The sequence below is a fragment of the Pseudomonas sp. MB-090624 genome (genome assembly GCF_003205245.1).
Lineage (GTDB): Bacteria > Pseudomonadota > Gammaproteobacteria > Pseudomonadales > Pseudomonadaceae > Aquipseudomonas > Aquipseudomonas juntendi.
The window spans coordinates 1-44749 of the sequence record NZ_QJRK01000034.1 but is presented as its reverse complement, the minus strand read 5'-3'; the positions used below and the strand labels follow the sequence as shown (position 1 = coordinate 44749).

The 44749-nt window shown below is 62.6% G+C and carries 44 protein-coding genes; 17 read left to right on the top strand and 27 right to left on the bottom strand.

Going from position 1 to position 44749, the window contains the following annotated elements:
* Positions 1–351: 351 nt before the first annotated feature.
* Complete coding sequence (locus tag DMX12_RS18955) at positions 352–825, bottom strand: hypothetical protein (protein WP_110679153.1); 474 nt, start codon at positions 823–825, stop codon at positions 352–354.
* 364 nt (positions 826–1189) lie between these two features.
* Here DMX12_RS18955 and DMX12_RS18950 point away from each other — a divergent pair, with 364 nt between their 5' ends.
* Complete coding sequence (locus tag DMX12_RS18950; RefSeq protein ID WP_009684566.1) at positions 1190–1813, top strand: response regulator transcription factor; 624 nt, start codon at positions 1190–1192, stop codon at positions 1811–1813.
* A 46-nt stretch (positions 1814–1859) separates the two neighbouring features.
* Here the strand turns inward: DMX12_RS18950 and DMX12_RS29525 are convergent, their stop codons facing one another.
* From DMX12_RS29525 to metG, 3 genes are all read right to left on the bottom strand, one after another.
* Positions 1860–2036 (bottom strand): PA3496 family putative envelope integrity protein, encoded by a 177-nt coding sequence (locus DMX12_RS29525; protein ID WP_009684567.1) that lies wholly within the window; start codon positions 2034–2036, stop codon positions 1860–1862.
* A gap of 104 nt (positions 2037–2140) precedes the next feature.
* A complete protein-coding gene (nth, locus tag DMX12_RS18945; protein ID WP_009684568.1) occupies positions 2141–2779 on the bottom strand; it encodes an endonuclease III in 639 nt (212 codons plus the stop codon).
* A 93-nt stretch (positions 2780–2872) separates the two neighbouring features.
* Positions 2873–4912: a methionine--tRNA ligase gene (gene metG / locus DMX12_RS18940; protein WP_110679152.1), complete on the bottom strand. Its 2040-nt coding sequence runs from the start codon at positions 4910–4912 to the stop codon at positions 2873–2875.
* Positions 4913–5069: 157 nt separating this feature from the next.
* Here metG and apbC point away from each other — a divergent pair, with 157 nt between their 5' ends.
* On the top strand, positions 5070–6164 hold the full coding sequence (apbC, locus tag DMX12_RS18935) for an iron-sulfur cluster carrier protein ApbC (protein ID WP_009684570.1): 1095 nt from the start codon (positions 5070–5072) through the stop codon (positions 6162–6164).
* A gap of 522 nt (positions 6165–6686) precedes the next feature.
* On the opposite strand, the gene DMX12_RS18920 is transcribed toward apbC, so the two are convergent.
* Positions 6687–6896 carry a cold-shock protein gene (locus DMX12_RS18920; protein WP_003254922.1) on the bottom strand — a complete coding sequence of 70 codons (210 nt, stop codon included), beginning with the start codon at positions 6894–6896 and terminating at the stop codon, positions 6687–6689.
* Positions 6897–7223: 327 nt separating this feature from the next.
* Here DMX12_RS18920 and dcd point away from each other — a divergent pair, with 327 nt between their 5' ends.
* Positions 7224–7790 carry a dCTP deaminase gene (gene dcd, locus DMX12_RS18915; protein ID WP_009684571.1) on the top strand — a complete coding sequence of 189 codons (567 nt, stop codon included), beginning with the start codon at positions 7224–7226 and terminating at the stop codon, positions 7788–7790.
* Positions 7791–7882: 92 nt separating this feature from the next.
* Entirely contained in the window at positions 7883–8110 is a 228-nt protein-coding gene (locus tag DMX12_RS18910) for a hypothetical protein (protein ID WP_054914202.1), read from the top strand.
* A gap of 7 nt (positions 8111–8117) precedes the next feature.
* Here DMX12_RS18910 and pdeM read toward each other — a convergent pair whose 3' ends face one another.
* From pdeM to DMX12_RS18875, 7 genes are all read right to left on the bottom strand, one after another.
* Positions 8118–8774: a ligase-associated DNA damage response endonuclease PdeM gene (gene pdeM / locus DMX12_RS18905; RefSeq protein WP_110679151.1), complete on the bottom strand. Its 657-nt coding sequence runs from the start codon at positions 8772–8774 to the stop codon at positions 8118–8120.
* A complete protein-coding gene (locus DMX12_RS18900) occupies positions 8771–11218 on the bottom strand; it encodes a ligase-associated DNA damage response DEXH box helicase (RefSeq protein ID WP_029886598.1) in 2448 nt (815 codons plus the stop codon). Before DMX12_RS18900 ends, pdeM begins: the two co-directional genes overlap by 4 nt.
* 67 nt (positions 11219–11285) lie before the next feature.
* Positions 11286–12401 (bottom strand): succinylglutamate desuccinylase/aspartoacylase family protein, encoded by a 1116-nt coding sequence (locus DMX12_RS18895; protein ID WP_029886597.1) that lies wholly within the window; start codon positions 12399–12401, stop codon positions 11286–11288.
* A 159-nt stretch (positions 12402–12560) separates the two neighbouring features.
* The gene (locus tag DMX12_RS18890) at positions 12561–14219 is read right to left on the bottom strand and encodes an ATP-dependent DNA ligase (RefSeq protein WP_110679150.1); all 1659 of its coding nucleotides are present in this window, start codon (positions 14217–14219) and stop codon (positions 12561–12563) included.
* Positions 14216–15232, bottom strand: a complete 1017-nt coding sequence (locus DMX12_RS18885; RefSeq protein WP_110679149.1) for a ligase-associated DNA damage response exonuclease — start codon at positions 15230–15232, stop codon at positions 14216–14218. The genes DMX12_RS18890 and DMX12_RS18885 overlap by 4 nt, the downstream gene beginning before the upstream one ends.
* Before the next feature lie 108 nt (positions 15233–15340).
* The gene (locus DMX12_RS18880) at positions 15341–17782 is read right to left on the bottom strand and encodes a penicillin acylase family protein (RefSeq protein WP_110679148.1); all 2442 of its coding nucleotides are present in this window, start codon (positions 17780–17782) and stop codon (positions 15341–15343) included.
* Positions 17783–17885: 103 nt separating this feature from the next.
* Positions 17886–19226, bottom strand: coding sequence for a PLP-dependent aminotransferase family protein (locus DMX12_RS18875; RefSeq protein ID WP_110679147.1), 1341 nt, complete (start codon positions 19224–19226; stop codon positions 17886–17888).
* Positions 19227–19406: 180 nt separating this feature from the next.
* Here DMX12_RS18875 and DMX12_RS18870 point away from each other — a divergent pair, with 180 nt between their 5' ends.
* From DMX12_RS18870 to DMX12_RS18855, 4 genes are read left to right on the top strand one after another with little or no spacing between them, the layout of a single operon-like run.
* Positions 19407–20111, top strand: a complete 705-nt coding sequence (locus DMX12_RS18870; protein WP_009684584.1) for a serine O-acetyltransferase — start codon at positions 19407–19409, stop codon at positions 20109–20111.
* Complete coding sequence (locus DMX12_RS18865) at positions 20108–20896, top strand: alanyl-tRNA editing protein (protein WP_110679146.1); 789 nt, start codon at positions 20108–20110, stop codon at positions 20894–20896. The genes DMX12_RS18870 and DMX12_RS18865 overlap by 4 nt, the downstream gene beginning before the upstream one ends.
* Complete coding sequence (locus DMX12_RS18860) at positions 20893–22104, top strand: MFS transporter (RefSeq protein ID WP_009684587.1); 1212 nt, start codon at positions 20893–20895, stop codon at positions 22102–22104. Before DMX12_RS18865 ends, DMX12_RS18860 begins: the two co-directional genes overlap by 4 nt.
* A complete protein-coding gene (locus DMX12_RS18855) occupies positions 22101–23003 on the top strand; it encodes a pyridoxal-phosphate dependent enzyme (protein ID WP_029886591.1) in 903 nt (300 codons plus the stop codon). The genes DMX12_RS18860 and DMX12_RS18855 overlap by 4 nt, the downstream gene beginning before the upstream one ends.
* 84 nt (positions 23004–23087) lie before the next feature.
* Here DMX12_RS18855 and DMX12_RS18850 read toward each other — a convergent pair whose 3' ends face one another.
* The 11 genes from DMX12_RS18850 to DMX12_RS18800 all read right to left on the bottom strand — a co-directional run bounded on the left by DMX12_RS18850 (position 23088) and on the right by DMX12_RS18800 (position 31072).
* Positions 23088–23291: an SEC-C metal-binding domain-containing protein gene (locus DMX12_RS18850; RefSeq protein WP_110679145.1), complete on the bottom strand. Its 204-nt coding sequence runs from the start codon at positions 23289–23291 to the stop codon at positions 23088–23090.
* A gap of 7 nt (positions 23292–23298) precedes the next feature.
* Complete coding sequence (locus tag DMX12_RS18845) at positions 23299–23775, bottom strand: LEA type 2 family protein (protein WP_110679144.1); 477 nt, start codon at positions 23773–23775, stop codon at positions 23299–23301.
* Entirely contained in the window at positions 23772–24254 is a 483-nt protein-coding gene (locus tag DMX12_RS18840; RefSeq protein WP_009684592.1) for a YchJ family protein, read from the bottom strand. Before DMX12_RS18840 ends, DMX12_RS18845 begins: the two co-directional genes overlap by 4 nt.
* 670 nt (positions 24255–24924) lie before the next feature.
* Complete coding sequence (locus tag DMX12_RS18835; protein ID WP_016488749.1) at positions 24925–25389, bottom strand: Rha family transcriptional regulator; 465 nt, start codon at positions 25387–25389, stop codon at positions 24925–24927.
* Positions 25390–25694: 305 nt separating this feature from the next.
* On the bottom strand, positions 25695–26705 hold the full coding sequence (locus DMX12_RS18830; protein ID WP_041478056.1) for a hypothetical protein: 1011 nt from the start codon (positions 26703–26705) through the stop codon (positions 25695–25697).
* A gap of 44 nt (positions 26706–26749) precedes the next feature.
* Positions 26750–27145: a hypothetical protein gene (locus DMX12_RS18825; RefSeq protein WP_041478055.1), complete on the bottom strand. Its 396-nt coding sequence runs from the start codon at positions 27143–27145 to the stop codon at positions 26750–26752.
* Positions 27146–27428: 283 nt separating this feature from the next.
* Entirely contained in the window at positions 27429–27752 is a 324-nt protein-coding gene (locus DMX12_RS18820) for a hypothetical protein (RefSeq protein ID WP_041478054.1), read from the bottom strand.
* A 141-nt stretch (positions 27753–27893) separates the two neighbouring features.
* Positions 27894–28520 (bottom strand): hypothetical protein, encoded by a 627-nt coding sequence (locus DMX12_RS18815; protein WP_041478053.1) that lies wholly within the window; start codon positions 28518–28520, stop codon positions 27894–27896.
* A 101-nt stretch (positions 28521–28621) separates the two neighbouring features.
* Complete coding sequence (locus DMX12_RS18810) at positions 28622–29026, bottom strand: hypothetical protein (protein WP_041478052.1); 405 nt, start codon at positions 29024–29026, stop codon at positions 28622–28624.
* Positions 29027–29075: 49 nt separating this feature from the next.
* The gene (locus DMX12_RS18805; protein WP_041478051.1) at positions 29076–30350 is read right to left on the bottom strand and encodes a site-specific integrase; all 1275 of its coding nucleotides are present in this window, start codon (positions 30348–30350) and stop codon (positions 29076–29078) included.
* A gap of 227 nt (positions 30351–30577) precedes the next feature.
* Complete coding sequence (locus tag DMX12_RS18800; RefSeq protein ID WP_110679143.1) at positions 30578–31072, bottom strand: DUF6231 family protein; 495 nt, start codon at positions 31070–31072, stop codon at positions 30578–30580.
* Between the two features lie 159 nt (positions 31073–31231).
* Here DMX12_RS18800 and DMX12_RS18795 point away from each other — a divergent pair, with 159 nt between their 5' ends.
* From DMX12_RS18795 to DMX12_RS18785, 3 genes are all read left to right on the top strand, one after another.
* Positions 31232–31927: an OmpA family protein gene (locus DMX12_RS18795; RefSeq protein WP_009684601.1), complete on the top strand. Its 696-nt coding sequence runs from the start codon at positions 31232–31234 to the stop codon at positions 31925–31927.
* Positions 31928–32137: 210 nt separating this feature from the next.
* On the top strand, positions 32138–32413 hold the full coding sequence (locus DMX12_RS18790; protein ID WP_110679142.1) for a DUF1145 domain-containing protein: 276 nt from the start codon (positions 32138–32140) through the stop codon (positions 32411–32413).
* Positions 32406–33164, top strand: coding sequence for a collagen-like protein (locus tag DMX12_RS18785; RefSeq protein ID WP_110679141.1), 759 nt, complete (start codon positions 32406–32408; stop codon positions 33162–33164). The genes DMX12_RS18790 and DMX12_RS18785 overlap by 8 nt, the downstream gene beginning before the upstream one ends.
* A 91-nt stretch (positions 33165–33255) precedes the next feature.
* Here the strand turns inward: DMX12_RS18785 and DMX12_RS18780 are convergent, their stop codons facing one another.
* A complete protein-coding gene (locus DMX12_RS18780; protein ID WP_110679140.1) occupies positions 33256–33720 on the bottom strand; it encodes a CopD family protein in 465 nt (154 codons plus the stop codon).
* A 98-nt stretch (positions 33721–33818) separates the two neighbouring features.
* Between DMX12_RS18780 and dinG the strand changes: the two genes are divergently transcribed.
* From dinG to pdxH, 5 genes are all read left to right on the top strand, one after another.
* Positions 33819–35963 carry an ATP-dependent DNA helicase DinG gene (dinG, locus tag DMX12_RS18775; protein WP_029887504.1) on the top strand — a complete coding sequence of 715 codons (2145 nt, stop codon included), beginning with the start codon at positions 33819–33821 and terminating at the stop codon, positions 35961–35963.
* Positions 35964–36042: 79 nt separating this feature from the next.
* On the top strand, positions 36043–38280 hold the full coding sequence (locus DMX12_RS18770) for a beta-galactosidase (protein WP_110679139.1): 2238 nt from the start codon (positions 36043–36045) through the stop codon (positions 38278–38280).
* 118 nt (positions 38281–38398) lie between these two features.
* The gene (locus tag DMX12_RS18765; protein WP_110679138.1) at positions 38399–39544 is read left to right on the top strand and encodes a serine hydrolase domain-containing protein; all 1146 of its coding nucleotides are present in this window, start codon (positions 38399–38401) and stop codon (positions 39542–39544) included.
* A gap of 99 nt (positions 39545–39643) precedes the next feature.
* Positions 39644–40621 carry an OmpA family protein gene (locus DMX12_RS18760; RefSeq protein WP_054904080.1) on the top strand — a complete coding sequence of 326 codons (978 nt, stop codon included), beginning with the start codon at positions 39644–39646 and terminating at the stop codon, positions 40619–40621.
* Between the two features lie 18 nt (positions 40622–40639).
* On the top strand, positions 40640–41287 hold the full coding sequence (gene pdxH / locus DMX12_RS18755) for a pyridoxamine 5'-phosphate oxidase (protein WP_009684611.1): 648 nt from the start codon (positions 40640–40642) through the stop codon (positions 41285–41287).
* A gap of 112 nt (positions 41288–41399) precedes the next feature.
* On the opposite strand, the gene DMX12_RS18750 is transcribed toward pdxH, so the two are convergent.
* A complete protein-coding gene (locus DMX12_RS18750) occupies positions 41400–41639 on the bottom strand; it encodes a hypothetical protein (RefSeq protein ID WP_029887509.1) in 240 nt (79 codons plus the stop codon).
* 146 nt (positions 41640–41785) lie between these two features.
* Between DMX12_RS18750 and DMX12_RS18745 the strand changes: the two genes are divergently transcribed.
* The gene (locus DMX12_RS18745) at positions 41786–42250 is read left to right on the top strand and encodes a glycine zipper 2TM domain-containing protein (protein ID WP_009684613.1); all 465 of its coding nucleotides are present in this window, start codon (positions 41786–41788) and stop codon (positions 42248–42250) included.
* A gap of 111 nt (positions 42251–42361) precedes the next feature.
* Here the strand turns inward: DMX12_RS18745 and DMX12_RS18740 are convergent, their stop codons facing one another.
* Both DMX12_RS18740 and DMX12_RS18735 read right to left on the bottom strand, forming a co-directional pair.
* Complete coding sequence (locus DMX12_RS18740) at positions 42362–43969, bottom strand: NAD(P)/FAD-dependent oxidoreductase (protein WP_110679137.1); 1608 nt, start codon at positions 43967–43969, stop codon at positions 42362–42364.
* Between the two features lie 103 nt (positions 43970–44072).
* Positions 44073–44747, bottom strand: coding sequence for a COG3650 family protein (locus DMX12_RS18735; RefSeq protein WP_110679136.1), 675 nt, complete (start codon positions 44745–44747; stop codon positions 44073–44075).
* Positions 44748–44749: the final 2 nt, after the last annotated feature.

The following is a 44749-nucleotide window of genomic DNA, read 5'->3' as shown; positions in this document are numbered from 1 at the left end:
TTGGTGGTTGCGCAAGCGCTTGCAACAGTTGCTGTTCCATCAGGCGACAGGCATCCGGGCCAGAAAACATGAAGGTGACGGGCTCGCCTGGCAACCCCTCCTGCGGCATGGCAGCGAGGGCTTCACTGCCGGTTGGGGGCGCGCTGTCCGGTGCTGTTTTGTTGGGTAACTGGGGCTGCTTTGCAGCCCTTCGCGGGCACGCCCGCTCCCACAGGCGCTGAACGCAAGAGATGCGCTATCCCCTGTAGGAGCGGGCGTGCCCGCGAAGGGTCGCAAAGCGGCCCCAAATTACTTAACTGACTGGCATTAGGCTGCGGCCGGGTTTTTTGTGCCTGCTCGAAATGAAGAGTTTCAGCTGCATGGGTTCGCGGCCTCACTGCCCAGTGGGCTGATGGACAATTGCGCGCATTGGCCTCTATCCACATTGCAAAAGCGCCAGGTGCGGGGCGGCGTTGGTGGTTGCGCAAGCGCTTGCAACAGTTGCTGTTCCATCAGGCGACAGGCATCCGGGCCAGAAAACATGAAGGTGACGGGCTCGCCTGGCAACCCCTCCTGCGGCATGGCAGCGAGGGCTTCACTGCTGGGTGGGGGCGCGCTGTCCGGTGCTGCCTTGTTGGGTAACGGGCTGTAGAACGACTTGTAGTTGAAGTTGAGTGTCAGGAAAAACAGCGCGGTCAGGAAGAACGGAAAGCCCACCAGGAACCAGGTATAGAGCTTCTGGCTGGACTCGCTGAGAAAGGGCAGTGTGGCCAGGGCGGAGGCTTCGATGATCCCGGCGAAGATGGCAATGATCGTCAGCGGGGCGACAGGTTGTGCTTGGGTCATGGTGGCTGCCTCCGGCGGTTTTGCCCATCTTTGCCTTACTGCGCCGGGCAACTAAAGACTGGACTGCTTCCCGGTGCGCGACAACGGGCAAAGTCCCTGATCCACGCTTCACCCCGAAGTCGGGAAGGGGTGTTTCAGCCCCTGACAGTCTGTGCTCAAAGTGCAACTGGCCACCGGGTACACGCCTGTAATCGGTAATAAGGAATTTGTTTGTTACAACCATAGTCGCGATGTGTAGGAAGTTTCCGCAACTATTGTAGGTTTTGTCTGCACATGAGTTTCGTCGGCAAATCGCCGCGCCATCGGTCGTTCTGTCAGTTATCTTGGCGTGCCAAAGCCACAACAGTGAATGAATGGATGTCGCATGAATAAAGTGCTTATCGTTGATGATCATCCGGTCATACGCCTTGCCGTGCGCATGCTGATGGAGCGGCATGGGTATGACGTCGTGGGGGAGACCGACAATGGGGTGGCTGCATTGCAGCTGACGCGGCAACACCTGCCGGACATCGTGGTGCTGGATATCGGTATTCCGAAGCTGGATGGCCTGGAGGTGATTGCCCGCATGGCCAGCTTCAGCCCAGGCAGCAAGGTGCTGGTACTGACGTCGCAGGCACCCGGCAATTTTTCGATGCGCTGCATGCAGGCGGGGGCGGCGGGTTATGTATGCAAGCAACAGGAACTTACCGAACTGTTGAGCGCAATCAAGGCAGTGCTCTCGGGCTACAGCTACTTCCCCAACCAGGCCCTGCACGCGGCCCGGGGCAGGGGCACGGGCAGCGAGGTGGACATGGTCAACCGCCTCTCGGCCCGGGAAATGACCGTGTTGCAACAGTTGGCGCGCGGCCGTTCGAACAAGGAAATTGCCGACAGCATGTACCTGAGCAACAAGACGGTCAGTACCTACAAGTCACGCCTGCTACTCAAGCTCAATGCACGGTCGCTGGTAGACCTGATCGAGTTGGCGCAACGGCAAGGCCTGAGCTGAGCACAGGCCATGAAGCCTCCGGGCAGGAGGCTTTGCCAAGGTAGGGCTACAGGTCGTAATCGAAATCGGCCAGTTGTTTCTGCAGGCGCCGTTCTTCGAGCAAGTTGTCGATGGTGCGGCGTTTGCTGAGGTTGGTTTTTGCAGATTCCACCGGGGGCTCCGCGTCATCTTCTACGGCAACAAAATCATCTTCGATCGACAGGTCGTCTTTATCGGTACTCATGAGTCGCTCCAAGCCAAGGGGCCGTTGGCCGACCTTATAACCAGAAAGCAGGCGCTGGTAAAAAAGATTTTTTCAATCGCCTGCAGTGGTTTTCAGCTATCCGCTCAATCGTCAGAAGTTTTGTGCTTGTACTCGCACAGGTCTTCAATCCTGCAGCTGCCGCATCTTGGCTTGCGTGCCTGGCAAACATAGCGGCCATGGAGAATCAGCCAGTGGTGGGCGTCCAGCAGGTAGTCCTTGGGTACGAACTTGACCAGTTTCTTTTCCACTTCCAGCACAGTCTTGCCCGGCGCTATGCCCGTGCGATTGCTGACCCTGAAAATATGCGTATCGACGGCCATGGTCGGCTGGCGGAACGCCGTGTTCAGCACCACGTTCGCCGTCTTGCGGCCGACACCTGGCAGTGCCTCCAGCGCTTCACGGGTTTGGGGTACCTGGCTACCGTGACGCTCGATCAGTAAGCGGCAGGCTTCGATGACGTTCTTGGCCTTGCTGTTGTACAGCCCGATGGTCTTTATGTATTCGCTGAGGCCTTCGACGCCCAGGGCATAGATGGCCTCGGGGGTGTTGGCGACGGGGAACAGGCGCGCCGTAGCCTTGTTGACGCCGACGTCGGTCGATTGCGCGGACAGTGTCACTGCCACCAGCAATTCAAATGGCGTGGTGTAGGCCAGTTCGGTTTTCGGGTCAGGGTTGTCTTCATGCAGCCTGCGAAAAATCTCCAGGCGTTTGGCGGCGTTCATGAATCAGAGCTTTCCTTGATGGCGCGCACAGGCCGGGATTGCCCCGGCCCGCCGCAGAAGCCAACGGGGCTGCCAGGCAGCCCCCACGGTCAATTACTTGATGCGCTGGCCTGGCTTGGCGCCGCTGTCCGGGCTCAGCAGGTAGATCTCTTCACCACCAGGGCCTGCCGCCATGACCATCCCCTCGGACACGCCAAAGCGCATTTTCCGCGGTTTCAGGTTGGCGACCATCATGGTCAAGCGGCCTTCGAGCTTGGACGGGTCCGGGTACGCCGACTTGATGCCGGAGAACACATTGCGGCGTTCGTCCCCGATGTCCAGGGTCAGCTGCAGCAGCTTGTCAGCCCCCGCCACGGCTTCGGCCTTGACGATCAGTGCCACACGCAGGTCCACGGCGGCAAAGGTGTCGAACTCGATTTCTGCCGACAGCGGGTCCTTGGCCAGCTCGCCGTTGCCTGCCGGGGCCTTGGGTTCGGCGGCCAGCAGGTCTTCCTTGCTGGCGGCGACCATGGCTTCGACCTTGGCCAGCTCGATACGGCTCATCAGTGCCTTGAACGGGTTCAGCGTGTGGTTTTCCAGGCGCGACAGGTGGTCGTCCCAGGTCAGCGGGGCCACGTTGAGGAAGGCCTCGGCGTCGGCAGCCAGCAGCGGCAGTACCGGCTTGAGGAAAATCACCAACTGGCGGAACAGGTTGATGCCCTGGGCGCAGATCGCCTGCACTTCGTCCTGCTTGCCCTCCTGCTTGGCCAGGGACCACGGCGCCTTGTCGGCGATCCAGGCATTGGCACGGTCGGCCAGCGCCATGATTTCGCGCATGGCGCGGCCGAAATCGCGGCCTTCGTAGGCCTCGGCAATGGACGGGGCGGCAGCCAGGAAGGCTTCGGTCAGTTCAGGCGCGGCATCACCGCCAACCATCACGCCCTGGTTACCCTTGTGGATGAAGCCGGCACAGCGGCTGGCGATGTTGACCACCTTGCCAACCAGGTCAGAATTGACCTTCTGCACGAAGTCTTCCAGGTTCAGGTCTAGGTCGTCGACGCCGCGGCCCAGCTTGGCGGCGTAGTAATAGCGCAGGTACTCTGGCTGCAGGTGGTCGAGGTAGGTACGGGCCTTGATGAACGTACCCCGCGACTTCGACATCTTGGCGCCGTTGACGGTCAGGTAACCGTGCACGTTGACGGCGGTCGGCTTGCGGAAGCCCGCGCCTTCGAGCATGGCTGGCCAGAACAGGGCGTGGAAGTTGACGATGTCCTTGCCGATGAAATGGTACAGCTCGGCTTTGGAGCCCTCGCGCCAGAACGCATCGAAGTCCAGTTCCGGGCGGCGCGCGCAAAGGTTCTTGAAGCTGGCCATGTAGCCGATAGGCGCATCGAGCCATACATAGAAGTATTTGCCCGGCTCACCCGGAATTTCGAAACCGAAGTACGGCGCGTCACGGGAGATGTCCCATTCCTGCAGGCCGGAGTCCAGCCATTCGGCCAGCTTGTTGGCGACCGCGTCCTGCAGCGTGCCGCTGCGGGTCCACTGTTGCAGCATGGCCTGGAAGTCGGGCAGCTTGAAGAAAAAGTGCTGCGAATCGCGCAATACCGGGGTGGCCCCGGAAATGGCCGACTTGGGGTTCTTCAGTTCGGTCGGTGCGTAGGTGGCGCCGCATTTCTCGCAGTTGTCGCCGTACTGGTCTTCGGCCGCGCACTTCGGGCAGGTGCCCTTGATGAAGCGGTCGGCCAGGAACATGCCCTTTTCCGGGTCGAAGTACTGCGTCACCGAACGGGTGGCAATGTGCCCGGCCTCACGCAGGCGCGTGTAGATGAGGCTCGACAGCTCACGGTTTTCTTCGCTGTGGGTGGAGTGGAAGTTGTCGAAGTCCACCAGGAAGTCGGCGAAGTCGCTGCTGTGTTCGGCCTGGACGTTGGCAATCAGCTGTTCCGGGGTGATGCCTTCCTTTTCCGCGCGCAGCATGATGGCCGAGCCGTGAGCGTCGTCGGCGCAGACGTAAATGCACTGGTTCCCGCGCAGCTTCTGGAAGCGTACCCACATATCCGTCTGGATGTACTCCAGCATATGGCCAAGGTGGATCGATCCATTGGCATAGGGCAGGGCGCTGGTGACGAGAATCTGGCGTGGCTCGGACATGGTGGCTCGGCTACTTATCTGGCTCGGGGTAAAAATGAGGGTGATCGGCCACTATAAAGGGCTGGCGAAGATATTTCACCCCGCAAGCGCATCTGCCGATGATTGACGGGTTAGGATAGGCGCCTGTTTTACATTCAGTTTGCCAATGGGAGTCTCCATGAGTGCCGTCACCCGTGCCGCCATCGAAGGCGTGCTTCGCCAGTACACCGACCCCTACCTGAACCAGGACCCGGTCAGCGCCGGTTGCGTGCGCGCCATCGATATCCAGGGCGGGCACGTCAGCGTGCAGTTGCAGTTGGGCTATGCCGCCGGGCTGTTCAAGAACGGCTGGGCCCAGGTGCTGCAGACCGCCATCGGCAACCTCGAGGGCGTCAGCGGCGCCCAGGTGTCGATCGACTGCGTGGTTGCCGCGCACAAGGCCCAGGCCCAGGTGCCGGCCATGGCCAACGTCAAGAACATCATCGCCGTGGCCTCGGGCAAGGGCGGCGTGGGCAAGTCGACCACCGCCGCCAACCTGGCCCTGGCGCTGGCCCGCGAGGGTGCCCGGGTGGGTATTCTGGATGCCGACATCTATGGCCCCAGCCAGGGCGTTATGTTCGGTATCGCCGAAGGCACCCGCCCGCAGATTCGCGAACAGAAGTGGTTTGTGCCGATCAAGGCGCATGGCGTGGAAGTGATGTCCATGGCGTTCCTGACCGACGACAACACGCCGATGGTCTGGCGTGGCCCGATGGTCTCGGGTGCGCTGCTGCAGTTGGTGACCCAGACCGCGTGGGACGACCTGGACTACCTGGTGATCGACATGCCCCCGGGCACCGGTGACATCCAGCTGACCCTGGCCCAGAAGGTGCCGGTGGCCGGGTCGGTGATCGTTACCACACCACAGGACCTGGCCTTGCTCGATGCCCGCAAGGGCGTGGAAATGTTCCGTAAGGTCAACATCCCGGTACTGGGCGTGGTCGAGAACATGGCCGTGCACATCTGTTCCAACTGCGGCCATGCCGAGCACCTGTTCGGCGAAGGCGGTGGCGAGAAACTGGCCAGCCAGTATGGCGTCGATCTGCTGGCCTCGCTGCCACTGTCGATGGTCATCCGCGAGCAGGCCGACAACGGCAAGCCGACCGCCATTGCCGAGCCGGAAAGCCAGATTGCCATGGTCTACCAGGAACTGGCGCGCCAGGTAGGGGCGCGGATCGTGCTGCAGGAAGCTGCAGCGCCGGCGATGCCGAGCATCACCATCAGCGAAGATTGACCTGAGAGCGAGCCCGAGCGTTCGCAGAGGCCATCGGCATCAAAGCCAAAACCGATGCTATCGATGCCGAAGTGTTGGCCCATTACGCTGAAGTCATTCCAGATCAGCCCACCATGCGGATCAGTCCGGAGCGTGCGTTTCTTAGGGAGTTGCTGCAGCAACGTGATCGACTGGTTCAACAGCGCGATGATGACCTGAGGGGCTTGAGCTAGGCGCAGTCCACCGTTGGACTCGAAGATCACACGGTTCCTGTGGGAGCGGGCGTGCCCGCGAACACCGGCGCAGCCGGTGCCAGACACCGCGTCGCCGGCTTCGCGGGCACGCCCGCTCCCACAATGAATCGCGCAGGCTTTTCAAATTTTGGAAAGACAGTTGCCCCCACAAGGACTACACAGCACTTGAAGCCTGCGCGATTCCTGCAGGGGCGGGCAAACCCGCGAAGAAGCCAGCGCCGAATTTCGAACAAGCATAAAAAAACCCGCCAGAAGGCGGGTTTTTTGAAAGCTAGGAAGCTAGATCGGCTTAGGCGATCTGAACTTCTTCAGCCTGCATGCCTTTCTGGCCGCGGGTAGCGACGAAAGTAACAGCCTGGCCTTCTTTCAGGGTTTTGAAGCCGTCAGCTTGGATGGCTTTGAAGTGCACGAACAGGTCGTCGCCCGACTGAGGGGTGATGAAGCCGTAGCCTTTCTCATCGTTGAACCACTTAACAACACCGGATTGACGGTTGGACATTTTTCTGTCTCCTTGGACAATTTGATAACGGTCAGGAAACACCCTGACCGGGACTGAGCGCAAAGAGAGCAGAAAATTCAGCGATGGGCCGATCAGGATCGTGCATCAAACTAGAGATTCTCGGTGTCACGTGCAGCACAGTGGCGCCACCTTACCCCACTTTCCGCAACCTGCCAATGGTCTGAATGCGGTTTAGGCAAATTCGGATCGACGGCGGCTGCAAGCCGCGCCCGACGCGGGGTGAGGGATGGAACTTTAACCTGGGCGCCGGGACCGGTAAGATGCGCACCACGTTTTCCACCACGCAACTCTTCAGGACACCCCGCCATGAGCATCAAATCGGACAAGTGGATTCGCCGCATGGCGCAGGAACACGGCATGATCGAGCCGTTCGTCGAGCGCCAGGTGCGCGGCGAGCAGGACAGCCGGGTCATCTCTTTCGGTGTTTCCAGCTACGGCTACGACGTGCGCTGCGCCGACGAATTCAAGGTGTTCACCAACATCAACTCGGCGACCGTCGATCCGAAAAACTTCGACGCTGGCAGCTTCGTCGACATCAAGAGCGACGTGTGCATCATTCCGCCGAACTCGTTCGCCCTGGCGCGCACGGTCGAGTACTTCCGCATTCCGCGCGACGTGCTGACCATCTGCCTGGGCAAGAGCACCTACGCCCGTTGCGGCATCATCGTCAATGTCACCCCGCTGGAACCTGAGTGGGAAGGCCACGTGACCCTGGAATTCTCCAACACCACCACGCTGCCGGCAAAGATCTATGCCAACGAAGGCGTGGCGCAGATGCTGTTCCTGCAGTCTGACGAAGCGTGCGATGTGTCGTACAAGGACCGCGGCGGCAAGTACCAGGGCCAGCGCGGCGTGACCCTGCCGCGGACCTGAGCCGACGAGCGCGGGGAATTACCTGCGCTTTTGCCACTCCAACGAAGTACGCCGGTGCTCATGATGTGCATCGGTTTCGTCAGGAGCAGCCAATGAAACTCCATCCCGCAATCAGTGCCAAGCTGGCAGGTCTGCAGCCCAACCACATCGGGTTGTTGCCCTGGTCTTTGCTGGCGCATCCGTTGCCCATGCAGGCCGGGGGCGTGCCCCATCAGCCTGACCCCGATACGCCGCAGCCTGCGCAGCCAGGTGAATCCCCACCCATGGAACCGGGCGAGCCGACCTTGCCTGACGAGCCTCCCCCAGCGCCTGTAGCGTGATGCGCTGCTAAAGCGGCCAGACCCGGCCGGCGCCAGCCAGGTAGACCTGGCTGGTGGGCAGCGGCGCTATTTCCCAGCCGCCGGTGAACTCACCGAATGCGGGCAGCAGGCTCACTTGTTCGTCGATCAGAAAGCACGGCAGGCGCAGGCGTTGCCTGGCCCTGCCACGCAGGATGAAGACCGGGTGCACGTGGCCAGCCAGCACTGGCCGTTCCGGGTGAGCATGCGGTTCGTGCTGCAGGGCGAAAGGGCCCAGCAGCCAGGGTTCATCCAGCACTGTGATGCCCAGCGTTTCGGGGGGATCGCCGGCGTTGTGATCGTGGTTGCCGCGTATCAGCACGATGTGCAGGCCAGGATGGCGGTCGCGCCATGCCTGCAGACGAGCCAGCGTGGCAGGTGCCCGCGCGCTGCGCGCGTGCAGGAAGTCGCCGAGTACGACCAGCTGTTCGCAAGCGTAGTGGGCCAGCAGGTCATCCAGCCGCGTCAGGGTCGCCTCGGTGGTGCCACGCGGCACCGGTTGGTGCAACGCACGATAACTGGCGGCTTTGCCAATATGCACGTCGGCAACCAGCAATGCACGCTGCGCCGGCCAGTAGATGGCCTTGTCCGGGAGCAGCCATAACTCCTGGCCGCAATGTTCGATGGCCTGATGCTGTAGGGTCATTCCTTGTTCGCCGCCTGTTCCAGTTCTGCCACCATTCGCGCAATACGGTCCGCCAGCTTTTCGGTGCTCAACGTCTCGCGCATGCCCTCCACCAGCAAGGCGAACGCCAGCGGCCCCGGCCGCTTCAAGGCCCGCAGGTCCAGTTGCAGGCCGGCCATCTTCAACAGTTGGCGGTGCAGGCGATCAATTTCCAGTTCCTCGCTCAGCACCTCGTCACGGGCCTGGCCGAGCAGCAGGTTGCCTGCATCATGTTTGCGAAACACCTCGTAGAACAGACCACTGGATGCTTGAATCTGCCGCATGCTTTTCTGCGCCGCCGGATAGCCGCCAAACACCAGCCCGGCAATCTGGGCAATTTCCCTGAAACGGCGTAGCGCCATTTCACCCGCGTTGAGGCTGGCCAGCACATCCTCCAGCAGTTGCTCGGTGCCCAGCGCCTGCGGTAAGTGCGTCGCCCAGTCCACATGGCCAGGGCTGAGCAGCTCGAAGCCATAGTCATTCACGGCAATCGATACCGACAGGGGTTGCTGGCGGCTCACCCGCCAGGCAATCAGGTTGGCCAGGCCCAGATTGGCCATGCGCCCGGCGAAGGGGTACAGGAACAGATGCCAGCCCTGGCGCGACTTGAAGGTCTCCGCCAGCAGCGTAGCCGTGGTGGGTAGAGCCGACCATTGGGCTTGCAGTGCCAGCAGCGGGCGCACGGCGCGCATTTCCGGGCCGGTAAACCGTTCGTGGGCGGCAGCGTCGAGCTGTTCGACCAGCGCATCGGCCAGCTCGCTCGACAAGGGCATGCGCCCGCCGTTCCAGCGTGCTATGGCAGCCTTGCGTGCGGTGCTGCGGCGTACGTAGGCGGTCATGTTTTCCACCCGCACCAGTTCCAGTACTCGCCCGGCGAACACCAGCGTATCGCCGGGCCGCAGGCGGGCGATGAAGGCTTCTTCGACACTGCCCAGCGTCTTGCCGCCGCCGCCCTTGCTCCAGTACTTGAGCTGCAGGCTGGCATCGCTGACGATGGTGCCGATGCCCATGCGATGGCGCCGCGCCAGGCGCTCGCTGGCCACTCGATAAACGCCGTCGGCATGGCGCTCGACGCGCTGGTAGTCGGGGTAGGCCGTCAGTGAACTGCCGCCGTGGCAGACAAAGTCCAGGGCCCACTGCCACTGGCTGTCGCGCAAGCCGGCGAACGCCCAGGTGCTGCGCACTTCGGCCAGCAACTGGTCGGCGCGAAAGCCACTGCCCAAGGCCATGCTGACCAAGTGCTGCACCAGTACGTCCATGCACAGCCGGGGGGAGAAACGCGCCTCGATGTGCCCGGCTTCCAGTGCCTGGCGAGCGGCTGCTGCCTCGACCAGCTCCAGGCTGTGGGTAGGTACGAGGGTTATCCGGGAGCGCCGCCCGGGGGCATGGCCCGAGCGGCCGGCCCGTTGCATCAGGCGTGCGATGCCCTTGGCCGAGCCGATTTGCAGCACCCGCTCCACGGGCAGAAAGTCTACCCCCAGGTCCAGGCTGGAGGTGCAGATCACCGCCTTCAGGCTGCCCTGCTTGAGGCTGCGTTCAACCCAGTCGCGGGTTTCCCGGGCCAGTGAGGCATGGTGCAAGGCGATCAGGCCGGCCCAGTCGGGGCGGCTTTCCAGCAGGGCCTGGTACCAGAGCTCGGCTTGGGCCCGGGTATTGGTGAACACCAGGCAACTGGTGCTGGCGTCGACCTCGCGGCTGACCTGGTCGAGCATTTTCAGGCCCATGTGCCCGGCCCAGGGAAACCGTTCAATGGCCCCGGGCAGCAGGGTATCGACCTGCAGTGCTTTGTCTTGCCGGCCTTGCACCAGCAGGCCGCCCTCGGGCAGCAGCACGTCCCGTGCATGCTGCAGGTTGCCCAAGGTGGCAGACAAACCCCAGGTCGGCAGGCCTGGGTGCCAGCGGCGCAGGCGGGCCAAGGCCAGCTGCAGTTGCACGCCGCGTTTGTTACCCAGCAACTCGTGCCATTCGTCGACCACGATCAAGCGCAGCGTGGCGAAATCGGCTTCTGCTTGGGCACGCGTCAGTAGCAGGGTCAGGCTTTCCGGGGTGGTGACCAGCACGCTGGGCAGGCGCCGCGCTTGCCGGGCCCGCTCGGCACTGCTGGTGTCGCCGCTGCGTACGCCGACACTCCACGGCAAACCCAGCTCATCGAGGGGCGCTTGCAGGGCGCGCGCAGTGTCGGCGGCCAGGGCGCGCATGGGCGTGATCCATATCACCTGCAAGGGTGCTGCCTGGCGCCCCTGCGCCTGGGCCTTGAATGCGCGCAGTGCCGCCAGCCACACCGCGTAGGTTTTGCCGGCACCGGTGCTGGCGTGCAGCAGGCCAGACTCGCCGCGCTCTACCGCCGCCCAGACCCGGCGCTGGAACGCGAACGGTTTCCAGCCACGTTTGCTGAACCAGGCGTTGGCGAGGTCGGTGGTGGGCATGGGGCGCAGGGTCCTTCGAAGGTTGTGCTTCTACAGACCACCCGCCGGCGGCAATGGTTTTACCGGATCAATTGCCCAACAGGTAACCGCTCCGGCACACCTGCTCGCCGGCCACATGGGCGATGACCATGCCCGCGGTAGCCATGCGCCGTACGCTGCGGGCGTACAACAGGCCGGCCTGGCTATTGCGCACGGCAGTGACCCGGTCGCTGAGGGGGTCGATGACTTCGGCGATCAGTTGGCCTGCCGCCAGTTGCTGGCCTGGTTTGGCGTGGTACACCAGCAACCCACCCAGGGGTGTCGCCACCGGTTCTACGGCGGCCAGCGGTGTAGCCGGGCGCAGCAGGGCGGGGAGTGCCGGCTTGGCACCCTCGATAATGCCGGCATGGGTGAGGAAGTCGAGAATCGCCCCGCAATCCTTGCTGGCCAGTGCGTGGCTGACGTCGGCCTGCCCGCGCAACTCGACCGTGACCGAGCAACAGCCCAACGGGATAGGGAAGCGTTTGCCGAAGCGCTGCTGCAACTGCCACCAGACCAGGCTGAAGCACTCGTCGAACGACTGCCCGCCCGAATCGGTGGCCAGTAGGCTGGCCTGTGCACCCAGGTAGCGGGCCAGCGGTTCGATCTGCGGCCAGGCGTCAGGTGTTGTGTACAGGTGCTCCACCGCTTCGAAGTCGCAGTGCAGGTCCAGTATCAGGTCGGCATCGCAGGCCAGCCGTTGCAGGATCAGGCGCTGGGCCTGCAGCGGCGTACGCGCCGGGTGCGCGTCCAGCCCGCGGCGCAGGTACTCGCGGATCAGCGCAACGTTGTGGGCAGGGTCCTGGCTGAGGTGCTCTTCGATCTGGTCGCCGATGGTGTCCGACAGGTCGACGAAATTACGGTTGAAATTCTCGCCACTCTGTAGCTCGAAGCGCCCCAGTGGCGCGTCCAGCAGCACCTGCTCCAGGCCAACCGGGTTGGCCACCGGCACCAGAATGATTTCGCGCTGCAGACGGCCTTGTTGTTCCAGTTCTGCCAGGCGGCGCTTGAGGTGCCAGGCGACCAGCATGCCGGGTAGCTCGTCGGCGTGCAGCGATGCCTGGATATAGACTTTGCCACCACCGCGGGGGCCGAAGTGGAAGCTGTGCAGTTGGCGGGTGATGCCCGGAACGGGTGAGAGCAGGTCGTGTGTTGAATGGTGCATGGTGGTCCTGGCTGCGTGGCGAAAACGGTCTGCGACACGGGTCGGCACACAGATAGAAGCACAGTTTTCGGCGTTGTGCCTGCATAGGGTTTGCCGAAACTCGGTGAGGGTGGGCTGCGCGAGCGAGCCCGCCCACACCGCGGCCACCCAGCCAGTAACCTAGGCCAGCAAGGCCTGCAGCGTCGCCAGGTCGTCGGCCTCTTCCACCGGTTTGTCCAGGCGCCAGCGCAGCATGCGCGGGAAGCGCACGGCGATACCGCTCTTGTGCCGGCGGGACAGGGCGATGCCCTCGAAGCCTAGTTCGAACACCAGGGTGGGGGTCACGCTGCGCACTGGGCCGAAGGTTTCCACGGTGGTTTTGCGGATGATGCTGTCGACCTTGCGCATCTCCGCGTCGCTGAGCCCTGAGTACGCCTTGGCAAACGGCACCAGTGCCCGCCCAGGCGTGCCGGCCGGCGCGTCCCACACGGCGAAGGTGTAGTCGCTGTACAGGCTGGCCCGGCGGCCATGGCCACGTTGGGCATAAATGAGCACGGCATCGACGCTGAAGGGGTCGATCTTCCACTTCCACCAGGTGCCCATGTCCTTGGTACGGCCCACGCCGTACAAGGCCTCACGCTGCTTGAGCATCAGGCCCTCGACGCCAAGGCTGCGGGATTGCTCACGCTGGCGGGCAAGGTCGGCCCAGTCCGGGCCTTCGAGCAGTGGCGACAGCAGGACCGGGGCAAGCGGGTGTTCTTCCACCAGGCGTTGCAGCTGGGTGCGGCGTTCGTGCTGCGGTCGGCTACGCCAGTCTTCGCCTTGCCACTCCAGCAAGTCGTAGGCTTGCAGCACGACAGGCGCGTCGGTCAGCAGCTTCTTGCCCAAGGTTTTGCGGCCAAGGCGCTGCTGCAGCAGCGCGAATGGCTGCACGGCCAGTTCCGTCGATGACTCGCCCGGCTTCCACACCAGGATTTCGCCATCCAGCACCACCCCATCAGGCAGTGTCTGCGCCAGGCCATGCAGTTCGGGGAAGCGCTCGGTGACCAGCTCTTCGCCGCGTGACCACACCCAAAGCTGGCCCTCGCGCTTGACCACCTGGGCACGGATGCCGTCCCACTTCCATTCGATCTGCCAGTCACTCGGCGGGCCGAGCAAGGCGTCGAACTGCTCGCTGGGCACCTGCAGTGGGTGGGCCAGGAAGAAGGGGTAGGGCTGGCCGCCGCGCTGACTGTGTTCATCGGCGGACTCCTCGGCGATCAGCTTGTGGTAGCTGGCGGCACTGGGGCGGTGACTGATATCGGTATACCCAACCAGCCGCTGGGCCACGCGCTTGGCGTCCAGCCCGGCCAGTTGCGCCAGCGCACGGGTGACCAGCAGCTTGGACACGCCCACGCGGAAGCTGCCGGTGATCAGCTTCAGGCACAGCATCAGGCTGGGGCGTTCCAGTTGCGCCCACAGCGCTGGCAAGCGTTCGCGGACCTGCTCGGGCGGCAGGCCCCGCAAAGGCAGCAGATGGTTTTCAACCCAGGCTGCCAAGCCTTCGTCGTTGCCTTCTGCATGCTGCGGCAACAGCAATGAAATGGTTTCGGCCAGGTCACCGACTGCCTGGTAGCTTTCCTCGAACAGCCAGTCCGGCAGGCCGGCCATGGCCGTTGCCAGTTCGCGCAGCAGGCGCGTCGGCACCAACTGCCGAGGGCGCCCACCGGCCAGGAAATACACCGCCCAGGCAGCGTCTTCGGCGGGCGCGGTGGCGAAGTAATCACGCAGCGCTTCGAGCTTGGCATTGCTGGAAGTGGTCGCGTCCAGGCGCAGGTACAACGCAGCGAACGCTTTCATGGCGCAGGCTCGGGCGTGGGTGCATCGTCTTCGTCGCCGTACTCGGTCACGAAGGCACGGGCATCCAGGCCTTGTTCGTTGAGGTAACGCACCAACACATTGACCGAACCGTGGGTCACCATCACCCGTTCGGCGCCGGTCTGGCTGATGGCCCAGAGCAGGCCTGGCCAGTCGGCATGGTCGGAAAGCACAAAGCCCCGATCCACACCGCGGCGCCTGCGCGTGCCGCGCAGCAGCATCCAGCCGCTGGCGAACGCGTCGCTGTAGTCACCGAAGCGGCGCATCCAGCTGCTGCCGCCGGCTGACGGAGGCGCCAGGACCAATGCCCGGCGCAGCATGGGGTCGTTGCGCGCGATATCGCCGGCATAGCGGGTATCGGGCAGATGCACACCGGCTTCACGGTACACCCGGTTGAGCGGTTCGACGGCGCCATGCACCAGGATCGGGCCGATGCTCGCGTCCAGGCCGTGCAGAATCCGCTGGGCCTTGCCGAAGGCGTAGCAGAACAGCACGCTGGCCTTGCCCAGCTCGCAATTGGCCCGCCACCAGGCATTGATGCCGGCGAAGATCTCGCTTTGGCTTGGCCAGCGATAGATCGGCAAGCCGAAGGTCGACTCGGTGATGAAGGTGTGGCAGGGCACCGGCTCGAAGGGCGTACAGGTGCCATCAGGCTCGACCTTGTAGTCGCCGGAGGCTACCCAGACCTCGCCTTGGTACTCCAGGCGCACCTGCGCCGAACCCAGCACATGCCCGGCCGGGTGCAGGCTCAGGGTCACGCCGTGGTGCTGCAGGCGCTCACCGTAGGGCAGGGTCTGCAAATCGATGTGCTGGCCCAGGCGGCTGCGCAGGATGCCGGCGCCCGGGCTGGCGGTCAGGTAGTGGCCGTTACCGGTGCGGGCGTGGTCGCCGTGGCCATGGGTGATCACGGCGCGGTCCACGGGCCGCCACGGGTCGATGTAGAAATCACCGGGTGGGCAGTACAGGCCTTCGGGGCGAGCGATGACGAGGTCCATGGCGTAGGCGCTGGTTACCGAGAGTACTTGTTAGGAGCTCGGAACCAGCTTGGGAGTTCGAACCATTTCTTCGAGGGAAAGGGTCACAGGCTTCCATGCCCGGGTACGCTACTTGCCCGGCACCAGCGTCAAGCGCTGGTTGCCATACGCTCGCGCGAAGTTCTGCTGTTGCAGCGGCAAGCTCATGAAGCGCCCTTTGAACCAGGCATCCAGCCCATCGCTGTAATGGGCGCTGGCCGGGTTGCCGGACTGGCCACTGCTGGTCAGCACCTGCAGCGGTTCGGCCTGGCCGAAGTCGACGATCATGCGCGCGGAGGCGGGCAGGTGGGTGGTGAAGTCACTGCCCCAGGCGAACGGGGTGAGCGCGAGGGTAGTGAAGTCGCCACCTGCGGCTTGCGGCGCACGGCCGAGGGCATCGCCCAAGCCATGGTAGGCCGGCGCAGGCCAGTGATACTGGTGCAGCTTGCCCCATTGCCAGGCGCGGCGGTCGGCGCCCAGCTGCGCAGTGCCGGCATCTACGGCTGCCGCCAGGCTGCGGGCCAGAATGGCCGGCTTGTCTTCTTTCTGCGGGGTGTTGCGGTCGTCCCAGAACGGGCTGTCGTCGCGCCCCAGCAGGTGATCGGCCTGTGCCGAGAATGACAACCGCGCGTTGCTTACGAAGGCCTGCCAGGCAGGGCTGGACGCAGGGCCGAGGTCATCGAGGAAGGTCTGCCTGGCGACTTCCTGCAGGAACAGTTCATACAGCGCGGCGTCTGCCGATACCGGGCTCAGGCGACCGTCGAATGCCTTGAGCCGCGCCAATGCCTCGCGGGCCTTGTCGCGTTGTGCGCCTGGCAGGGCGTCGATTGCCTGCTTCAGCGGCTGGGCCATGCCGGGGGCGTCGAACATCTGCTTGAGCTGATTGGCCATTAGCGTGACCTGGTCGTTCTGCAGGGCCATCAGGCTGCGGCTGTCATGGCGGCCATTGCCAGCCAGCTGGGCCAGGCGCTCGGCACGCTCAGGGTAGTACCAGGTGCTGGACAGCTGCATGCCATAGCCGCGTGGCTGGCTGCGCTGGTTGGCATGGCCGATCCAGCCAGCAGTGGGGTCCTGGTCGTACGGGTGCAGCATCGGGTCGGCGTAGCCGTCCCAGTCATAGCGCCCGTCCCAACCAGGGGAGGGCAGCAGGCCCTGGCCTTCGCGGCGGTTGGGGTAGCGCCCGCTGACCTGCCAACCGATGTGCTCGGGCTCGGCGAACACGAAGTTGAGGGCGGCCGCAGTGACCTCGCGGGTGCTGTCGAAGGCGCGCTCGAGGTTGCCGGCGCGGGTCAGGTCGAAGAGCGCATCCAGGCTCCGGTCGCCCTTGAACTGCGGCAAGTTCAGGGCCAGGCCCAGGCTGGCGTTGTCGGGCTGGGCCAGCAGGGTGCCGTGGCGGGTGTCATACATCACTTCGCGCTGTGGCCGCTGGCCGCGCACGAAGAAGGTTTCGCTGCGCGCGCGGGCCGGCACCCACTTGCCATCTGCCAGGTAGCTCAGCTGGCTGCCCTGGCGGCGCAGTTGTTCCAGGAACAGGTCCTGGTTGTCGGCCATGACTGCGCTGCTGCTCCAGGCCAGTTTGCCGTTGTAGCCGGCCAGCACGATCGGCAGGCCCGGCAGCGACAGGCCGGCAACCTGGTACTTGCTGGTGTGGATTTGCACCGGGCTGAGGGCCCAGGCGGCGCGGCTGTCACTGGCCAGCAGGCTTTTGCCGCTGCGGCTGCGTTGCGGGCCCAGGGCCAGGTTGGCCGAGCCAGGGCTACCGAGCAGGTCGAGGTCGGCCAGCTTCTGGCTGGCGGCCGCCAGTGCCGGCAGCCCCGGCAACTGGCTGGCCAGGTTGAGGCCCTTGAGCTTGTCGACTTCGCTTGTGGCCAAGGGCTCGTCCGGTGCACCGGGCAGCAGCCAGGCCAGTTTGTCGCTGCCGACTTTCTGCGCCAGGGTCAGGGCGCTGAGTTCCTCCTGCAGGTTCACCGACTGGCTGAACGCATACAGGCAGAAAAGCAGCGCCGAATCTTCAGGCTTCCAGTATTCGGGGCGATAGCCACTGTTGGCCAAATCCGCTGGCAGCTTGTCGCGGTAGCGGAACAGGTAGGCATTGACCCCGCGTGCGTACACCTCGAAAAAGCGCTTGAGCCGTGGCGATGCGTCGGCATATTGCTGGGCGGCGCTTTGCTTGAGGTTGGCGGCGCGCATCAGGCGGTCGATGTCGAGCGCTTCGCTGCCCGCCAGTTCCGCCAGGCGGCCTTGGGCCAGCAGGCGCATGGCGACCATCTGTTCGATGCGGTCGCCGGCATGCACATAGCCCAGGCTGAAAAGGGCGTCATGGAAACTGCTGCTTTCGATCAGCGGTGCGCCCATGGCATTGCGCCGCACCGAGACGTTCTGTGCCAGGCCCTTGAGCGGCTGCACGCCGCTGGCGGGTGGCACGCTACCCTGGTAGCCGCCGGTCTGGCAGCCGGCCAGCCCAAGCAGGCCGAGCAGCGTGGCAGCGGTGGTGAACCGCGGGCGGAAGTGAGGAAAGGCGGCGGCGGCCATGGCAAGGGCTCCTGCAGGGCGAGGCGAGTTTGCAAAGGCGCTAAGGTAGTGAGCGCGCAGGCGCCATGCAAGGTCCCAGGTCGGTTTATTTGCCGGTGGCGGGTCAAACCTCGAAGTGCCCTGCCAGGGCGTCGGAAAAATGCGTGCAGTTGATGCGGGCGTAACGCCGGTAATCACGGCTGACAGCGAACGCCGAGCCGGGCATCAGCAGGATCTTGTGCTGCTCCAGCTTGCGCATCAACGGCTGCAGGTCAGGCAGTTGCGGGTGGTAGACCCAGAGGAACATGCCACCCTGCGGCGCGATCTCGAATTGCCAGCCGCGCTCGAGCAGCAAGCGCTGCGTCTGTACTTGCTGGCGGATCAGCCGCTGCTGCACATCTTTCATGTGCCGGGCGTAGGTACCGTCCGACAGGATGGTGTTGACGAAACGCTCGCAAAACGCCGGCACCGCCACGCAGGTCAGCAGCTTCAGGCGGGTCAGCGGCTCGATCAGGTCTTGCGAGCAGGCGATGAAACCTACCCGTAACGACGCCGACAGGCATTTGGAAAAGCTGCCGATGTAGATGACCCGGTCCAGGTTGTCCAGTTCGGCAAACGTCTGGCGCACGGCCGGGCTGAAGTCGCCATACACGTCATCCTCCACCACGAAGAACTCGTGTTCCACGGCCAGGCGCAGCACGCTGAAGGCGTTGTGCGGGCTGATGTTGCTGCCAGTGGGGTTGTGGAAAGTGCTGTTGCAGAAAAACGCCTTGACCTTGTGCCTGGCCAGGTAGCTGCGCATTTCTTCTACGTCTGGCCCGTCCTGGGTTCGGCGGATGCCGACCACCTGGCCGCCGGCCAGTTGTATCAGCTTGATCAGGTTGCCGTTGCCCGGCTCGTCGACGAACACATGGTCACCCGGCTTGATCAGCAACCGGGCGACCAGGTCCAGGCCCTGGGTGGCGCCAAGCGTGGTCAGCAACTGGTTGGGGCGAACCTCAACCCGGGTCAGGCGTTTCATGTGCACGCACAGCTGTTTGCGCATGGGCAGGTAGCCCTGGATATCGCCGTACTCGGCCAGGGAGCTTTGCTCCAGCCGTGCCGTGCGCCGAATCGCCTTGGCCAGCAGCTCGGTGTCGCGCCACGCCGGGGGCAGCCAGCCGCTGCCAAGTTTGGTGTAGTGCTGGCCGCCCTGCAGCAGCCGGAACAGCGGGTCGCCGGCCATGCACTCGGGTTCGTGGATCACGTTCGCCTGCCGGCTGCGGTTGGCGACGAAGTAGCCGCGCCCTGGCGAGGCGGTCAGTACCCCTTCGCTGACCAGCTGGGCATAGGTCGAGACCACATCGTGGTAACTGAAATCGACCGCCGCCGTGAGCTTGCGAATGGAGGGCATGCGCTGCCCAGGCAACCATTCCCCTGCATCCAGGCGTTGCTTGAGCAATTGATGAAGGCTGCAGGTGCTCATGGCAGGTTCCCAACCGTTAGAAAAAAAAGCCTAACAGTTAACGGAAATGCTTGTCGACTGTTCGTTTGCACATGGCCATTACCTGCCACTATTCCCTCGTCGGAACTTTCGGCTGCCAGCCCTGGCAGCCCGTTTAACGTCTGTAAACACCAGATAACTGGATATCGAGCCGTGCACCCTATGGACATGCAATCAGCCGTCATTGCCAGGCTTCCTGTGCCTGAAGAACTGGAGTCATTCAACGTTGTAAAAAACCTTGTGACCTCGGCGTTACTGGAGTGCTGTTCAATTGAAGAATTCGAAGCGCTGAAACAAACCGATGTTATTGAACGGGTGGCGGAACAGGCCCATGACGACTTGTTGGCATTCGCCAGCAAAGACCCTGCCGCCGGCCGCGACCTGGTATTCATTGCCAGAACTTATACGTCCTATTCGGCGGTTTTGCATTATCGGCTTGCACACTGGGTGTACCGCCATGGCGCTTCGGTATATGGCGCCGGTGGGCAGTGCCTGGCCGCCATGATCTCGCGCCGCGGCAAGATGCTGTCGGGCGCAGAGATCCACTTCCGCAGCCGTATTGGCGCGCGCTTCATCATCGACCACGGCATGGGCACCGTCATTGGTGAAACCGCGACCATCGGTGACGACTGCTACGTGCTCGGCGGCGTCACCCTGGGGGCCCGCGGCATCAGCGGCAACCCTTCCAGCCCCCGCCACCCGACACTGGGCGACCGGGTTCAGGTCGGCGCGTTCGCCAGCGTGCTCGGGGCTATCCACATTGGTGACGGCGCCTTCATCGGGCCGGGCTGCATCGTTACCAAAGACATCCCTGCCGCCGCCCGGGTGCAGGTCAAAACATCATTGCAGGTGGTACTCGAGTCATGAATGCTCTGAATTACGAAGTTCTGCGCAATACCGAAAAACTGTATTACAAGGATCAATACCTGGCCGCTGCCAATACGCAAGTAACGCGTGTGCACAGCGACGGTATCGAGTTGCAAAGTACCGTGGCTTATCCGGAAGGCGGTGGCCAGGAAGCTGATTATGGAATTATTGAACTTCCGATCGGCAAGGTGCGTTTTGTCTGGGTCAAGAAACTCTATGGCAGCCCTATTCGCCTGGAAGGTTTCAAAGGCGGGAAACTGGGCGGCATCATCATTCACACCGTGCACCCGGACGACTTGCACTTGCTCGATGAAGTGACTGTCGATATGCCCGCCCGTGTGAGCATCGATATTCAACGGCGCGAGCGGCTAACACTCTCTCACAGTGCCAGCCACTTCCTGTATGCCGCTGCCATCGGCCTGCGTGAGGAACTGAAGCAGTGGACCATCGGCTGCCATATCAAGGAGGACACGGCTCGGTTCGACTTTCTGGTCGAGGATGCCTTCACCGCTGAGGAGGTGATCGAGATAGAACGGCGCGCCAACGAACTGATCGGTGGCGACGCGCCCATCGAGCATTACGCCGTCCAGGGGCTGGAAGACGCACGCTTGTGGACCTACAACGGCATCGAGATTCCGTGTGGTGGCACCCACCTCGATTCGCCAAGGCGCATAGGGCGCCTGAGCGTGAAGCGCAAACGGCTGGGCAAAGGCAAGGAACGCCTGATCTGCGTGTTCCCCGATGCCGAAATCGACCTTGGCGCCTACCACGAGCATGCCTTATGAACACTACCCTGCCGCGGCGCACCTACCTGTACTTCACCGCCCAGTCGATCAACCTGACCACCGCCGTGATGTCGGTGACCATGGCGGCCATCGTTGGCGCCGCACTGGCCCCCGACGCCGCATGGTCGACGGTGCCGTATGGGTTCCAGTTCCTGTGCCTGATGCTGGCAACCTACCCGGTTTCCAGGTTGATGAGCCGTATCGGCCGCAAGAAGGCCTTCATGCTGGGGGCCATTCCGCTGGCGGTGTCTGGTGTCAGCGGCTTTCTGGCGGTGGAGCACCAGCATTTTGCCACGCTGGTACTCAGCCACTCGGCGCTGGGTGTCTACATCGCCTTCGCCAACTTCAACCGTTTTGCCGCCACCGACAACCTTTCCCAAGCCCTCAAGCCAAAAGCCCTGTCGCTGGTCGTGGCCGGGGGCGTGATTGCCGCCGTGGTGGGCCCGACGCTCACCGAGTGGCTGCGCGACGTGGGTGGCTACCCACTGTTCTCGCTGTGTTATGCCGCGTTCATCGGCCTGGCGCTGTTGTCGTTGCTGATTGCAGTGTGCCTGCCCAACGACACCGGCCTGGCCGCTGCAACCGGCAGCGCTGCCACGTCGGCCAGCAGCCGCAGCGAGCCTTTGAGCCCCAGCGTGTTGGTGGCAATGGCGGTCGCGGCGCTGGGCTACGGCATCATGAACCTGTTGATGATCCAGGCCTCGATGCACATGAAGCATATGCACGAAGACTTTACCGACGTGCGCCTGGCCATCCAGTGGCACGTGATCGCCATGTTCGCCCCGTCATTCTTCACCGGGGCGATCATCCAGCGCCTGGGCATCCGGACTACCATCTGCGCGGGCCTGGCCCTGTTGATCGGCTGCTCGGCGCTGAATATCTGGTCGCACAGCTACAGCATGATGACCGTGGCGCTGATCGCCCTGGGGCTGGGCTGGAACCTGACCTACGTCGGCGGCGGAGCCTTGTTGGCGCAGTCGCTGCAAAACAGCCCGGCAGCGATGCAGATGCAGGGCAAGAACGATCTGGGCATTGCCATCTGCGCCACCATCGGTGCGTTCAGCCCCGCGCTGCTGTTGAGCACCGTGGGCTGGGACGGCACCAACGCCATCTGCATGGCCCTGTGCATCGGCCTGCTGATCGCCACCGTTGGCCTGTTGCAGAACAAGGCCTGCCTGCAGACTTCCATGGAAGGGAGCCGAAAATGAGCGAACTCATCAACGTCAGCGAGCGCATCTACACCAAGCTGGAAATGAACAACCCCGGTGGCAGCCACAAGTACCGCGCCGCCCGGCGCATCGTTGAGCACGCCGTGCGCAATGGCGACATCATCCCAGGGGTGACCACGGTCATCGAAAAAACCGGCGGCAGTTTTGGCTTCGGCTTGCTGGCGGCATGCCACGCGTATCAGGTGGCCGTCGAGCTGGCGGTTGGGCTGAGTTTCAGCCAGACCAAGCGGGACTTGCTGGAATGCTTCGGCGCCCGGCTGATTGGCAAGGAAATGCTGATGGCCGGTGCCACGCCCAAGGACGTGGTGATGCACCACCTGGAAAACCAGGCCGCGCTGGGCAAGTCATACTTCTATACCGACCAGTTCAACAACCCGGTGGGTATCGAAGCGCACCGCTACCAGACAGCCAGTGAACTGGCGCTGCAACTGACCAACGCGGGCGCCGGCAAGGACATCCTGTTCGTTGGCTGCGCGGGCACGGGCGCCAGTTTCACGGGCATTACCCTGGGGCTGAAGGATCACGGTTTCGAGGTGTCGACAGTGCTGGTCGACCCCAACGGCTGTGACTCCAAGGCTGGCGTATTCACCGATCACCGCTTCGAAGGCATGGCGGTAGGCGTCAGCCCGCCATTTCTGGACTGGTCGCTGGTGGACGAACGGGCGCAGGTGCAGCATGCCGAAATGTTGGCAGCGCAACGTTGGTTCTACATGCAAAGCGGGGTCTTCGTCGGTAACACTGCCGCCGCCTGCCTGGCGGTTGCCCAGCGCATGGCCCAACAGCCGCGCTATGCGGGGACCACCTTGGTGACCATCGCCTATGACGCCGGCCTGTGGTACCAGGACTTGCTGGGGGCGAACCGGCGCAAGGCCGCGTAGCGCCAGGCACGGCGGGCAGTGCTGGACCGGGGGCATGGTGCGCGAAGCAGGCGCGGCGGGCCATGCCCCCACAGACGCGCTAGATCAGGCGCCGTGGCACTTCTTGAATTTTTTCTCGCTGCCGCACGGGCACGGGTCGTTACGGCCAACGTCCTTCAGGGCGTTGCGTACCGGCTCCTGATGGCCGTGGTTGCAGTGTGGGCCGTGGACATGGCCGTGGTCGTGGTCGTGGTGATGGTCATGGTCGTGGTTGCAGTCAGGGCCATGAACGTGGGGTTGCTGGGACATTGCAGGGTTACTCCGGGATGTGATCGCCGGGGATTATCTCACCACTGCGCGATAAGTGCAGGTCCCGGTGAATCAGCAGGCCAGTGGCCAGGTCGCCCTGCAGGGTGTAATGCAGCGGCTGCCCACTTTTCAGCAGCTTGGCCAGTGGCTTGAGTTGCCGCCAGAGGTTGGTGCGTGCGGTGATCTTGAAGGTCCGCCGGTCGTGGCCGCCTACGCTGCGCCACAGGCTGGTTTCATCCTGCACCAGCATCAGGTCATTGAGCCGCACGGCATAGGCCAGGCTGCGAATGAACAGACGGCTGTCGTTGGGGTTGATGACCTCCAGGTGCAGTACGAACTCCTGCTGCAGCAACCTGGCCTTGACCGTTTCGACCTCGACCAGGTGCACTTCAGGCGGGCGCCAGTCGTCTGCGCTCCAACTGGCGCAGCCCGTCAGCAATGCCAGCAGCGAACCGAGCAGCAGCTGACGGGCGCGTTCGATCATGCTCGGTTCCCCATGTAACTGGCGCAGCATTTCTTGAACTTCTGCCCGCTGGCGCATGGGCAGGGGTCATTGCGCCCGGCCTTCAACGCGACCGTGGGGTCTATGAAGTACCAGCGCCCGGCGTGCTGGACGAATGCCGAGCACTCGCGGTGCTGGTGGTCGCCGTCCGGGTCGTGCCAGCGTGCGGTGAACGTGACAAAGGCATGCTCGGGCTGGCCGCCCAGCACCTGGGCGCTTTCCACTTCCAGCCCCAGCCAGGTGCTCTGGGCGCTCCAGGCGGCCATGCCGGCGCGGTCCAGCTGGGCCTGTTGGGCTGGCAGGGTGGTGGCGACCAGGTAGTCGACCAGGCCCAGCACGTAGGCACTGTAGCGTGAGCGCATCAGCGTCTGGGCATCGGGTGCGGGGGTACCGGCATGGTAATGCCCACAGCAGGCATCAAGCAGGTTGCCACTGCCACAAGGGCAGACCGAGACACTCATCATCACCACCAGTACTTGCCAAAGTTTTCCGGGTTGGCCCAGAACTGAGTGGGGTATGGCGGCAGGCCAAGCGTAGCGGGCTTCATAGAGGACCTCAAGGAGTTTGGTGACAAAGCTGGTGACAGTGTTGGTGACAGACAGCAAGACCGCAAGGGTGAATTAACCGGGGTCCTTAACGCGCCCACCGGCACCCATGCGAGGGCCTACGGGGGAGCCAGCGCGGGAAGTCTTGTAATGGTGACCTTTCAGATTTTTCTGTCAGATTCTCAAAGGGCCTTAGGGTGGTCTATGCGACCACAACCAGAACCCCAGTTGCACGGCCAGACAGACCCAGTAGAGGGCCTGTAGGTGGTCCATGGGGTTCTCCTTGAGGGATTAGAGTGACTTGTGAAAGCGAACGTCTGTGAGTTCGTGTTGCAGGGCTACCTCAAGGAGGCGCTCATATGAATGCGGCCAGCTCCCTTGGGATTGGTCGTCAGAGGCGCCTGATTGAAGCAAGGCATAGCATAGCGCCGCATGTGGAGTCAGAGACTCGACAGGCACTTTGGTTACTACCCGTTTACCCTTGTAGGTGTAACACAGCGTGACACTCATGGAGGCGTCTCGTCAGGACAAGTTAGTCATTCAGCATAGCCCGTCACGCTTCGTTTGAGGAAGTGTCATTCAACTCTCAGCGGGCCTTGAGACGCCTTGCAGCGGTCCTGATGTCCCTCATTGCGATTCGATAGTTGTCCTTCTCACGCTCGATCAGGTGGACCACAGCGGCCTGTACCGACACACGTTCAAAGCCTGAGCCTTCCAGTTCAAGCCAGCGCTTGACGATCATATTGGACAGCTTGAAGGAATACCGGGAGAGCAGCGTAAAGGTCAGCTCCTTGTCGAGGATGGTCAGCGGCTGGAAACGACCATAGCCATCTGGTGCCTTGGTCTCGACATACTGACATTGGTCCAAATCTGGGCCGATCTCGTTGAGCATCTTTCGGATGTCCCGAAGGACGTGCTTGTGGTTCTTCCCGGTGATCTCCGCGATCTCCAAGGACGACATACCGGGTAAGCCGTTGAGGGTCGTTGGGGAGACCGCTCCAGTCTTGGAGATTTTCTCGAAGATGGTTGCGGTGCTGTTGATCATGTTCATAGTGTCGATTTCCTTTTGGTAGTGCCCTTCAGGTCGCACCCACAGCCGAGCATCCAAGACCCCGACAAAGGGACCCGGCGTGGCATGAAAGGCACTATCAGAAAGACTGGATTGGGTGATGCCCAGCGACGGGCGAATAGGTCTCCCCAGATTTGGGGCGTCCTCTTTAAGGAGAAGCTTCACGAAATTTCGGGAAGGTGGAGCGATATGCAAATCTGCACATCGTCTGATAGTGCCCCTGCCGGTCCCTCTTGGATCGGCCTTACGGGGCTCACAGAGGTGCCCTCAGATCTGAGGAGTCCTCCTTAGGTCAGCTTGATGTTGGTGATCATCGGGAACGCCACCATCTCGGTCTGGAGACCATCGGCGGTCAGCTTCACCTTGACCTTGCCGTTAGCCACGATGTCCACGACTGTCATGATCTCAATGTCCCATGCCTGATGGGCGCCATTGCGGGTCGCTTGGATCTTCCAGACGTTACCGTCGCGGCCTTCGCGGTAGCTCAGCGAGGTAAACATCTTGGGCAACAGGAACAGGCCGAAGTCAGTACCGCTGTAAGGCTGCACAGAGGCGCCGATGAGGTCCTCAATGTCACCCACGCCAGCACGCTGAGCAGCACGCTCAAGCACCGCCACCAGAGACACAGGCAGCAGGACCACAAAGTCAGACAGCGAGGTGCCTACGGTCTGGTTGATGTGGGTCGTCAAGAGGTCAATGAGGTCCTCAGCGATCTCTACAGGCTTGCCGGTTGGCTTAGCCTCAGAGAACACTTCGGTGCTTGGGGCAGTCGAGAGGATGCCAGCGATCTTGCCCGCAGCACTCAGTTCGATATCGCGCAGGATCTTGTCAGCGGTCTGCGCAAGGGAGCCCTCAGTGAAGCCCGCCATGATGTTGTGATCGAGGATGGTTGCACGATGGCTGATTACCAGAGCGGTATCGGTCGCCTCAGTGAAGATGATCGACCCGGCCAGCACTTCGCCTTTCTCGACGGTCTGGTTGTCCCAGTTCTTACGTGGGTCGAACTTAACGGTACGGTCTGCCATGGTGATGATCTGTTGACCAGTGGCCTCAGAGCCAGCCGGGCGGAACTCACAAGGAGTCGCCTCCATGGCAGCTTCACGCCACTCATCGCCGTTCAAATGGTCCTCAGCGGCCTCCACAAGGGCCTGCACATAGACAGAAGGATCAGTAGCCACTTCGGTCTCGCTACGGACATCGGCAGTATTGAAACGGATAGACCCAGCCTCATGACCCGGAGTGTCGTTGAAAACGGCAGTGGTGTAGGTGGACGGCTTGACATATTGATTAGGTTTCATGGGGATTGGTCTCCTGAATTAGATTGAATGAAGGTGGCAAGTTATCAGCCGTTGTTGCGAGAGCGGGCCGCTAAGATCTTCTGAGCGTGCGCACGATGGGCAGCAGCTCGTTCTTCCTTGTCGGCTTTCGCTTGGGCCAGTTCGCGAGGGGTTGGCTCACGGAGTCGCTCAGCGCGCTCATCGGCCTCACGCTGGAGCTTTTCACGCTCAGCCTTTTGGGCCCGCTTGGTCTCGAAGTAAGTCAGAGCGTCCTCTTGGATGGCCTTGAGGGACAGACCGGCTTCGTCGAAAGCCTTGATCACTCCGAACTTAGCGCCGTTGTTCCGGCCACATTGGGCCATCAGCAAGGGCAGCATTACGTTCTCGACGTACTCACGGCTGAGGGTCTGGCCCGACACAGTTACTTCGTTCTTCAGGACTTTGGTGATGGTGATGTTCATGGGTTTGGATCTCCTATAGGCGACCCTTTGATTCGACCTTGGCGCCATAGACGCGCACGACCAGACGGCCAAGGAGGGAGCCTCATGGGCATCTTCCAAGGTCGATCAAAAGGTTCTGGGGTTTGGGTATTGGTGATGCTGGATCACAGGACATGGCAAGCCTGAGAGGGCATCTTTAAGGACAACCGTGGCGACGGTCGTTTGTAGCTGGGAGGGAATCTTTTGCAGGTGATTCGGTGTGGTCCCAATAGTGAGGGGTTTTAACGTCACCTTGACGATGGAGCTAAAGCCTGATCGAAATTGGTTCTTTTCCGGCCATTGGGATGCTCAAAGGCGTCTTGGCGAGAGCTTGAAGGCTGACCCCAAGCGAGACCAGTTCGGAGACCCTTGAGGCCGTCCTTGGGGAGCCTCGAAAGGACACCTCTTTGATCAAAGCGTCAACGTCAAAGCAGACCATTCCATTCTCATAGGTTCTGTAGGTGGCGTGTCGATCATTGAGCAGGTTCTTAACGATGACCAACTGGGGACGTGAAGGCGTGGGGAAGACACGAGACAGGGCAATCAGGTCGTCTTCAGTGAGCGTATCGGTGGCTTGATAGCAGGTCATGTAGGTTCTCCTTAATGATGTCTATGAGATGGATGAAAGGGAGGGGTGATTATTATCACTACCCCTCTCACTCTGAGGCTGGTCGATCAGGTGTCGATAAGCTGAAAGGGTCGTTAAGATTTATCTTTATATTATCCGGCGTTAAGTCGAAGAAGCCCGGAATAGGGCCTCCAAGCCAATCTCAGCACCAATCTCTGCCTTGATCCCAGGATGTCTATCCACATACAAAGCGATCCCATGGGCAGCATGTCGGGCAGCCTTGGCAATGCGCTGGGCGGTCCTCAAGCTGATCTCACTGGTCTTACAGGCTTCCGCTGTGATCTCCGAAAGGAACAGCGCACCGATGACCGCTCGGGCCTTGACGTTTATCTTCCCGTTGGTGACTCCGGCACTGGTGATGATCGACCCAGTAACGATGTCGTCTATCCATGGCAGAGGATCGGGAATCGCAAGGAGGTGCATGTAGGCAGCGACCGGATTCACATAGCTGGTCTTGGGACGCCCACGGCCTCGCTTGGGGGCTTCGATAGGGGGATCGCTGGGCTTGGCTCGGGCTGCCTTTTCGGCTGCCGTTTGGTGGTCCTTAGAGAGGGACTCATCGGCTCGGCGTTCGGCTGCCCATGCTTGATACTGCGCTTCAGGATTTTTGAGTCGGACCATCTCTTTGCGAGTAACGGCCTCGCCAGTGATTGGGTCGATATGAAGGATGTGGCCCGTCTCGTGATCGACGTGGCGGTGCAGCGGTCCCGGTTGGGTAAGTAGGGTCATTGGATCGGTCCTCATGTTGTTGGTCGCAACAGTGAGGGGTTTTAACGACACCGATCCAATGACCAGCAAACACAGCGCTTTATAGCAGCCTTCAGGTTGCCTCAATAGGCTCGCCAGACCTTCGCCACAACATAAAGGATGAACCCTAAGGCCATGAATAGATTCCTGAACGTGTAATTAGACACAGTACGGTTCGCATACTTTTCCGCAAGCTGCTTGCCTCCGAGGTAGGAGACTGGATCACCATCATTACGTCCTTGTAGAAACGTGGTATTGAATTTCAGGACTTGGATCGTATTTTCAATGCGCTTATGAGCGAAAAACGCAGCCAAGCCAAGCACGATAAGGTCGATTAGGAAAAGGGTTTCTGGATTGAGACCGATCTTTCCATATGGGTTGCTTTGCGCGAGATACGCGCATGCTGCTGCTATTGCACCCAATAAGAAATGGTCCGATTTGGATGACGCATCGAGATATGCCTTGTGTAGCTCCGTGACTTGCCCCATTTCTAATCCCTTACAGAGTTTGTGGATGTGGTGATACCGATCATTTTGTTCATATTATCCAGCCACTAAACGCCTTAACGAGCGCCTCATGGAGTGTCCCCACAGGAAGCCTCTGAGACCCCGCATACAGGTCATATGTGATGTTCCCTGCACTGTGTCCAGTGATGCCCTGCGCGATTACCTCAGGGGTCGCAGCGGCCTTCAGAAGACCCGACAACGAGTGTCTCAGGGAGTGAAACGATTGGTCGCCCCCAGAGGCCAGCCCCAGAGGTTCCCTTAGAGCCTCATTGAGCGGCTTGTTGAAATAATGTTCCTTTGCCTTGAACAGACGGCCTTCGTTGGCATTGACCCACTCAAGGAAGGTCTGAAGGGAGAACCCATAGGCCCCATCAACCAGAGGGACTTGTCTCACAGAGAAGCTATTCTTCAGGGTCTTGCCACCGTTCTCATCTTTGTTGATGTCGATAACGGTGATTCCGTCCACCTGCTTGATGTCCTCTTTGTTCAACTGGTAGATCTCGCCAATACGGGCACCTGTAAGAACCCCAAGGGACAACGCCCAGCGCTTCCAGTCGTCAATAGCCAGACCATTCGCGTGATCCATGATTGTGATCACCTGATCCTGAGTCAGGGGCTTGCGAGTGCTCTCAGCGCCTCGCTCAATCTTCAAGCCCTTATCAAAGGAGCGCTCAAGGAAACCGTTATTTACTGCCCAGCTCATCACCGTTGATAGCTGAGTTAGTAGCTTGTTAGATGTCAGAGGTTTGCGACCATCAATGATTTTCTCCTTGAGCGCCACCATATCGGCCCGAGTGTGGGTCTTGAGGTTCAAGTCTCCAAGGAGCCCGCTGAGGGTTCGGCAAGCTGACGTAACTGATTTGTGAGTGGTGGCGGTGACGTTGCCTTTGCGCTCAGCCAGATAGAGCCCTGAGAGGGTCTCAAAGGTTGTCGGCTCGCCAGACGGTAATACAGATAGGGACACAGAAGGGGCTACAGACGTGCCACAAGATAGCTCCCCAATGATCTCCGTGAGGTCCTGCGGGCGACCATCAAGGCGGTCTTGAGCAGCCCTGAGCATACGTTGACCGGTGCCTATGGCTCGTTGTTGACTCGCATTGAACCGACCGGTTGAGGCTGCCTCTGCGAGGTGGTTGCTCATCTGGTCATAGATTTCCATGTAGAGGCCCCGTGAGTCCTCGCTATGGCCCTGTAGCGCGTCCTCAGCGATCTCCTTGAGACGTTCCTTGAGGTCCTCCCACGAAGCCTCAGGGCGGTCGAGGTGGAAGACAGCCAGTGTCTTGAGGATGTCCTTGGAGAACTGCATAGCGGTCGGCCTATCGGTAGATCTGAGAGAGATGGTGAGACTACGGGCGGAACAGCCCCGTGGACGGACCCTCAGGTAGTAGATCCCTGAGCGCCTGTAATGCCAGACAGATAGGTGCTGATCTGGTCTTTGGTGACAAGGCTGGTGACAGGCTGGTGACACTTGGCCCTGCTCGGGCATAGCAATGCTGGTGGTCATGGTGAGGTAAGCCCTTGATATTCATGGGTTTACCACCAGTACTTCCCGAACATTTCCGGGTTGGCCCAGAACCTGGCGTTGAGCCAGTCCGGGACCTGCTTGTAATCATGCAGATCATAGGTGAACAGGCTCAACACCTGCTCATCGCGGCAGAATTTCTCGCTGGCTGACAATGCCAGGGCGAAAAAGTCGGTGTCCTGCCAGCTGCACGCCGCCAGGTCGGCCAGCACGGCAACCCGGCTGGCATTGAGGTTGCGAATGCCGCCCAGCAACTCCAGGCCGGTTCGCTTGGGCAGGTGTTCCAGGCAGTCCACCAGCAACGCCAGGTCGAAACGCTGGGCTGCCAGTTCGGCAGGCAGTGGCCCTGGCGCAGTGGTAGCGATGGTCACCTGCGGGTGCGCTTGGGCAAAGGCGTCCAGCGCCGGGAAGCGGGTGCCCACCAACAGCAGGCGTTGCGGGGTGAAGCGTTCCAGCAGGGCCGCCAGGGCCTGCTGCGGGGTACGTTGGGAAAAACCTGCGGTCATTGCCAATCCTCGTTCAAGTCGTCCAAGACTAGCCGGCTGCAGCGTGCGGGCATAGAGGCATGTGATCGCGTCGTGGCTAATTGCTGGCAGCATTGGAATGCGCGGTCTTTACTCCCAGAGATCGGCCTTATGCCGATTCCCCCTAGGAGAAGCAATGAAATGAGCATAGTACGCACAGCGTTACCCCTGGTACTGCTCACCAGTGTGTTGACTGGTTGTGCAGGTTTGCAAAAAACCGACTGGCCTAAATGTGCCGCCGTCGGGGGTGTCGGTGGCGCCGCGCTGGGCGCTATCGAAAGTTCCAGCTGGGCTGGCTGGGGCGCGTTGCTGGGCGGTGGCCTGGCGGCAGGTTATTGCTGGGCCCATGGTGATGGCGACGAAGATGGCGATGGCGTGCCGGACAGCCGCGACAAGTGCCCGGGCACCCCACGGGGTGTGCAGGTCGATGCCAACGGTTGCCCGCCAGCTGCGCCGGCGGTGGTCGAGGAAGTGGTGGTGGTGGAGAAGGAAGAAGTCATCGTCATTCGTGATGTGCACTTCGAATTCGACTCTGCACGCCTGACTGCCACTGACAAGGAGCGCCTCAACACGATTGCCACGCGGCTGAAACAGGAAGCGCCCTCTGCCCGCCTGAGTGTCAGTGGCCATACCGACAGCGTCGGCTCCGACAGCTACAACCAGAAACTGTCCGAGCGCCGTGCCCACTCGGTGACCGACTATTTGGTGCAGAGCGGTGTACCGCGCAGCAGCTTCGTGTCGGTGGTGGGGGCCGGTGAAACCCAGCCGGTGGCCGACAATGCCACGGCCGAAGGGCGTGCCATGAACCGCCGTACCGAGATCAAGATCCAGCGCTAGCTCGGCGTGCGCCCGTGCCTTGCGCAGTGGCACGGGCGCTTTCTCAGCGCCGCCGACAATGAAACCGAGGAAAGGCGCGCGCAACCGACGGGTGGAACTGCACCTCAGCTGACGGGTGCTGGCGCCTGCCTTGGCATTGCAGTTAATGTGGAGCGCACGGCCGGCGCGAACGGGCCGGCACGCCATAACAACAATCAATGGGGGCGGGGTATGAAGTTCATCCTGGGCCTGGGCAAGGTCCTGACAGTCGCATTCTGGGGCGTGGTGTTGTTCAACCAGTTGCTGCCCCAGCCGTTGCCTTTCAATCTGCTGATCAATGCCCTAGGCATCGTTCTGCTCAGCCTGCATCTGCTGGAAATTCTGTTCTTCAATGGCAGCTTGCGCGGGCGCAGCCACCGTTGGTTCGATCGCCTGCAAATTCTGTTGACGGGGATATTCCACGTCATGTCCATTCCCCGTGCGCAGGAGGCGCTGCGAAATGCGTAATCTGATACTGCTTGCCCTGTTGGCTGCCCCCTTTGCCCACGCCGAAAGCCTGGAGGTTGCTGCCAATTCCATGCTGCGCCTGCCGAGCAAGTCGGCCAGCGTACACCTTGAGCATTTGCGTGTTGCCGATGCTGCCACCCTGATGCTGCCTGCGTCGCTGGCGCAATTGAAGGTCGACCAGTTGGAGCTGGGGCGTGATGCGCGGATTGTCGTGGCCCCTGGCGAGCAGCCGTTGCTGATCGACGTGCGTAGCGCGCGCCTGGGCGAGGGCAGCGAGTTGAGTGCCACCGGCGCTGCGGGCAGCTACCAGCGGGCAGCCCGCCCCGGGCGTAGCCTGGACCTGGTACTGGCGGAGCTGGATGCCCAGCAGCTGGTCATCGACGCCCGGGGCGGCGCCGGTGCACCGGGCTACGCTGGGCTCGACGGCGGCAATGGGCAGGCCGGCGGCTGCACCTGGGGCCAGGCCAGCCGCGGGGCCAATGGCGATGATGGCGGCAACGGCCATGATGGTGCAGCAGGTGGGCGCATACGCCTGAGCTTGCCGCAAGGCTTTGCCCAGGAGCACATCGTCGTGCGCCTCGATGGCGGGGCGCCGGGCAAACCCGGTGAGCCTGGCAAGGCCGGCAAAGGTGGGGCGAGCAAGGGTTGCCTGGTGTACCGCACCGATGCCGGTGCCAATGGCCGACCGGGGCTGCCTGGCCAGCCGGGCTTGGCGGGGGCGGCGGGCGAGCTGATCCTGCAGCGCCTCTGAACCATGTGCAGGGGCCTGGGTGCGGCGTTGTCGCCATGGGCCCCACCCACCGGCCGCGCAGGCAGCCCGCCAGGCGAAGGGCTGCCTGTGATCAGATCACCAGCCGCGAACTGGCCACCGCGACCACGGCCAGCCCCAGCAACAGGTTGATGCCCACCATTCGCCGAATGCGGGCCAGCACCGCCGCACCCGTGGGCCAGTCCTGCGCCAGTACCGCCGCTTTCAACTCTGGCAACAGCAAGGCCTGGATGCGCATGAACAAGGCGAACATGGCGATCCCGCCGCCGATCATCACGTGAACGTACTTCGGCGCAGTCTCGAACCCGCTGAAGCGCAGGTGCAACATGCCGATACCACTAATCGCCAAGATCGCCACCGCCAGCCAGACCCAGACGAAGAAGCGTCGGAAAACTTCCACCCACAAGCGCAGGCGCGCAGGCCCCTCAAGGGCTGTAACCGTGGCGGGGCGCAGCACCAGCCAGGCGAAGAACATGCCGCCAACCCATACCAGGGCGGCCAGAACATGCAGTGTGTAGGGCAGGGTAAAGGCGAGCATCCGGATCTCCATGCGGCACAATAGGCAATAGCGGGGTATGATAGCCGCCCCATGCGAAACACTGAAAATATATCCAGCCCTACGGGCGCCTGCAGACCATGATCAGCAACGAACTCAAAGCCACCATCCAGGGCGCCTATACGCGTTTTCTCGAAGCCAAGAGCCTCAAGCCGCGCTATGGCCAACGCCTGATGATCGCCGAAGTGGCCAAGGTGCTTGGCGACATTCCCTGCGACGATGAAGGCCGCCGTGCCGGCGAGCCTGCCGTGGTGGCGGTGGAGGCGGGCACCGGTACCGGTAAGACGGTCGCCTATGCGTTGGCCGCGATCCCGGCCGCCAAGGCCGCCGGCAAACGCCTGGTGATCGCCACCGCGACCGTGGCCCTGCAGGAGCAGATCGTCATCAAGGACCTGCCCGACCTGATGCGCAGCAGTGGGCTGAACTTCAGCTTCGCCCTGGCCAAGGGCCGTGGCCGCTATCTGTGCCTGTCGAAACTCGACATCCTGCTGCAGGAAGGCCATGCCCAGTCGGCCACTGCCCAGCTGTTCGAAGAAGAAGGCTTCCACATCGAAGTCGATGAGCGCAGCCAGAAGCTGTTCAACAGCATGATCGAAAAGCTTGCCGGCAACCGCTGGGACGGTGACCGTGACAGCTGGCCCGAGGCCCTGGAGGACCAGGACTGGGCCCGGCTGACCACCGACCACAGCCAGTGCACCGGTCGCCACTGCCCGAACTTCCAGCAGTGCGTGTTCTACAAGGCCCGTGAGGGGATGGGCAAGGTCGACGTGATCGTCACCAACCACGACATGGTACTGGCCGACCTGGCCCTGGGCGGCGGCGCGGTATTGCCCGATCCGCGCGATACCCTGTATGTATTCGACGAAGGCCACCACCTGCCAGACAAGGCCATCGGCCATTTCGCCCATTACTCGCGGCTTCGCTCCACCGCCGATTGGCTGGAGCAGACCGCCAAGAACCTGACCAAACTGCTGGCCCAGCACCCGCTGCCGGGGGACCTGGGCAAATACATCGAGCAGGTGCCGGAGCTGGCGCGGGAAGTCCGCACCCAACAGCAGTTCATGTTCACCCTGTGCGAACAGGTAGCCGACTTCCGCCCGAGCGAGGACACCGAAGGCCGCGAACGGCCGCGTTACCGCTTCGAGGGTGGCGTGGTACCGGAGCAGATCCGTGAGGTCGGCATCGAGCTGAAAAAGGGCTTTGCCCGGCTCAACGATCTCTTCACGCGGCTGGCCGACCTGCTCAAGGAGGGCATGGACGGCGAGGTCAGCATCGGTATCGCCAGCCACCAGGCCGAAGAGTGGTACCCACTGTTCGGCAGCCTCGTCACCCGTGCCCAGGGCAACTGGGAGCTGTGGACGGCCTTTACCGCCGAAGACCCGGAAGACAGCCCGCCGATGGCGCGCTGGCTCACCCTGGCTGAAAGCGGGGCCTTGTTCGACATCGAAGTCAACGCCAGCCCCATCCTCGCTGCCGAAATGTTGCGCCGCAGCCTGTGGAGCGTGGCCCATGGCGCGCTGGTGACCTCGGCCACACTGACCGCGCTGGGCAAGTTCGACCGCTTCCGCATGCGCTCGGGGTTACCGCGCGATGCCGTCACCTGCGTGGTGCCCAGCCCGTTCGTGCATGGCGATGCCGGCCTGCTGCGGGTCCCCGACCTGCAAGCCGACCCGCGCGACGCTACAGCGCATACGGCGGCGATCATCCGTGAGCTGCCGGGTATCGTCGAAGGGGCCCGGGGTGCGCTGGTGCTGTTCTCGTCACGCAAGCAAATGCAGGATGTGTTCGACGGCCTGGACCGGGACTGGCGCAAACTGGTGCTGATCCAGGGCAACCTGTCCAAGCAGGAAACCCTCAACAAGCACAAGGCCCGGGTCGACGACGGCCAGCACAGCGTGCTGTTCGGCCTGGCCAGCTTTGCCGAAGGGGTCGACTTGCCGGGGGCCTATTGCGAGCACGTGGTCATCGCCAAGATTCCGTTCTCGGTGCCCGACGACCCGGTCGAAGCTGCCCTGGCCGAGTGGATCGAGGCCCGCGGCGGCAACCCGTTCATGGAAATCGCCGTGCCCGACGCCTCGCTCAAGCTGATCCAGGCCTGCGGTCGGTTGCTGCGTACCGAACAGGACCGCGGCATCATCACCTTGCTTGACCGGCGCCTGGTCACCCAGCGCTATGGCAAGGCTATTCTCAATGCGCTGCCGCCGTTCCGGCGGGAGATTTCCTGATCGCCGGAGCACTTGCTTCGGCGCGCTGTCCATTACTCAGTCCTGGGCCATGACGGCCCTGAAGGAGAGCCCCAGCCTTATGGTCCGCCGTACCCTGCCCGCTGTTTTCGCCCTGTTGTTCAGCTCGTCCGTATGGGCCGGGCAGCAGACGCTGTTCAGCTTCGTGCGCCCGGCCTCGGTGGTCAACGTGGCGACCGAGGATGCCGGTATGCCGCAGTACAACGCAGAGCAGACGGCCGAAGGCGAGGTGCTGCGGCGTGTGGTGTTCAACCCGGCGCAGCGGCCGACCTTGCGCCTGAGCCCGCAGAGTGGTGTGTGGGACTGGTCCAGCGGCAAGTTTCTTACCTTGCGCCTGCAAAGTGCCATGGACTGGGCGCTGACCGTGGATGTCACGGTGCAAGGCAGCGATGGGCGCACCCTGACCAGCCGTATCGATTTGCCGGCCGGCCCGGCGCAAACCGTGATGGTGCCGCTGACCGCCAGCTCGCCGTTGAGCCAGGGCATGCGCGCAGGCCCCCCCATGCCCTGGCTGCACGGCGGCCAGCGGCTGCTGCTGACCAGCAGCGCCGGCGCTGTAGACCTCAAGCAGGTGGCTTCGGTCAGCTTGAGTATTCCCGGCCCCAAGGTCGCCCAGAACCTGCTGATCGAACGGGTGGGCATTCAGGATGACGACCAGGCCTACCAGGCGGCGTACCGTGAACTGATCGATGCCTATGGGCAGTCCACGCGTGGCAGCTGGCCGGAAAAGGTGGCCAACGACGAACAGCTCAAGGCAGCCGCCAACCGTGAACAGCAGCAACTCAAGGCTTGGCTGGCCGAGCGCGGCAAGCTGCAGTTGGATGCCTATGGCGGCCTGCTGGCGGGGCCGGCCTTTGCTGCCGAGGGTTTTTTCCGTACCGAAAAGCGTGATGGCCGCTGGTACCTGATTACCCCTGATGGCCACCCCTTCTATTCGCTGGGTGTCAATGCCGTGGCAGCCGACGGCGGGCGTACCTACACCGCCGGGCGTGAGGCCATGTTCAAGGCACTGCCGGGAGAGGGCGACGCCCTGGCAGCGTTCTACGGTGAAGGCAACAACGACGACGGCAATGCGTCCTCGCAGGGGCGCAATTTCAAGAAAGGGCGCTGGTTCGACTTCTATGCAGCCAACCTGCAGCGGGCCTATGGCAAGCCCTGCCTGCCGGCGGCGGCAGGGCAGCCGGCCGCTTGCCCACCGCTGGTAGTGGACACTGGCCGTTGGCAGGCGCATGCGCTCGACCGTTTGCAGGCATGGGGTTTCAACACGCTGGGCAACTGGAGCGAGCCTGCCCTCGGCCAGGCCAGGCGCATGCCCTATACCCTGCCGCTGTCGATCGTTGGCGATTACGCCAGCATCAGCACCGGCATGGACTGGTGGGGGCGCATGCCGGACCCGTTCGACCCGCGCTTTGCCATGGCCACCGAACGCGCCGTGGCCATTGCTGCCCGTGATCACCGTGACGATCCCTGGCTGATCGGCTATTTTGCCGATAACGAGCTGGCCTGGGCCGCACCGGGTAGCGAGCCCAAGGCCCGTTATGGCCTGGCCTACGGCACATTGCGCCTGACCACCGACGTGCCTGCCAAGCGCGCCTTCCTCAAGCAGTTGCGTGACAAGTACCGCAACCAGGAGGGGTTGTCCAAGGCCTGGGGCATCGAGCTGAACGCCTGGGAACTGATGGAGGATCCAGGCTTCGAGGCACCGTTGCCCAGCCCGGAGCACCCGGAAATCGAGCGGGACTACCAGCACTTCCAGCAGGTGTTCGCCGAAACCTACTTCAAGACCATTTCCGATGCCTTGAAATGGCATGCACCCAACCACCTGTTGCTGGGGGGCCGTTATGCCGTGAGTACGCCAGAGGCGGTCAACGCCTGCGCCGAGTTCTGCGATGTACTCAGTTTCAACTTTTATACGCTCAAGCCGCAGGACGGCTACGATTTCGCCCGCCTGGCCGAGCTGGACAAGCCGGTGCTGGTGTCTGAATTCCAGTTCGGTTCGCGTGATCGCGGCCCGTTCTGGCCGGGGCCACTGGAGCTTGCGCGAGAAGAAGACCGCGGCCCGGCCTATGCCAATTTCCTCACTGCCGCCTTGCAACAACCCATGATCGTGGGCGCGCACTGGTTCCAGTACCTTGACCAGCCGGCCAGCGGTCGCCTGCTCGATGGCGAAAACGGCCACTTGGGGCTGGTGGCGATCACCGATGTGCCGTACCCCGGTTTTGTCGATGCCGTGCGCAAGGCCAACGCCCAGGCCATGGCGCAGCTGCGCACCGGCCTGGAGAGGAAACCGGCGCCATGATTACAGGTGGGTGCGGTGCGCTGGGCATCGCGACCGCCGGGCTCAAGCCAGTTTGCAAACCGCCCAACTACTGAAACAATGCAGACCTTTTTGACTATCGTCACACGGAGAGCAGCGGGTGCAGATCCAGGGTCACTATGAGCTGAAGTTCGAAGCCGTGCGCGAGGCTTTTGCCGCGCTGTTCGATGATCCCCAGGAGCGTGGCGCCGCGCTGTGCATCCAGGTGGGGGGCGAAACCGTAGTCGACCTGTGGGCCGGCAGTGCAGACAAGGACGGCCAGCAGGCGTGGCACAGCGACACCATCGCCAACCTGTTTTCCTGTACCAAGACCTTCACCGCGGTGACCGCACTGCAGCTGGTCGGCGAGGGCAAGCTGGCACTCGATGCACCGGTGGCCAACTACTGGCCCGAGTTTGCCCAGGCCGGTAAGCAAGCGATCACCCTGCGCCAACTGCTCAGCCACCGTGCGGGTTTGCCCGCCCTACGCGCGCTGCTGCCGGCCGAAGCCTTGTATGACTGGCAGGTCATGGTCGATGCCCTGGCGGCCGAAACGCCGTGGTGGGCGCCTGGCACGGAACACGGGTATGCCGCCATCACCTACGGCTGGCTGATCGGCGAACTGATTCGCCGGGCCGACGGTCGGGCCCCGGGTGACTCGATCGTGGCGCGTACCGCTCGCCCGCTAGGGCTGGATTTTCATGTTGGCCTGGCCGACGAAGCGTTTCACCGCGTGGCGCATATTGCCCGCGGCAAAGGCAACCCCGGCGACGCCGCGGCGCAGCGCTTGCTGCAGGTGACCCTGCGCGAGCCCGAGGCCTTGTCCACCCGTGCCTTTACCAACCCCCCGGCGATCCTGACCAGCACCAACAAGCCGCAATGGCGGCGCATGCAGCAGCCGGCGGCCAACGGCCACGGCAACGCACGCAGCCTGGCGGGGTTTTATGCCGGGTTGCTGGACGGCAGCCTGCTCGAGTCCGAGTTGCTCGACGAACTGACCCGCGAACACAGCCTTGGCCAGGACCGCACCTTGCTCACCCAGACCCGCTTCGGTCTGGGCTGCATGCTCGATCAGCCGGAGGTGGCCAACGCCACCTTCGGCCTGGGGCCCCGCGCCTTTGGCCACCCTGGGGCCGGGGGGGCTGTGGGGTTCGCCGACCCGGAACATGATGTCGCGTTCGGCTTCGTGGTCAATACCCTCGGCCCTTATGTGCTCATGGACCCGCGGGCGCAAAAACTGGTCCGTGTGCTTGCCGGTTGCCTTTGATCGGGTAATGCGGGTATTGCTTCCGCCCTTTGACTATCCTCAATGCCAACGCCTGAAGTGCCTAGGCAAAATATCTTTCTATTTCATGGTGTATCGCTGATGTCTTCACATAAAACCTTAGCACTCGCCCTGTGTCTGACCGCCGTTACCGGTTGCGCCAGCCACTCCCCGGAGGGCTCCAAGGAAGGTGGTTCCAGCTGGTGGCCTTTCGGTTCGGACAAGGTCGCCGAGCAGGAAGTGAAGGCAGCCGTCACAGACAATGTGGCCAAGGCCGATGCCAAGTCGGAAAGCACCAGCCGCTGGTGGTGGCCGTTCGGCGGTGACGACCAGCAAGCCAAGGGCCCTGTGGTGCCTAAAATCGACCAGCAGGCGACCCAGGCCTGGCTGGACGAGTACGAGCCAAAGCTGCGCGAAGCCATCAAGGACAGCAAGCTGGAACTGGAGCGCCGCGACAATGTGTTGGCCGTGACCCTGCCGGTGGACAGCTCGTACAACCCAGACCGCCCGAACATGCTGCTGCCCATGTCGCTTGGCCCGATCACCCGGGTTGCCAAAACGGTTGAAGGCGACCCTAAGACTGCCGTACTGGTATTGGGCCATGCCGACACTAGCGGTGCCGCTGCTGCCAACCAGAAGCTCAGCCTGGAACGCGCCGCGTCGGTTTCGGCCATTTTCCGCCTCAGCGGCCTGCAGCGTGACCGCCTGACCCTCAAGGGTATGGGTTCGGTAATGCCGCGTGCTGCCAATGACAGCCCCGAGGGCCGTGCCCTCAACCGCCGCGTGGAAATGCTGCTGACCCCGCAAAACACCATGGTCGCGCTGCTGGCCAAGTACCAACAGGCTGCTCCGGCACCGGCGCCGGCTGCAATGGTGGCCGTGCAGGATGCCAAGGCGCCTGCCGCCAAGCCGGCCACCAGCAAGCCGGCTGCCAAGCCCGCAGCGAAAAAGCCCGTGGCCAAGGCCAAGGCGCCTGCCAAAACCACGGCCAAGAAAAAAGCCGCGCCAGCCAAGCCTGTCGCCAAGAAAGCTACCACCGACAAGAAAGTAGCTGCCAATAGCCCTGCGAAGACCAACTGATCGTCAAGGAACGCAGCAATGACCCAATCCCTGGCCGATATGCGCCGCGACTACACCCGTGATGGCCTGGCAGAAGCCCAGGCGCCGGGCGAGCCGTTCGCCCTGTTTCACCAGTGGTTCGCCGACGCGGTCAAAACCGAGCAGGCGCCGGTGGAAGCCAACGCCATGACCTTGGCCACGGTGGACGGCGAGGGCCGTCCGCATTGCCGGGTATTGTTGCTCAAAGGGCTCGATGAGCAGGGTTTCACCTTTTTCACCAATTACGACAGTGCCAAAGGCCAGCACCTGCAAGCCAACCCGTTTGCAGCCATGACTTTTTTCTGGCCGGCGCTGGAGCGCCAGGTGCGTATCGAGGGGCGGGTGGTGAAGGTGTCGGCCAAGGAGTCGGACGACTATTACCAGGTACGCCCACTGGGCAGCCGCCTGGGGGCCTGGGCATCACCGCAGAGCCGGGTGATTGCCGGGCGTGAAGAGCTGGAGGGGCTGGTGAAGGCCACCGAAGCGCGGTTTTCCGATACGCAGCCACATTGCCCGGAACATTGGGGTGGCTATCGCTTGCTGCCTGAGCGGGTCGAGTTCTGGCAGGGGCGGGCGAGCCGTTTGCATGACCGCCTCAACTACCGGCGGGTCGATGGGCAGTGGCTGCGGGAGCGGTTGGCGCCCTGAGATTTTCCAGGGCTTGCCATGCCCTGTCGCGACACCGCGACAGGGCATGGCCTTGCGGCCCATCGCCGGCAAGCCGGGCTCCCACAGGTGGGATCAGGGCATGGTCGGTCTTTCAACGTGACCTTGAATACTCCACCGCCTCCCGTTGCAGCCAGCCTGCCAGTTCCCTGCGCTTCACCTTCGCCAGCCGCGCCTGCTCCAGCCTCTGCAGCATGAACGCGCGTTTGTGCGGATCAGCCCCTGCCAGCGACAACGCCAGGTCGCGGTCCATCCAGCGGCGCATGCGCACGTACAGCCACCCGTGGAAATAAAGCCCCGCAACGGTGGCCACCACGACGATGAAGTAATCCATGGCTATCCTTGGTCTCAATTGAAGCGCCATGGCACAGCCGCGCTGGCTGTACCCCGGCTGAATGAAAACAACTTTATTGCGTTTGTACCGTGACAGCCGTCAATGTGCAGCGTCTAATAAGCACCTGACTTATGGAGATTTTACCCATGCGTAAATCCGCTTTGCTGGTGGCAACCTTTACCACCATGTCGCTGCTGCTAGGGGGTTGTGCCTCGAGCCTGACCGGCGATAGCTACTCCCGTGATGAGGCCCGCCGCGTGCAAACCGTACGGATGGGCACTATCGAATCTCTGCGCCCGGTCAAGATCGAGGGTACCAAGACCCCGATCGGTGGTGGTGCGGGCGCCATTGTCGGTGGTGTGGCGGGCAGCGCCGTCGGCGGTGGCCGTGGCAGCATCGTTGCCGCAGTCATCGGTGCCGTTGCCGGTGGCCTGGCGGGTTCCGCTGCCGAAGAAGGCCTGACCCGTACCCAGGGTGTCGAGATCACTGTGCGTGAAGACGACGGCAGCATGCGTGCCTATGTCCAGGCCGTGCAGGAAAACGAAATCTTCCGTGTGGGCGACCGTGTGCGCATCATGACTGTTGACGGCACCAGCCGCGTTTCGCACTGAGCGTAGCGCAGCCAAACAAAACCCCGACTGGCGACTGCCAGCCGGGGTTTTTTTATGCTTCAGGCTGATGGCCGAGCCGGGGTACGCGAACCACGGTTCGGCTGACCCCCGTCAAAGGCCCAGCATGTCCCGCGCTACCGCTTCGGCAATGCGAATGCCGTCGACCCCTGCCGACAGGATGCCACCGGCATAACCTGCGCCTTCGCCGGCCGGGAACAGCCCCTTGAGGTTCAGGCTCTGATAGTCCTCGCCGCGGGTGATGCGCAGCGGCGACGAGGTCCGTGTTTCGATCCCGGTCAACACCGCATCAGGCAGGTTGTAGCCCTTGATCTGCCGGTCGAATGCCGGCAGTGCCTCGCGGATCGCCTCGATGGCGAACGCCGGTAGGCTTGGTGCCAGATCGCCCAGGGTCACGCCCGGCTTGTAGGATGGTTCGACACTGCCCAGCGCGGTCGACGGCCGCCCCGCAACGAAGTCACCCACCAGCTGTGCCGGCGCCTGGTAATTGCTGCCCCCCATCACGTAGGCATGGGCCTCCAGGCGTTCCTGCAGTTCGATACCGGCCAGCGGGCTGCCTGGGTAGTCGCGTTCGGGGTCGATACCGACGACGATGCCGGAGTTGGCGTTGCGCTCGTTACGCGAGTACTGGCTCATGCCGTTGGTGACTACCCGGCCCGGTTCGCTGGTTGCGGCGACCACGGTGCCGCCCGGGCACATGCAGAAGCTGTATACCGAACGGCCGTTACTGGCGTGGTACACCAGTTTGTAGTCGGCAGCCCCCAGTTTCGGGTGACCGGCGTATTTGCCCAGGCGCGCCTTGTCGATGAGCGTTTGCGGGTGCTCGATGCGAAAGCCCACCGAGAATGGCTTGGCTTCCATGTACACGCCTTTGGCATGCAGCATGCGGAAGGTGTCGCGGGCACTGTGGCCCAGGGCCAGAACCACATGGCGCGAGTGCAGTTGCTCGCCGCTTTCCAGCACCACGCCGGTCAACTGGCCATCTTCGATCAGCAGGTCGGTGACCTTTTCCTGGAAGCGCACTTCGGCCCCGAGGGCGATCATGTCCTGACGCATCTGCTCGACCATGCCGGTCAGGCGGAAGGTGCCGATGTGCGGCTTGTTGATGTACAGGATCTCGTCGGGCGCACCGGCCTTGACGAACTCTTCCAGCACTTTGCGGCCGTGGTGCTGCGGGTCCTTGATCTGGCTGTACAGCTTGCCGTCCGAGAAGGTGCCGGCGCCGCCTTCGCCGAACTGCACATTGGACTCGGGGTTGAGCACGCTCTTGCGCCACAGGCCCCAAGTGTCCTTGGTGCGCTGGCGCACTTCCTTGCCGCGTTCGAGGATGATCGGCTTGAAGCCCATCTGCGCCAGCAGCAGGCCGGCAAAAATGCCGCACGGGCCAAAGCCGACCACGATCGGGCGTTCCTGCAGGTCGGCCGGGGCCTGGCCAACGAACTTGTAGGTCACGTCGGGGGCAGGGCCGATGTTGCGATCATCGGCGAACTTGGCAAGCAGCTCGGCTTCGTTGCTGGCTTGCAGGTCGATGGTGTAGATGAACAGCAGCTCGCTGTTCTTCTTGCGCGCATCGTAGCTGCGCTTGAACAGGTTGAAGCTGAGCAGTTGCTCGTCGCGGATGCCCAGGCGCTGGACGATGGCGTCACGCAACGCTTCGTCGGGGTGGTCCAGGGGCAGCTTCAGTTCGGTGATTCGTAGCATGGCAGGGTCCAGTATCCCGGCCATGGGCGGCCGGCGGCTTTACACAAACCGCCAAGTATAAGCTGTTAGCCGCCTTGACTGGCAGGATAAAAGCGCCCGGTGATCAGTTGTCGCGTGCGCCGCCGTAGTAGCCGCAGCCTTGCAAGGTCTTGCCGTCGATGCGCAATTCGGCACGCAGGTGGTCAACGGCCCCAGTGGCGCTGTCTACGCAGCGTTGTGGTGCGACCCACAGTTCCACATGCTGACCGTTGGCTTCGCTGGTCAGGGTCAGGCCGCCACCGGGGACTTCTTCTTCAAGGAATGGCAGGGGCAGGGGCGCTTGACCCACGCGGTTGAGCACCATGCCCTTGCCACTGGCCTTGACGTCCCAGCCCGGCTCGTGGCCGCTGGCGCGCAGGGTCAGTTGCCTGAAATTGGGGTCCTCGCAGGCGCGGGTGGACGGTTCCAGGCGGTACAGGCGGCGCACTTCCAGCTGGCCGTCGCTATTGGCCTGCTTGCTGCCGGTGAGGCGGCCGCGCACATCGGCGAACAGCTTGTCATCGGCACCTTTCGCCAGGTTGGCGGCTTCTTGCAGGATGCCGGTGGCGCCAGCGTCATTGATCACGAAGGTACGGTTTTCGCTGCAAGGCTTGAACAGCAGCTGACCACCGGCAGCGCGCAGTTCGCCCTGCATGCGCGTGGTGCCGATGTTCGGGTCACTGGGGGCGTCAGCCATCAGTTGGCAGCCGGCGAACAGGGGCAGCAGGGCGGTGAGCAGCAGGGTGGGGGTCAGGCGCATGC

Coding starts and splice junctions, on each gene's coding strand:
- DMX12_RS18795 (WP_009684601.1), top strand. CDS start 31,232: ATGAGCATAGTACGCACAGCGTTACCCCTGGTACTGCTCACCAGTGTG.
- DMX12_RS18885 (WP_110679149.1), bottom strand. CDS start 15,232: ATGGACCTCGTCATCGCTCGCCCCGAAGGCCTGTACTGCCCACCCGGT.
- DMX12_RS18735 (WP_110679136.1), bottom strand. CDS start 44,747: ATGCGCCTGACCCCCACCCTGCTGCTCACCGCCCTGCTGCCCCTGTTC.
- DMX12_RS18910 (WP_054914202.1), top strand. CDS start 7,883: ATGAAACTCCATCCCGCAATCAGTGCCAAGCTGGCAGGTCTGCAGCCC.
- DMX12_RS18780 (WP_110679140.1), bottom strand. CDS start 33,720: ATGCTCGCCTTTACCCTGCCCTACACACTGCATGTTCTGGCCGCCCTG.
- nth (WP_009684568.1), bottom strand. CDS start 2,779: ATGAACGCCGCCAAACGCCTGGAGATTTTTCGCAGGCTGCATGAAGAC.
- DMX12_RS18900 (WP_029886598.1), bottom strand. CDS start 11,218: ATGCCCACCACCGACCTCGCCAACGCCTGGTTCAGCAAACGTGGCTGG.
- DMX12_RS18760 (WP_054904080.1), top strand. CDS start 39,644: ATGTCTTCACATAAAACCTTAGCACTCGCCCTGTGTCTGACCGCCGTT.
- DMX12_RS18875 (WP_110679147.1), bottom strand. CDS start 19,226: ATGAGCACCTGCAGCCTTCATCAATTGCTCAAGCAACGCCTGGATGCA.
- dinG (WP_029887504.1), top strand. CDS start 33,819: ATGATCAGCAACGAACTCAAAGCCACCATCCAGGGCGCCTATACGCGT.
- DMX12_RS18860 (WP_009684587.1), top strand. CDS start 20,893: ATGAACACTACCCTGCCGCGGCGCACCTACCTGTACTTCACCGCCCAG.
- DMX12_RS18950 (WP_009684566.1), top strand. CDS start 1,190: ATGAATAAAGTGCTTATCGTTGATGATCATCCGGTCATACGCCTTGCC.
- DMX12_RS18920 (WP_003254922.1), bottom strand. CDS start 6,896: ATGTCCAACCGTCAATCCGGTGTTGTTAAGTGGTTCAACGATGAGAAA.
- DMX12_RS18870 (WP_009684584.1), top strand. CDS start 19,407: ATGGACATGCAATCAGCCGTCATTGCCAGGCTTCCTGTGCCTGAAGAA.
- DMX12_RS18840 (WP_009684592.1), bottom strand. CDS start 24,254: ATGAGTGTCTCGGTCTGCCCTTGTGGCAGTGGCAACCTGCTTGATGCC.
- DMX12_RS18805 (WP_041478051.1), bottom strand. CDS start 30,350: ATGCAGTTCTCCAAGGACATCCTCAAGACACTGGCTGTCTTCCACCTC.
- metG (WP_110679152.1), bottom strand. CDS start 4,912: ATGTCCGAGCCACGCCAGATTCTCGTCACCAGCGCCCTGCCCTATGCC.
- DMX12_RS18810 (WP_041478052.1), bottom strand. CDS start 29,026: ATGGGGCAAGTCACGGAGCTACACAAGGCATATCTCGATGCGTCATCC.
- DMX12_RS18820 (WP_041478054.1), bottom strand. CDS start 27,752: ATGACCTGCTATCAAGCCACCGATACGCTCACTGAAGACGACCTGATT.
- DMX12_RS18895 (WP_029886597.1), bottom strand. CDS start 12,401: ATGCACCATTCAACACACGACCTGCTCTCACCCGTTCCGGGCATCACC.
- DMX12_RS18845 (WP_110679144.1), bottom strand. CDS start 23,775: ATGATCGAACGCGCCCGTCAGCTGCTGCTCGGTTCGCTGCTGGCATTG.
- DMX12_RS18880 (WP_110679148.1), bottom strand. CDS start 17,782: ATGGCCGCCGCCGCCTTTCCTCACTTCCGCCCGCGGTTCACCACCGCT.
- DMX12_RS18835 (WP_016488749.1), bottom strand. CDS start 25,389: ATGAACATGATCAACAGCACCGCAACCATCTTCGAGAAAATCTCCAAG.
- DMX12_RS18750 (WP_029887509.1), bottom strand. CDS start 41,639: ATGGATTACTTCATCGTCGTGGTGGCCACCGTTGCGGGGCTTTATTTC.
- DMX12_RS18800 (WP_110679143.1), bottom strand. CDS start 31,072: ATGACCGCAGGTTTTTCCCAACGTACCCCGCAGCAGGCCCTGGCGGCC.
- DMX12_RS18855 (WP_029886591.1), top strand. CDS start 22,101: ATGAGCGAACTCATCAACGTCAGCGAGCGCATCTACACCAAGCTGGAA.
- pdxH (WP_009684611.1), top strand. CDS start 40,640: ATGACCCAATCCCTGGCCGATATGCGCCGCGACTACACCCGTGATGGC.
- DMX12_RS18830 (WP_041478056.1), bottom strand. CDS start 26,705: ATGAAACCTAATCAATATGTCAAGCCGTCCACCTACACCACTGCCGTT.
- pdeM (WP_110679151.1), bottom strand. CDS start 8,774: ATGACCCTACAGCATCAGGCCATCGAACATTGCGGCCAGGAGTTATGG.
- DMX12_RS29525 (WP_009684567.1), bottom strand. CDS start 2,036: ATGAGTACCGATAAAGACGACCTGTCGATCGAAGATGATTTTGTTGCC.
- DMX12_RS18740 (WP_110679137.1), bottom strand. CDS start 43,969: ATGCTACGAATCACCGAACTGAAGCTGCCCCTGGACCACCCCGACGAA.
- DMX12_RS18815 (WP_041478053.1), bottom strand. CDS start 28,520: ATGACCCTACTTACCCAACCGGGACCGCTGCACCGCCACGTCGATCAC.
- apbC (WP_009684570.1), top strand. CDS start 5,070: ATGAGTGCCGTCACCCGTGCCGCCATCGAAGGCGTGCTTCGCCAGTAC.
- dcd (WP_009684571.1), top strand. CDS start 7,224: ATGAGCATCAAATCGGACAAGTGGATTCGCCGCATGGCGCAGGAACAC.
- DMX12_RS18890 (WP_110679150.1), bottom strand. CDS start 14,219: ATGAAAGCGTTCGCTGCGTTGTACCTGCGCCTGGACGCGACCACTTCC.
- DMX12_RS18745 (WP_009684613.1), top strand. CDS start 41,786: ATGCGTAAATCCGCTTTGCTGGTGGCAACCTTTACCACCATGTCGCTG.
- DMX12_RS18770 (WP_110679139.1), top strand. CDS start 36,043: ATGGTCCGCCGTACCCTGCCCGCTGTTTTCGCCCTGTTGTTCAGCTCG.
- DMX12_RS18955 (WP_110679153.1), bottom strand. CDS start 825: ATGACCCAAGCACAACCTGTCGCCCCGCTGACGATCATTGCCATCTTC.
- DMX12_RS18785 (WP_110679141.1), top strand. CDS start 32,406: ATGCGTAATCTGATACTGCTTGCCCTGTTGGCTGCCCCCTTTGCCCAC.
- DMX12_RS18865 (WP_110679146.1), top strand. CDS start 20,108: ATGAATGCTCTGAATTACGAAGTTCTGCGCAATACCGAAAAACTGTAT.
- DMX12_RS18790 (WP_110679142.1), top strand. CDS start 32,138: ATGAAGTTCATCCTGGGCCTGGGCAAGGTCCTGACAGTCGCATTCTGG.
- DMX12_RS18825 (WP_041478055.1), bottom strand. CDS start 27,145: ATGAACATCACCATCACCAAAGTCCTGAAGAACGAAGTAACTGTGTCG.
- DMX12_RS18850 (WP_110679145.1), bottom strand. CDS start 23,291: ATGTCCCAGCAACCCCACGTTCATGGCCCTGACTGCAACCACGACCAT.